At 61.6% G+C, this 57,500-nt stretch carries 50 protein-coding genes, 2 rRNA genes and 2 pseudogenes (1 of these 54 running past the window's edge); 36 read left to right on the top strand and 18 right to left on the bottom strand.

Going from position 1 to position 57,500, the window contains the following annotated elements; translation table 11 throughout:
* Together ACTU46_RS08355 and ACTU46_RS08350 are read right to left on the bottom strand one after the other, a co-directional pair.
* On the bottom strand, positions 1–271 hold the 5' portion of the coding sequence (locus tag ACTU46_RS08355) for a response regulator (RefSeq protein ID WP_443380837.1). 335 nt of this gene lie to the left of the window's left edge; only the first 271 of its 606 coding nucleotides appear in the window; it begins with the start codon at positions 269–271; its stop codon lies beyond the left edge, outside the window.
* Positions 271–1,536 carry a sensor histidine kinase gene (locus ACTU46_RS08350; protein ID WP_443380836.1) on the bottom strand — a complete coding sequence of 422 codons (1,266 nt, stop codon included), beginning with the start codon at positions 1,534–1,536 and terminating at the stop codon, positions 271–273. The genes ACTU46_RS08355 and ACTU46_RS08350 overlap by 1 nt, the downstream gene beginning before the upstream one ends.
* Before the next feature lie 165 nt (positions 1,537–1,701).
* Here ACTU46_RS08350 and ACTU46_RS08345 point away from each other — a divergent pair, with 165 nt between their 5' ends.
* From ACTU46_RS08345 to ACTU46_RS08335, 3 genes are read left to right on the top strand one after another with little or no spacing between them, the layout of a single operon-like run.
* Positions 1,702–2,769: an ABC transporter permease gene (locus ACTU46_RS08345; protein ID WP_443380835.1), complete on the top strand. Its 1,068-nt coding sequence runs from the start codon at positions 1,702–1,704 to the stop codon at positions 2,767–2,769.
* Positions 2,769–3,470: an ABC transporter ATP-binding protein gene (locus tag ACTU46_RS08340; protein WP_443380833.1), complete on the top strand. Its 702-nt coding sequence runs from the start codon at positions 2,769–2,771 to the stop codon at positions 3,468–3,470. Before ACTU46_RS08345 ends, ACTU46_RS08340 begins: the two co-directional genes overlap by 1 nt.
* A 54-nt stretch (positions 3,471–3,524) precedes the next feature.
* Entirely contained in the window at positions 3,525–4,508 is a 984-nt protein-coding gene (locus ACTU46_RS08335) for a DNA glycosylase AlkZ-like family protein (RefSeq protein WP_443380831.1), read from the top strand.
* Here the strand turns inward: ACTU46_RS08335 and ACTU46_RS08330 are convergent.
* Positions 4,489–6,237, bottom strand: coding sequence for a bifunctional ADP-dependent NAD(P)H-hydrate dehydratase/NAD(P)H-hydrate epimerase (locus ACTU46_RS08330; RefSeq protein ID WP_443380829.1), 1,749 nt, complete (start codon positions 6,235–6,237; stop codon positions 4,489–4,491). The genes ACTU46_RS08335 and ACTU46_RS08330 overlap by 20 nt on opposite strands.
* Before the next feature lie 32 nt (positions 6,238–6,269).
* Between ACTU46_RS08330 and ACTU46_RS08325 the strand changes: the two genes are divergently transcribed.
* Positions 6,270–6,818, top strand: coding sequence for a VanZ family protein (locus ACTU46_RS08325; RefSeq protein ID WP_443380828.1), 549 nt, complete (start codon positions 6,270–6,272; stop codon positions 6,816–6,818).
* A gap of 24 nt (positions 6,819–6,842) precedes the next feature.
* Here ACTU46_RS08325 and ACTU46_RS08320 read toward each other — a convergent pair whose 3' ends face one another.
* Positions 6,843–7,655: an Fpg/Nei family DNA glycosylase gene (locus tag ACTU46_RS08320; RefSeq protein WP_443380827.1), complete on the bottom strand. Its 813-nt coding sequence runs from the start codon at positions 7,653–7,655 to the stop codon at positions 6,843–6,845.
* Positions 7,656–7,858: 203 nt separating this feature from the next.
* On the opposite strand from ACTU46_RS08320, the gene ACTU46_RS08315 reads away from it, so the two are divergent.
* Positions 7,859–9,085 carry an NAD(P)/FAD-dependent oxidoreductase gene (locus ACTU46_RS08315; RefSeq protein ID WP_443380825.1) on the top strand — a complete coding sequence of 409 codons (1,227 nt, stop codon included), beginning with the start codon at positions 7,859–7,861 and terminating at the stop codon, positions 9,083–9,085.
* Between the two features lie 476 nt (positions 9,086–9,561).
* On the opposite strand, the gene ACTU46_RS08310 is transcribed toward ACTU46_RS08315, so the two are convergent.
* Entirely contained in the window at positions 9,562–11,043 is a 1,482-nt protein-coding gene (locus tag ACTU46_RS08310) for a sensor histidine kinase (RefSeq protein ID WP_443380823.1), read from the bottom strand.
* A 165-nt stretch (positions 11,044–11,208) separates the two neighbouring features.
* On the opposite strand from ACTU46_RS08310, the gene ACTU46_RS08305 reads away from it, so the two are divergent.
* Genes ACTU46_RS08305 through ACTU46_RS08280 form a run of 6 tightly spaced genes read left to right on the top strand, consistent with a single transcriptional unit; the run spans position 11,209 to position 16,383 of the window.
* Positions 11,209–12,396: an acyl-CoA dehydrogenase family protein gene (locus ACTU46_RS08305; RefSeq protein ID WP_443380821.1), complete on the top strand. Its 1,188-nt coding sequence runs from the start codon at positions 11,209–11,211 to the stop codon at positions 12,394–12,396.
* Between the two features lie 54 nt (positions 12,397–12,450).
* Complete coding sequence (locus ACTU46_RS08300) at positions 12,451–12,813, top strand: hypothetical protein (protein ID WP_443380819.1); 363 nt, start codon at positions 12,451–12,453, stop codon at positions 12,811–12,813.
* A 44-nt stretch (positions 12,814–12,857) separates the two neighbouring features.
* On the top strand, positions 12,858–14,135 hold the full coding sequence (locus tag ACTU46_RS08295) for an aromatic ring-hydroxylating oxygenase subunit alpha (RefSeq protein WP_443380817.1): 1,278 nt from the start codon (positions 12,858–12,860) through the stop codon (positions 14,133–14,135).
* Complete coding sequence (locus ACTU46_RS08290; RefSeq protein ID WP_443380815.1) at positions 14,128–14,622, top strand: aromatic-ring-hydroxylating dioxygenase subunit beta; 495 nt, start codon at positions 14,128–14,130, stop codon at positions 14,620–14,622. Before ACTU46_RS08295 ends, ACTU46_RS08290 begins: the two co-directional genes overlap by 8 nt.
* Before the next feature lie 14 nt (positions 14,623–14,636).
* Positions 14,637–15,395: an SDR family NAD(P)-dependent oxidoreductase gene (locus ACTU46_RS08285; RefSeq protein WP_443380814.1), complete on the top strand. Its 759-nt coding sequence runs from the start codon at positions 14,637–14,639 to the stop codon at positions 15,393–15,395.
* A 37-nt stretch (positions 15,396–15,432) separates the two neighbouring features.
* Complete coding sequence (locus ACTU46_RS08280; RefSeq protein ID WP_443380812.1) at positions 15,433–16,383, top strand: PDR/VanB family oxidoreductase; 951 nt, start codon at positions 15,433–15,435, stop codon at positions 16,381–16,383.
* A gap of 33 nt (positions 16,384–16,416) precedes the next feature.
* On the opposite strand, the gene ACTU46_RS08275 is transcribed toward ACTU46_RS08280, so the two are convergent.
* The 4 genes from ACTU46_RS08275 to ACTU46_RS08260 form a co-directional block, all read right to left on the bottom strand.
* Positions 16,417–18,399, bottom strand: coding sequence for a potassium transporter Kup (locus tag ACTU46_RS08275; RefSeq protein WP_443380810.1), 1,983 nt, complete (start codon positions 18,397–18,399; stop codon positions 16,417–16,419).
* An 89-nt stretch (positions 18,400–18,488) separates the two neighbouring features.
* A complete protein-coding gene (locus tag ACTU46_RS08270) occupies positions 18,489–19,139 on the bottom strand; it encodes a response regulator transcription factor (protein WP_443380809.1) in 651 nt (216 codons plus the stop codon).
* Between the two features lie 61 nt (positions 19,140–19,200).
* Positions 19,201–19,479 (bottom strand): hypothetical protein, encoded by a 279-nt coding sequence (locus ACTU46_RS08265; protein WP_443380807.1) that lies wholly within the window; start codon positions 19,477–19,479, stop codon positions 19,201–19,203.
* Entirely contained in the window at positions 19,473–20,837 is a 1,365-nt protein-coding gene (locus ACTU46_RS08260) for an amidase (protein WP_443380805.1), read from the bottom strand. The genes ACTU46_RS08265 and ACTU46_RS08260 overlap by 7 nt, the downstream gene beginning before the upstream one ends.
* 209 nt (positions 20,838–21,046) lie before the next feature.
* Here ACTU46_RS08260 and ACTU46_RS08255 point away from each other — a divergent pair, with 209 nt between their 5' ends.
* The 6 genes from ACTU46_RS08255 to trhO all read left to right on the top strand — a co-directional run bounded on the left by ACTU46_RS08255 (position 21,047) and on the right by trhO (position 27,179).
* Positions 21,047–22,462: an MFS transporter gene (locus ACTU46_RS08255; RefSeq protein ID WP_443380803.1), complete on the top strand. Its 1,416-nt coding sequence runs from the start codon at positions 21,047–21,049 to the stop codon at positions 22,460–22,462.
* A 42-nt stretch (positions 22,463–22,504) separates the two neighbouring features.
* Entirely contained in the window at positions 22,505–23,698 is a 1,194-nt protein-coding gene (locus ACTU46_RS08250; protein ID WP_443381260.1) for a flavin reductase family protein, read from the top strand.
* Between the two features lie 11 nt (positions 23,699–23,709).
* On the top strand, positions 23,710–24,261 hold the full coding sequence (locus ACTU46_RS08245; RefSeq protein WP_443380801.1) for a nuclear transport factor 2 family protein: 552 nt from the start codon (positions 23,710–23,712) through the stop codon (positions 24,259–24,261).
* A gap of 142 nt (positions 24,262–24,403) precedes the next feature.
* Entirely contained in the window at positions 24,404–25,897 is a 1,494-nt protein-coding gene (locus ACTU46_RS08240; protein WP_443380799.1) for a DUF1846 domain-containing protein, read from the top strand.
* A gap of 160 nt (positions 25,898–26,057) precedes the next feature.
* Positions 26,058–26,204 carry a hypothetical protein gene (locus tag ACTU46_RS08235; protein ID WP_443380797.1) on the top strand — a complete coding sequence of 49 codons (147 nt, stop codon included), beginning with the start codon at positions 26,058–26,060 and terminating at the stop codon, positions 26,202–26,204.
* A gap of 54 nt (positions 26,205–26,258) precedes the next feature.
* The gene (trhO, locus tag ACTU46_RS08230; RefSeq protein ID WP_443380796.1) at positions 26,259–27,179 is read left to right on the top strand and encodes an oxygen-dependent tRNA uridine(34) hydroxylase TrhO; all 921 of its coding nucleotides are present in this window, start codon (positions 26,259–26,261) and stop codon (positions 27,177–27,179) included.
* Between the two features lie 200 nt (positions 27,180–27,379).
* On the opposite strand, the gene ACTU46_RS08225 is transcribed toward trhO, so the two are convergent.
* The 5 genes from ACTU46_RS08225 to ACTU46_RS08205 form a co-directional block, all read right to left on the bottom strand.
* The gene (locus ACTU46_RS08225) at positions 27,380–27,910 is read right to left on the bottom strand and encodes a hypothetical protein (RefSeq protein ID WP_443380794.1); all 531 of its coding nucleotides are present in this window, start codon (positions 27,908–27,910) and stop codon (positions 27,380–27,382) included.
* Between the two features lie 43 nt (positions 27,911–27,953).
* Positions 27,954–28,613 carry an SDR family oxidoreductase gene (locus tag ACTU46_RS08220; protein ID WP_443380792.1) on the bottom strand — a complete coding sequence of 220 codons (660 nt, stop codon included), beginning with the start codon at positions 28,611–28,613 and terminating at the stop codon, positions 27,954–27,956.
* Between the two features lie 21 nt (positions 28,614–28,634).
* Positions 28,635–29,588 (bottom strand): universal stress protein, encoded by a 954-nt coding sequence (locus ACTU46_RS08215; RefSeq protein ID WP_443380791.1) that lies wholly within the window; start codon positions 29,586–29,588, stop codon positions 28,635–28,637.
* A gap of 52 nt (positions 29,589–29,640) precedes the next feature.
* Entirely contained in the window at positions 29,641–30,102 is a 462-nt protein-coding gene (locus tag ACTU46_RS08210) for a MarR family winged helix-turn-helix transcriptional regulator (protein WP_443380790.1), read from the bottom strand.
* Positions 30,103–30,264: 162 nt separating this feature from the next.
* Positions 30,265–31,356, bottom strand: coding sequence for an inositol-3-phosphate synthase (locus ACTU46_RS08205; protein WP_443380788.1), 1,092 nt, complete (start codon positions 31,354–31,356; stop codon positions 30,265–30,267).
* 255 nt (positions 31,357–31,611) lie between these two features.
* On the opposite strand from ACTU46_RS08205, the gene ACTU46_RS08200 reads away from it, so the two are divergent.
* The 11 genes from ACTU46_RS08200 to ACTU46_RS08150 all read left to right on the top strand — a co-directional run bounded on the left by ACTU46_RS08200 (position 31,612) and on the right by ACTU46_RS08150 (position 43,305).
* Positions 31,612–31,974, top strand: coding sequence for a DUF5318 family protein (locus tag ACTU46_RS08200; RefSeq protein ID WP_443380787.1), 363 nt, complete (start codon positions 31,612–31,614; stop codon positions 31,972–31,974).
* A 95-nt stretch (positions 31,975–32,069) separates the two neighbouring features.
* A complete protein-coding gene (locus ACTU46_RS08195; RefSeq protein WP_443381257.1) occupies positions 32,070–34,313 on the top strand; it encodes a transglycosylase domain-containing protein in 2,244 nt (747 codons plus the stop codon).
* Positions 34,314–34,565: 252 nt separating this feature from the next.
* Complete coding sequence (locus ACTU46_RS08190; RefSeq protein WP_443380786.1) at positions 34,566–36,170, top strand: glycosyltransferase family 87 protein; 1,605 nt, start codon at positions 34,566–34,568, stop codon at positions 36,168–36,170.
* Between the two features lie 12 nt (positions 36,171–36,182).
* A complete protein-coding gene (locus ACTU46_RS08185) occupies positions 36,183–36,374 on the top strand; it encodes a hypothetical protein (protein ID WP_443380784.1) in 192 nt (63 codons plus the stop codon).
* A gap of 187 nt (positions 36,375–36,561) precedes the next feature.
* Entirely contained in the window at positions 36,562–36,975 is a 414-nt protein-coding gene (locus ACTU46_RS08180; protein WP_443380782.1) for a hypothetical protein, read from the top strand.
* 191 nt (positions 36,976–37,166) lie between these two features.
* Positions 37,167–37,463 (top strand): 30S ribosomal protein S6, encoded by a 297-nt coding sequence (gene rpsF / locus ACTU46_RS08175; RefSeq protein WP_443381254.1) that lies wholly within the window; start codon positions 37,167–37,169, stop codon positions 37,461–37,463.
* A 137-nt stretch (positions 37,464–37,600) separates the two neighbouring features.
* Entirely contained in the window at positions 37,601–38,164 is a 564-nt protein-coding gene (locus ACTU46_RS08170) for a single-stranded DNA-binding protein (protein WP_443380780.1), read from the top strand.
* Positions 38,165–38,261: 97 nt separating this feature from the next.
* Positions 38,262–38,714, top strand: a complete 453-nt coding sequence (gene rplI, locus ACTU46_RS08165; RefSeq protein ID WP_443380778.1) for a 50S ribosomal protein L9 — start codon at positions 38,262–38,264, stop codon at positions 38,712–38,714.
* 538 nt (positions 38,715–39,252) lie between these two features.
* Positions 39,253–41,139 (top strand): glycoside hydrolase family 15 protein, encoded by a 1,887-nt coding sequence (locus ACTU46_RS08160; protein ID WP_443380776.1) that lies wholly within the window; start codon positions 39,253–39,255, stop codon positions 41,137–41,139.
* Between the two features lie 142 nt (positions 41,140–41,281).
* A complete protein-coding gene (gene dnaB, locus ACTU46_RS08155; protein ID WP_443380774.1) occupies positions 41,282–42,781 on the top strand; it encodes a replicative DNA helicase in 1,500 nt (499 codons plus the stop codon).
* Between the two features lie 344 nt (positions 42,782–43,125).
* Positions 43,126–43,305, top strand: a complete 180-nt coding sequence (locus tag ACTU46_RS08150) for a hypothetical protein (protein ID WP_443380772.1) — start codon at positions 43,126–43,128, stop codon at positions 43,303–43,305.
* Positions 43,306–43,324: 19 nt separating this feature from the next.
* Here the strand turns inward: ACTU46_RS08150 and ACTU46_RS08145 are convergent, their stop codons facing one another.
* Positions 43,325–44,677, bottom strand: coding sequence for an MFS transporter (locus tag ACTU46_RS08145; RefSeq protein WP_443380771.1), 1,353 nt, complete (start codon positions 44,675–44,677; stop codon positions 43,325–43,327).
* A 178-nt stretch (positions 44,678–44,855) separates the two neighbouring features.
* A complete protein-coding gene (locus ACTU46_RS08140) occupies positions 44,856–45,056 on the bottom strand; it encodes a heavy-metal-associated domain-containing protein (RefSeq protein WP_443380769.1) in 201 nt (66 codons plus the stop codon).
* 225 nt (positions 45,057–45,281) lie between these two features.
* Between ACTU46_RS08140 and ACTU46_RS08135 the strand changes: the two genes are divergently transcribed.
* Positions 45,282–45,674 (top strand): thioredoxin family protein, encoded by a 393-nt coding sequence (locus ACTU46_RS08135; RefSeq protein ID WP_443380767.1) that lies wholly within the window; start codon positions 45,282–45,284, stop codon positions 45,672–45,674.
* 214 nt (positions 45,675–45,888) lie between these two features.
* Positions 45,889–46,746 (top strand): PspA/IM30 family protein, encoded by an 858-nt coding sequence (locus ACTU46_RS08130; protein ID WP_443380765.1) that lies wholly within the window; start codon positions 45,889–45,891, stop codon positions 46,744–46,746.
* Between the two features lie 83 nt (positions 46,747–46,829).
* Here ACTU46_RS08130 and ACTU46_RS08125 read toward each other — a convergent pair.
* A pseudogene (locus tag ACTU46_RS08125) lies at positions 46,830–47,204 on the bottom strand (NYN domain-containing protein); the annotation flags it as partial.
* 413 nt (positions 47,205–47,617) lie between these two features.
* A pseudogene (locus tag ACTU46_RS08120) lies at positions 47,618–48,188 on the bottom strand (NYN domain-containing protein); the annotation flags it as partial.
* Between the two features lie 212 nt (positions 48,189–48,400).
* Here ACTU46_RS08120 and ACTU46_RS08115 point away from each other — a divergent pair.
* From ACTU46_RS08115 to ACTU46_RS08090, 6 genes are all read left to right on the top strand, one after another.
* Positions 48,401–48,775 carry a GntR family transcriptional regulator gene (locus ACTU46_RS08115; protein WP_443380763.1) on the top strand — a complete coding sequence of 125 codons (375 nt, stop codon included), beginning with the start codon at positions 48,401–48,403 and terminating at the stop codon, positions 48,773–48,775.
* On the top strand, positions 48,772–49,638 hold the full coding sequence (locus ACTU46_RS08110; RefSeq protein ID WP_443380761.1) for an ATP-binding cassette domain-containing protein: 867 nt from the start codon (positions 48,772–48,774) through the stop codon (positions 49,636–49,638). The genes ACTU46_RS08115 and ACTU46_RS08110 overlap by 4 nt, the downstream gene beginning before the upstream one ends.
* A 1-nt stretch (position 49,639) precedes the next feature.
* Positions 49,640–50,725 (top strand): hypothetical protein, encoded by a 1,086-nt coding sequence (locus tag ACTU46_RS08105; protein WP_443380759.1) that lies wholly within the window; start codon positions 49,640–49,642, stop codon positions 50,723–50,725.
* A gap of 816 nt (positions 50,726–51,541) precedes the next feature.
* Positions 51,542–51,745 carry a hypothetical protein gene (locus ACTU46_RS08100; protein ID WP_443380758.1) on the top strand — a complete coding sequence of 68 codons (204 nt, stop codon included), beginning with the start codon at positions 51,542–51,544 and terminating at the stop codon, positions 51,743–51,745.
* A 630-nt stretch (positions 51,746–52,375) separates the two neighbouring features.
* Positions 52,376–53,892 (top strand): 16S ribosomal RNA (locus tag ACTU46_RS08095).
* 378 nt (positions 53,893–54,270) lie between these two features.
* Positions 54,271–57,478, top strand: a 23S ribosomal RNA gene (locus ACTU46_RS08090).
* Together the 16S and 23S rRNA genes form the textbook arrangement of a ribosomal RNA operon.
* Positions 57,479–57,500 lie beyond the last annotated feature (22 nt).

Raw genomic sequence — 57,500 nt, 5'->3', positions numbered from 1 at the left:
CGGCCGCGACGATATCAGCCTCGGTGTCATAGGTGGTCAGGATCAGTACGGGCGGGCCGCCACTCTCCTTCAACTGACGGGTCGCGGTGATACCGTCCATCCCCGGCATCTGGATATCGAGCACCATCACATCGACCTCCACCCCGGGATCGAGGGCATCGGACCCGTTGACGCCCTCAGCCACCACGGAAATATCGGGGAAGCTATCGAGGATGGTGCGCAGCCCGGCGCGGACCACCGGGTGATCGTCGATGAGCATGACGCGAATCATCAGGCCTCCTCTTGGGTGGGCATCTCTTGAGCTGATTCCGGGATCGGGCGGGCGGAGGTCAGGGGGATCTTCACGGCAAGGACTGTTCCCTGCCCGGGTTGGGACTCCACCGTGAGGTTACCGCCGAGTGCGGTGGTCCGGGTGTCAAGCCCCCGCAGGCCGAAACTTCCCTCCTCAATTTTTGTCGGATCAAAGCCCCGGCCATCATCGAAGACATCCAGGGTCAGCTCCAGGTCCCACACCGCCAGGGTCACCACTGCCGTGGTGGCATCGGCGTGTTTGACCACATTCGCCAGGGCCTCCTGACACGCGCGTACTACAGCGGAACTCACCGGCTCAGGCAGGTTCGCGGGCACCTCGGTGGCTACCTGCAGGGAGATCTCCAGCCGGGAACCCAGGGCGCGTTGCTGGGACTGCACCCGGGTGATGATCTCCCGCAGGGAGGCGGAAAGGTCTGCACCCACCGAGGGTGAAGCCAGGTCCCGGACGAAGCGGCGGGCCTCCGCGAGGTTCTCCTGCGCTACCTCCCGGATGGTGCTCAGCTGATGTTCCACGGCTGCCAGGTCATCCTTGCCCAGGCTCGTGCCCGCCGCCCGGGAGACCAGCAGAATCGAGGACAGGCCCTGGGCCACGGTGTCATGGATTTCCCGGGCGAGCCGTTCGCGTTCCTCCAGCCGGCCGGCCTGGTGCTCCCGCAGCGCCAGCTCCTGTTGGGTGGCGCGCAGCTGTGCGGTGATCTGCTGGTGGTGTCGGACCTCGGTGTGCAGTGCGCGGTAGGTGTAGTACGCCGCGATGGCGAAGACCGCCCCGATCAACGGGCCCAGAGCCGCCCCCACCCCCCAGTTCTCCGGATGCAGCCAGGCCGGCACGAAAGCTGCCACCACCCAGAGCGCCGCCACCGCCGTCAAGCCAGTGATCCGGGGCAGCAGATGCAGGAAGAGGAAGATCAACGGAAAGAGCAGCCACACGAAATCCTGGGTGTGGATCACCAACCCGAACCAGAGCGCAGCCACGGTGGCCAACCACCACCGGGCACCACGCGAGGGATTGAGCAGGGTGCGGCCGCGGGCATAACGGTCTTCCCAGACGGTGCCCGCCAGATAGGCCACGGCTAGGGCACACACCAGCGGAAGCACCGGGGTCAGATGTGCCCGGCTGGGGTCCTCCGCCAGGTAGCGCAATAATCCGAAGCCCAACAGAAAGGCGAACATCAGGTGCAGGCCGAGGCGCAGCATCAGCAGCAGTCGCAACAGGGGGTGGCTCACAGCCACCGAGGCTAGTCGAGGAAAGGGTGGTGCCGAATCAACCAGACGGTTGACCGCAGGTTCAACTTCGCAGCCGATGTTTGTCCTGAGCTGGCAGAACACAATGGGAAACACAACAACGGCCGCCCCCTGGCCGATCATCACCACCCAACGGAAGGCAGTCCCATGTTTCTCGGGATACGCGACCTCGTCCACGCCAAGGGCCGATTCGCTCTGATCGGCGCGGTCGTGGGTCTGATCACCCTGCTGCTCGTCATGCTCACCGGACTCACCGGCGGGCTCGGCGCGCAGAACACCTCAGCGCTTGAACGGCTCGACCCAGACCGATTCGTTTTCGCCGGCTCCACCGAAGGGGAGATCTCCTTCACCGACAGTCAGATCACCACCGAGATGCTCCGTGACTGGCAGGAATCTGAAGGGATCACCGAGGTCACCCCGCTCGGCACCGTCCAGACCAAGCTCGAGGCCGGCGGGGCTTCTGCCGTGGCGGTGCTCGGCCTGCCGACGGGCACCGAGCTCCCCGGTGGTGGCACGGTGCAGCAGGGCCTGGTGCTCTCTGAGTCCATTGCCGAGGAACAGGGGATCACCACTGGTACAACTGTGTCACTCGGGGGCCGTGAGGTGGAGGTCCGCGGCATCACCGGCGATGATTACTACTCCCACAGCCCGGTGGTCTGGGCGGACACCGACACCTGGGCCGCGGTGGCCCACGTCGGTGATGAGGTGGTGGGCACCGTGCTCATGGCGGAGGGATCCCTGGACAACAATGTCTGGGGCGCCCTCGCCGCCGATCACGGGGCCGTGGACACGGACACCAAGGGGGCGTTCGCCGGGCTGCCGGCCTATAGCTCGGAACAGGGTTCACTGGTGGCCATGCAGGGCTTTCTCTACGCCATTTCCGCACTGGTCACGGTCTCCTTCCTCACGATCTGGACCATCCAGCGCACCCGCGACCTTTCCATCCTGCGGGTCCTGGGGGCCTCCGGGCGCTACCTGCTCGGAGATGCCCTCGGCCAGTCCGCCCTCATCCTCGCCCTGGGTACCACCGCCGGCGCCCTGCTCGGCTGGACACTCGGTGCGTTAGCCGGCCAGGCCGTGCCCTTTGAACTGAATCTGACCACCATCATCGGCCCGGCGCTGGGTATCTGGGTGCTCGGCATCCTCGGCGCCTTCTTCGCCACCCGCAAGGTTTCCCAGGTAGACCCCATGATCGCTCTCGGAGGTACCGCATAATGTCCACCCTGACCACCCTCAAAGCTCCACTCGAGATCACCGAGGCCACCGTCATCTACCCTGACGGCACCGGCACCGTCACCGCGCTGGACCGAGTATCCATGAGCGCCCGCCAGGGCGAGATGGCCGCCATCGTCGGCGAATCCGGCTCCGGTAAATCCACCCTCCTCTCGGTCGCCGCCGCCCTGGTCACCCCGGACTCCGGGGAGGTCCGCATCGCCGGGACGCTTCTCGACGCCGCGAACGAGCCCGCCCGGACCCAGCTCCGCCGCGAACACATCGGCTTCATCTTCCAGCAACCCAACCTGGTCGCTTCGCTGAATGCCCGGGATCAGCTGCTGCTGAGCGACCACATCCGCGGCCTGCGGGGGCGTGCCCTGAAGGAGCGCACCACCCGGGCTGAGGAGCTGCTGGAACGGGTGGGCCTGGCCGGCTTCAGCAACCGTCGGATGCACCAACTCTCCGGTGGCCAGCGTCAACGCGTCAACATCGCCCGGGCTCTCATGGGAGAACCTGAGCTGCTGCTCGCCGATGAACCCACCTCCGCCCTGGACCACCAGCTCTCCCGCGAGATCGTGGAACTACTGCGCACCCTGACCGATGAGCTGAACTGCGCCACCGTCATGGTCACCCACGACCGCGGCCTGCTCGATGTGATGGATCAGGTCATTGAGGTCCGGGACGGCCGGATCCTCAGCTGATCCCCCGCTAGGATCGGCTGGGTCGCCCACCCGCCCTCCCGAGGAGAAACCGTCATGGACCCCCATGCTGACCTAGCTGAACTCCGTGCCCGCCGCCTGATCGCCCAGGGCCTGGCACCAACTGCCGCCCGGGAACCTCTCGACGCCCCGGTGCAGGCGGCCCGGCACATGCTGGCGCTGCAGGGTCAGAACCACCCGGCGGGGATCCGGGCCATCGCACTGCGCGCCGGGGTGGATCTGGCCGAGGTGCTCGCGGCCGTCGATAAGCGCGAGATCATCCGGGCCTGGCCGCAACGCGGCACCCTGCACTTCATGGCGGCCGAGGATGCGCGCTGGATGATGAAGCTCGGCCTGGAACGGGTGGCCCGGGCCCAGGCTCTGCGGCGCCCGCAACTCGGGATCACCGATGAACAGTTTGAGACCGCCCGTGGTGCCCTGCACGCTCGGCTGCGCGAACTTGGCGGCGAGCCACTGCCCCGCCCGCAGGTCTATGAACTCTTTGCCTCCGTGGGCATCCCCAAGGACGAGGGCCGGGGCCCGCACCTGATCCGGGCCTTCGGTGGCGAAGGCGAAGTGGTGCAGGGCCCCAAGCAGGGCCGCCATGAGACCTTCCTGCACATCGAAGACCTCCCTGTCCCGCAGCGTGTACTAGAAGGCGATGCGGCGCTGGCGGAACTGGGTACCCGCTATTTCCACGCCCATGGTCCAGCCACCGTCAAGGACCTGATCTGGTGGGCCGGGCTGACTGTCAAAGATGCCGCCCGGGCTGCTGCCCTGGCGAGAGACGTGGTGGAGATCGAACTCGCCGGCGTGACCTATGTGATGGGTACCTGGCAGCTCAAGGTCAGCGAGGCAGAGCAGGCGGCGGCGCTCAAGGCATCCTATGAACTGCCGGCCTTTGATGAGTACCTGCTCGGCTACGCCTTCCCGCGCGCCGAGGTCGTGACCGCCGAGATCGCCCCCACCGTCCTCACCAAGAACGGCATCAGCTGGGGATTCAACGTAGAAGATGGCGTGATCACCGGCCGGACCGGCTAGTCAACCAGGCGTTGGCCCGGGGGATGGCCGCAGCGATCATGGAGGCGGAGGTCGGTGCCGGGCCCTCCGGGGTCTGGGCGGCCAGCGCGGCAGCGACGCTGTGGACCGCAACGGCGATTTCCGCATCCTCGTAGCTCGGCGGGATCTCTGATCGATCCCACTCCGGATACCGCTCCGCCATCCTCGGATCCATGGCCTCCTGATGCGCCAACCAGGCGCCGGCGATCCCGGCGAGCACATCCCCGGAACCGGCGGTGGCGCCCCAGGAGGAACCTGCGTCAGTGACATGGATGCGCTGCTCATAGGCCAGGACGGTGCGCCGACCCTTGAGTAGTACCGCGCAGTCTAATTCCTGGGCCAGCGCATGAGCTGCACCCAAGCGGTCGGCCTCCAGGTCCGGGAGTGGTGCCGCCAGGCTCCCGGCCAACCGAAGGAACTCCCCGGCATGTGGGGTGAGCAGGGTCCGGGCCTGGCGGTTACGGACCTTCTCCCGCAGTTCTGCATGCTGAGAGAGCAGCGTGAGGGCATCGGCGTCGATGAGCAGCGGTTCCGCCCGGTCCAGCAACTGTGACAGTTCGGCCCGGGCAGCATCATCGGTCCCCCGGCCCGGGCCGACCACCCAGGCCTGCACCCGACCGGCGCTTTCAATATCCGGGTGGGCGATGACCTCCGGAAGTGCGCGCACCACTTCTTTCCAGCCACTGCCGATATAACGGACCAGGGAGCTGGTGGCACGGACTGCACCGGTAGTGCACAGCACCGCGGCGCCGCGGTAGGCCTCGGAACCGGCGCAGATGCCAACCACTCCCCCGCTGTACTTATCGGAGTTCGCCTCCGGCCCGGAGTTGAGCCCGCCCAGGGGCAGCCGAACCGTCTTGAACTTCGCCCCCTCAGCTTCCGACCAGTTGAAACGCTGCTTCGGAGCCAGCCATGCCCGGGTCAACTGGACCTCGGGGGCGCCCTCGCTGAAATCCCTGAGGAAGCCGTCGAAGAGTTCCGGGGTCAACGATCTCGGCCCCTCTTCACTCTGGATCTCCAGGTCCGCGATGATCACCTCACCGCAGTCATGGGCCACCGCGTGGGCCCGGCGCAGCCCACCGAAGGAGACGGTGACATCGGCACCCACATGGGAAGGCACCACCTGGGCGCGAAGCTGGGAGTCCTCCGCCGCGAAGCCACGTGCCTCAACCTGCACCTTCTCCGGCAGCGCCCCGGTGTCGGCGTTGATCCCGGAGGGGACATCTATGGCCAGCAGCGGGATGCGCTGGGAGGCGCGCTCGTCGAGAAGCTCCGCGATTTCGGGGCTGAGTCCACCCTGGCCACCGATGCCGAGGATGCCGTCGATGATCAGCCGGTACTGGTGCGGGAGCGGTAATCCATCTATGATCCGGCCCCCTACCTCCAGGAACGCCTCCAATGCGGGGATGTGTACCCGCTCGTCCCGGCCGAGCAGCACCGCATCCACGCCATGACCTGCCTCCGTGAGGAAAGCGCCGGCGTAGAGCGCGTCCCCACCATTGCCACCGGAGCCGACCAGGAGCAGAATCCGGCCGGACTCAGAGGTGAAGGGCCGGGGCTCGCTGAGCATCACCTCGGCCGCTGCCGCGACTGCCTGGGCGGCTTCCTGCATCAGCTGATCGGGGTAAGTTTCGGTCTCAAGGAGCACCTGCTCGGCACGGCGGACCTGATCCACGGAGAAGACGAAATGAGTGTGCGAGATTGGGCTCATGGCCGCCAGGCTACCGGGATATCCTGAGTGGCATGAGACAAACTGGCGGGCCTTCCCGTCCCTGGGTCGCGGTCACCCTTTCCGCTTTTGCCTTGGTGGTCCTAGCCCTGACCACGCTGAAATCCTTCTTCACCATCGGGTTGCTGTGGAAGCCGGAGAACCAGAAGGTCCGCTCCCTTGAGCTGATCCCCTTGGAGGACATCTTCACCGCGACCACCTGGTTCGCCCCGGTCTTTGATTACCTGGGCAACTTCTCTTTCTTCGTCCCGCTCGGCATGCTTACCGCGATCCTGCTGGGGCCGGTGCGGGGCCGTCTGCTCAAGGTGGCGGGACTGGCTGCCCTGTTCAGCCTGACCATCGAGCTCACCCAGTTTGGGTTTGAACTGGGGCGCACTGATGTCGATGACCTGATGTTCAACACTCTCGGTGGACTCTTCGGTGCCTGGCTAGCCAGCCTCGGCGGCCGGAAGTGGCACACCCTGCTGACGATCCTCGCTGGCCTGGCTGTCCTGGCCTTCGCCGTGTTGGTGATTCTGGGTCCCGCGCTCGGGGATCCGAGCAAGGTCGTGCCGGTGGGATAGGTCGCGGCGCTGATAAGCGGCCCGTTATTTCGCCTGGCAGCCCGGGCACCAGAAGAGGTTACGCCCCTCCATCACCTGCTCCTTGATCGGCGTGCCGCAGATATAGCAGGGCTGACCGGTCCGGCGGTAGGTGTAGACCTCCCCGCCATGATCGTCCTGGCGCGGGTCACGGCCCATGGCCGCCGGGGTGTGTTCCGGGCGGACGGTATCGATCCGCGCGTCCTCCACCCCCTCGGCCATCAGACCCACCAGATCCGCCCAGATCGAATCAAACTCATTCTTCTTGAGCTGCTTGCCCTCGCGGAAAGGGGAGATCCCCAGACGGAAGAGGGTCTCTGCACGGTAGATATTGCCCACCCCGGCGAACAGCTTCTGATCCATCAGCAGCGAGCCGATGCTGCGCCCGGAACGTTGCACCTTCGTGCGGATCGGCGCGGGATCGGCGTCGGCACGGATCGGATCTGCACCCAGCTTTGCGACGGCCGCCTCACGCTCGGCCTCGGTGATCAACCGACACCACTGCGGGCCACGCAGGTCCGCCGCCAGCTCACCGTCACTGAGCCGCAGCCGTACCTGGCCACGGGGTGTCGCCTCCGGCTCGAACTGCAGCGTGCCGATCAAACCCAGATGGATATAGATGATGTGGGCTGGATCAGCGGCATCGAAATCAATGAACAGATGCTTGCCGTAGGCCTCGGCCTGGGCCATCCGGAACCCGTCGATGCGGGCTGCTTCGGTGGCGAAGCGGCCCTGCGGCGAGCTCGCGTGCAGCGGTTTTCCGGCATAGAAGGAGTTCAGCTTGCCGGCGAGATGGTGGATGACATGACCTTCAGGCATGGAGGTCAGTCTAGTCCCGGGGGTTTTCGGGCCGGTTCGGGTGGCAGGGCTGGTCATCGTGCGGCCCTGGTGGGGTTCCCTGTTTGCGCAGAAAGCGGAGGGGAATTACATATCTCTTCATTTCCTCTTCAGGTTTGTGTAAAGATAATGGTGAGGGCTCAAATTCTCTTCCCATCTTTTCGCTCGTCTTCCAAGGAGGATTGATGTTGGACAAGATTGAAGGCAAGGATGCATCGCTGTGGGTTGCAAGCACACCGAGCACTGATTATCCGAAACTCGAAGATGATTCGACCGTCTATGACCTCGCCATTGTCGGTGGCGGCATCACAGGCATCGTCGCGGCCTATGCTGCGCAGCAGCGCGGCTTGAAGACGGTGCTCATCGAAAAAGCCCGACTTGCCGAATGGACGACCGGTGGCACCACCGCGAAACTGACCTCGCAGCACTACCTGATCTACGACTACCTCATCAGTCATCACGGACAAGCTATTGCGCAGGCCTTCGCGGATGCGAACCAGCGGGGTATTGATCGGGTCGAGAGCATCAGCACCGAGCTCGACATCGACTGTGAGTTCTCTCGTCGTGATGCGTATGTATACAGCCAACGTGAAGACAGGCTCGATGAACTGAAGGCCGAGGTCGAGTCCGCGGTCTCGCTGGGTCTCCCCGCAAGCCTGGAGATGGAGATTGATCTACCACTCGAGATCACCGGGGCGGTGAAGTTCTCCCGCCAGGCGCAGTTCCATCCGCGGAAATTTCTCCTGCCGATCGCACAGCATTTCCTCGCCCACGGTGGTGTCATCTATGAACAGACCAAGGCGACCGGCATAACACCCGGTGAGCCGAACGTCATCACGACCAAAGCGGGTGACATCAAGGCGAAGCAGGTGCTTCAGGCCAGCGGTGAACCGTTCTGGAAGAACGACATCTTCGATGGGTTCATGTGGTTGAAGATGTCTTATGCGCTCGCGGTGCAACTGGCTGAGGGCTCCGCATATCCGGAGGGCATGTACGTCACGACCGACGACCCGATGCGCACGATGCGCACCGCGACATCCGAAGGGAAGCCTGTTCTCATCTTCGGCGGTGAGAGCCATGAATACGACGAGAATACCTTCGACGCTGATAAGCATCACCAGACGCTCATTACTGATGTGCGCCAGAAGTTCGACGTGAACAAGGTGCTCTACCGCTGGCTTGCCGGCGATTACATGCCCTATGACCGGATGCCCTATATCGGCGCGATGCCGGGGTATCCGTCGGTACATGTGATCACCGGATACCGGGCGTGGGGTCTCGCATGGGCGATGTCTGCGGCCGAAGCTGTCATCAATGACATCGCGGGGACGCCGGAGGAGTGGGTGAAACCGTTCAGCCTCGACCGGCTTTCAGTCCCCATTCCAGAATCTGAGAAGGTACCGAACTTCTGAGCTGACTGCTGGCCGCTTGGTGGTCCACCCCTCGTTACTCGGAGATTGTCCCAGGTCTGAGGGGCAAGACTGGGATGTGCTGCCCCGGCTGGGTCGGCTCAGCAGTGTCCTCAGGGGTAGGTTAGCCGAATGTTGGTGTTACTATCGGAAGTGCGTTCACCGCACTCTGACCTTTAGTCAAAGATGCGTGGCGTCCCGCGTGGTTGCGGGTGGTGTGGGATGTCCAATCTGGTGGTTGGGGCATCCCGACATGGTGGTTCTCCGGTGGTTCGGAGTCTCCCGGCCCTGAATGACGTGGTGGTCATTCAGGGCTTTTTCATTTCCCTACCTGTGCTTGGACTCGGGGTTGAGTGCGGGGCAAAATATGTGTAAAACGGCCCTGATCCCTCTCTGAAAGCGCTTTATTTCGTCGTTTTGCACATATTTTGCCGCGGGCTGGCGTCAACCCAGCCCCAACCCAGTCCCAGCCCAGTCCATTAATTCCCCACTGCCACCTTCACTGATTTCAAGGGCAGCGACAGCGTGGCAATCGTGCCCTGGGGTTGATTCGGGGAGAACTGGATGGTGCCGCCATGGCGCTGGGCGATGTGCTCGGAGATGATCAGGCCGATTCCTGAGCCATCTTCCTTGGAGCTGAAGGCACCGGCCGCCAACCGGTCTGCCGGAACCGTGTCCATGCCGCGGCCCTGATCCGCGATGGAGAGACTGGTGATGCCACCGAACTCCCGGAGCTGGATGTCAAGCTGTTTCATCTTCGTCTCCGGGCGGGAGATCTCATCGATGGCGTTCATGCACAGATTGATGATCACCTGCCCGATCAGCACACTCTCACCTTCCATGATCAGCGGCTTAGTCCCCAGATCAGCGTTGACTGTCACGCCGGCCTCTTCCGCCCGGAGGCGCACGAAGTAGAGGGACTCCTCCACGGCGTCTGGAAGATTGAAGGTGGAGGTGGTGCTTTCGATACGCCGGACGTATCGCTTGGCGGAGGAGACGATCTCTGATGCCCGGTTGAGTTGTTTTTCCACCATATTGATGCCGTAACTGAGGGTTTTCGGGTCTACCTGTGCTGCGGCGATCCGGGCTTTGAGACCACTGAGATAATTGAGCGAAGCTGCCAGGGGTTGGCCGAGGTCATGGGCCAGAATCATGGCCATGTCCCCCATGGCGTTATAACGGCTCAGGTACTGCAGCTGGGTGTTCTGGGCGGCGACGCGCTTCTCCGCCTCGACCCGATCGGTGATGTCCCGGACCATGAGCACCCGGTAATTGCTCTGTTCAATCTGGACATTCTCCAGGTAACCGGCCAACCAGCGGTGGGAATCCTTGGCCAGACAGATTTTCATCCGGAAGTTGATCTTGCCCTCCGGTTGAGCCAACGCCTCCTGGAATTCAGCCTCACTGATCGAGGGTTCGATCAGTCCCAATTCAGAGACGCCCTTGCCGATGATCCCGGTTGAGTTCATGCCGAAGAGGCCGGCGGCATAGGGGGAGGCGCGGGTCACCCGACTGGCTGTGTCGAGCACCAGGATGCCGGAGGCGGTGTGGGAGATGATTCTTTCCAGGGAGGTGGACACCCAGTCCGGGGACTGTTCATGTTCATCAATGCGGCGCATCTCCACCATGATCACCTGCCGATCCTGGAAGGGGATGATGGTGGCCACTGATTCGGTGAGGAACTCCGTCCCATCCGAGGCCAGGTACTTCCACTGTCTGATGCTGGAGCCGTGGAGGGCGGCCGAGTGCAACCAGGCGACGCCGTCCTCACGTCGGTAGCGCGCATCTTGGGCACTCATGTGGTGGGCCTTGAGCGAGCGCAGTTCCGGAAGGCTGTACTTGAACAGCTCAAGGGCTCGGTTATTCGCCCAGAGAATGCGCAGGGTGTCCATCTCGTGGAGCAGGACGGCGGTCCGGGCGCGCTGGGTCATCAGCTCGAACTCTTCAGAACTTGGGATCATGCCCTCAATTCTAAATCTGAGGGAACCAGCTGGTGGATCGGGACTTCTCTGCACGGCACTAAAGAATTGCTTAGCCAGCTGCCGGTTTTCTCCCATATCGGTGGTGTGCCTCACGCCATAGCATCACTAGTGAAGCAACCGAAGTCGCAGACATTGGAGAAGGTCATGGCACTAGCAACCAAGAATGATGGCGTCACCTTGAGTGACGTGGTCGCTGAACCTGCGGGTCCCGCTCGCGAGGCGGCTTTCCGGCACGCTCTTGAGGTGCTGCGCGAACGGCGTGATGAATTTAATGAGCAGGGACACGTCCCCCGCGATTACATGACCCTGTTGAAGAAGGCCGGCCTCTTCCGGGTGGCTGTTCCGGAGCAGTTCGGCGGTGAGCCGCTACCGCCGGCGGAGTTCATGAAGCAGGTCGAGCAGATTTCTGCGGTGGACCCCGCCACCGGCTGGGTCGCCAGCTTCGGGTCTGCGCTCGTCTACTTTGCTGCGGCGCCGGTGGAGACCCAGCGTCAGCTCTACTCCCAGAGCAAAGACATTGTCTTCGCCGCCGGCATGTTCCCCATGTTCGAGGCTGAGAAGGTCGAGGGTGGTTACCTCTGCTCCGGTGAATGGCAGTTCGCCAGTGGCTGCAAGGGGGCAGACCTGCTGGGCATGGGCCTGCGAGGTGGCCCGGAAACCGGGGGCAAGCCGCTGACTGCGCTGATCGAACGCACCAAGGTCGAGATCGTCGACAATTGGAATGTCGCCGGAATGAAGGCCACCGGCTCCCACAACGTCCGGGCGGATAAGGTGTTCGTCCCCGAGGAGATGACTTTCATCCGTGGTGGCGAGCCCACCATCGATGAGCCGATCACCCGTTATCCGGTGATCGCCTATGCCGCCCAGGTGCTGGCCGTGGTCGCCTTGGGTGCCGCCCGTGGTGCCCTGGATTTTGTCACCGAGGTTGGTGCGGCGAACACCTCAATCACCGGCGGCCCGGCCAAGGGCAACCGGCCGGTATACAAGCTCGGTCTGGCCAAAGCAGAGGCAGAACTGCGCTCCGCCCAGGCTTTCTTCTACAACACCACCGAAGAGGTCTGGGCCAAGGCGGTGGCGGATGAGGAGATCACCGACCAGGACAAGGCACTGCTGCGGCTGGCTGCCACCCAGGCTGCCCAGGTCGGCCGTCGGGTGGTTCTGGAGGCCTACAACCTGGCCGGCACCGGGGCGATCTTCGAGACCCACCCGCTGCAGCGTTTCCTGCAGGACGGACTGGTCCCGGCGCAGCACGCGATGCTCCAGGAATTCACCTATGAGGCTGCCGGTGCCGTGCTGCTCAACCTCGATGCCGGTATTCCCAGCTTCCCCTGATCCACCTGCGGCCACCCGGCACTCAGATACCACTCATATTTTAAGGAGCCCTACATGTCCCAAGAGCCATTGCGCACCCTCTTCTGCGTCGGTAACAACCAGAACTTCTTCGATCTCCCGAAGTCGGAGATCGGCCCGGTATGGGAAGCCACCCAGGAATTCCTGACCAGCCTCCGGGACATGGACGGTGTCGAGGTCATCGGCACCTTTGATGATGACGCCCACATGGTCGGCCCCTCCGATGGCTGGCCCTGGACCTTCTATGTTTTGGCCGATGTCAAGGACCAGGAAACCGTCAAGGCGGCCTGCAACCTGCTGCGCACCATCATGATCGGTGAGTACGCCCTGTGGCGCTACTTCAAGATCGAGGCACGTATGGGCCGGGAGCTCGTCATCCGCGATGACGTCGAGCTCTGAACCAGAACATCACCAACAAAACCCCACTGATCAGAAGGAAAACAATGACCACCACACAGGAACCCAAGGGCGGATTCGCCAGTCTGGTTGAGAGCGACCGCTTCGCCGGCAAACTGTATACCGATCCCGCCATCTTCCAGGAGGAGATGGAGAAGATCTTCTACAAGACCTGGGTCTGGGTGGCCCATGAAAGCGAGATCCCGGAGGCGGGCTCCTTCAAGACCACCCAGGTCGGTGACCAGCCGGTGATCGTCAACCGTGACCGCAAGGGCAACTTCAATACCCTGCTCAACCGCTGCCGCCACCGTGGTGCCACCGTCTGTGACCAGCGCACCGGCAAGGCCAATGGTTTCACCTGCCCGTACCACAACTGGTCTTATACCTTGGACGGTCGTCTGCGCGGCATCCCTTATCCGGACGGCTACGAGGGTGTGGTGGACAAGAAGGATTTCCCGCTGCAGAAGCTGCGCACGGAGTCCTACCTGGGCATGATCTTCGCTACCTTCAATGAGGATGCCCCGCCGCTGGAGGATCACCTGGGAGACGCCAAGATCTGGATGGAGCGCTTTCTCAAGCAGACCAACGGCTTTCCCACCAAGGTCATCGGTGCCCACAAGTTCCGCTTCAAGGGCAATTGGAAGATCCAGCTGGAAAACACCACCGACGGCTACCACTTCCCGATGGTGCACAAGTCCTGGATGGCTTCGGTTGATTCCGAGACCGCGGACATGATGTCTTTCATGGATGACCCGGCCGCCGAGACCCACGCCCTGGGCAACGGTCACAGCGTGGGCATCATGGCCACCGCGCACCTGGACCTCGACATCGATGATGGCACCGAGGAGATTCAGCCCCGCTTCCAGCACATCGTCGACCAGCTCGAGGCCGATGGTGAGTCCCCGGAGAAGATCCGCCGCTACATGCGTTCCATGCACGGCTGTGGTTTCAACCTGAATTTCTTCCCTAATATCGCGATGTCCTCGGCCTTCTTCCGGGTGCTCATCCCGATCTCCGTCGATGAGACCGAGATCTGGCACATGGCCATCGGGATGGACGGCGGTCCGGAGGTCGTGAACCAGGAGCGCCTGCGCATCCATGAGCATTTCCAGGGACCCTTCGGCTTCGGTAGTCCCGATGATGCCGAGGGCTGGGACCGCGTCCAGATCGGTGCCGGCGGTAATCCGAATATGCCGATCATGATCAACCGCGGCCTCAACCGTGAGTACCAGACCGAGGAAAACTGGCCCACCGCCCATGTCACCGATGAAACCGGTATGCGTGAGTCCTACTACATGTGGAAGAAGATGATGAGCGATGACTGAGCTGCATAATTTCAATGATCCGCGCGTGCTGCGTGCCATTGAGCTGGTGTGGAAGGAAGCGGCACTACTCGACGCCAAGGATTACCCGGCGTGGGAGGAACTGTTCACCGAAGCGGGTTTCTATGTGATCCCGATCGACCCGGACACCACTGATTTCGCCTCCTCACTGAACATGGTCTACGACGACAAGCGTATGCGGAACCTCCGGGTCGGACGCATGATGCAGGGTTATGCCCCTTCCGCGGTCGCGGCCGCCCGCACCGTCCGGGTGGTATCCCGATTCACGGTGGAAGAGGTCAGTGACACCCAGGTCGTGCTGCGTTCCGCACAGATCCTCTCCGCCTTTAAACGCAATGCCTTCCAGACCATCGGCGCGGAACTTACCCACACGATCGTGCTGGATGAGGCCGGAGACAAGATCGCCGAGAAGGTCGCCCGGCTCATCAACAGCGAAGACGCGGTCAACGCCGCTGGCTTCCTGATCTAGCTAAGGAAAAGAATATGGCTGAAAACGCGCAGACCTCCGGTATCGCGGTGGTCACCGGGGCCGCCGGTGGCATGGGGGAATTCATCGTCCGGCAGCTCCACGCCGAGGGCAACCAGGTCTACCTCGCCGATATCGACGTCGATAAGGCTGCCGTCCTGGCCGCCGAGCTCTCCCCGGACGGCAGCACCGCCCGGGCCATCCGGCTGGATGTCTCGATCCGCCAGGACTTTGTGGCTGCGCTGGCGGAGATCACCGCGGAGTGGGGCACCCCGACCATCCTGGTCAACAATGCCGCCGTCACCCGGGCCGCGGATCTGATGACCCTGGATGAGGTGGATTTCAACCGGGTGCTCACCACCAATGTCGATAGCATCTTCTTCGGCTGTCAGGTCATCGGTGGTGCCATGGCGGCGGCGGGTTATGGCCGGATCATCAACATGGCCTCCCTGGCCGGCCAGAACGGCGGCACCGCCACCGGTGGTCATTATGCCGCCTCCAAGGGGGCGATCCTGACCGTCACCAAGATCTTCGCCCGGGAGCTCGCGGGGCGCGGCGTCACGGTGAACTCCATTTCCCCTGGCCCGCATGATCTGCCCATTGTCCATCAGACCGTGCCGGCGGAGAAGCTCGATGCCGTCATCGCCGGTATTCCGGTGCAGCGTCTGGGCGAACCGGCGTTCATCGCCAAGACGGTGTCCCTGCTCGCGGATGCCGATGCATCCTTTGTCACCGGCGCCTGCTGGGACATCAACGGCGGCCTCTACGTCCGCTGACTGACACTGACATCAACGCAGAAAGGGGAGCGCAGCCATGTCTCTCATTGACGTCGTGGTCTCGGACATCGTCCAGGAGACCCCCACTATCAAGTCCTTCTACCTTTCGATGCCGGATGGCACGCCCATCGGGCATTACTCTCCCGGCGCGCATATCGACGTCGTTGGTCCGACCTCCGTGACCCGGCAGTACTCGCTCTGCGGGCGGCCGGACGGAGACAACGCCTACCTCTTCGCGGTCAAACGCGAGGAGGGCGGGCGAGGTGGATCCGAGGCTCTCCATGAGTTGAAGGTCGGCGATAGGCTGAAGATCTCCGCTCCCCGGAACCTCATGCAGATCGCGGCGGAGGGTGCGCACCATGTGCTGGTTGCCGGTGGTATCGGCATCACCCCGATGCTCAGCCTCGCGCGCTACATGGATGTCCGTGGCATCAGCTTCGAGCTGCACTATTACGCCCGCAGTGAAGAGGAGGCGGCCTTCCTACCGATCCTCACGGAGAAGATCTCGGATAAGCTCCACGCCCACCTCGGGGTGGACCGGGAGGCACAGCAGCAGAACCTGAAGAAGATGGTTGCAGCCACTCCGGCGAACACTCATCTCTATGTTTGTGGTCCCGCCGGATTCATGGACAATGTCCGGGAGATCGCGGCGAAAAAACTGCCTGAGGAGTCCATCCACTTCGAGAACTTCAAGCCCGCCGGTTCGGATGAGGATCAGGTGAACACCGAGTTCGATGTCGAACTCGATGGCGAGACCTATCACGTTCCCGCTGACCGGAGCATTGTGGAGGTGCTCAATGAGGCCGGCTGTGAGATCGACACCTCCTGTGAGGAGGGCATCTGCGGCACCTGCATCATGGAGGTGCTCGCGGGCACCCCGGAGCACCGGGACAGCGTGCTGACCAAGGCAGAGCGGGCGGCCAATGAGACCATGGCTGTCTGTGTCTCCCGGACGAAGGATCCGAAGCTGGTGCTGGAGTACTTCTGATCTCCCGCTTATCGACGCCGCGCCGGGGCCGGCTCAGAGATAGAGTTCGGCACCCAGGATGATGGTCCGGGTGGGTGGCAGGTGGAAGGTTTCAGTGCGGTTGGCCTGGTTCTTCTCCAGCGTCAGGAACAGCTTCTGCCGCCAGTCACGGAAGCGATGGATATGCGGCGGGCGCAGGGTGAGCACCGAGAGGAAATAGAGCGCGTGGTCGAGATCGATGTCGAGCTCGGGAGTGTGGTCGAGCGCGAGCAGGAGATTGAGGGGAATATCCTGTTTGTCGGTGAAGCCGAGCCGGATGGTCACGTGCACGATCCCATCCGAGGCTGATCCGATGTGGTCGACGGTGATCCGGTCGGCACGGTGTACATGGGGGACGTTCATGTGAACAATCCGCACGATGACAACGTGTTCATGGAGCATGTGGAAGTCGGTGACACATTTGACCATGGCCAGCGGGGTGGTGTCAGGGTTGGGGTGGGGGAAGACCGCCACACCCGGGATCCGCCGGATCGGCAGCTCGGGGAGTGAGGAGATGAAAGGGGTGAGCGCACCCTCCATCTCGCGGCGCTTGCTGGTGACTCTGGCGTTTCCACCTTGCCAGGTGCTCATCAGCAGCACGACGACTACGGCCATCGCCAACGGGAGCCAGCCGCCGGCGAGAAGTTTGGTGGTGTTGGCGGCGAAGAGCAGGATCTCCAGAACTCCGACGATGGCAACGTAGAGGAGGATCTTCCACCATGCCCAGCGCCAGACGGTGGCCGCGTAGAAGAGGAAGAGAACGGACACCAGCACCAGGGTTCCGGTGACCGCGAGCCCATAGGCGTTGGCCAGGCGGGCGGAGGAGGAGAAGAGGAGAACCAGAGCCATCACGGAGATGAAGAGCACCCAGTTGACCATCGGCATAAAGATCTCACCCTCTGATCGGCGGGAGGTGTGCTTGACCACCAGTCGTGGCAGCAGTCCCAGCCGGATGGCCTGGTGGGTCATCGAGTAGGCGCCGGAGATCACGGCCTGGGAAGCAATGATGGTCGCGATCGTGGCGAAGATGACCAGGGGCAGTTGCAGAGCTGGTGGAGCCAGATGGAACATGGGGTTGCTCGCGGCTTCCGGGTGGGCGATGACGAGTGCACCCTGGCCCAGGTAGACGAGCACCAGGGCAGGCATGACCACACACAGCCAGGCCAGGCGCACCGAGCGGGTGCCGAAGTGCCCCAGATCGGCATAGAGCGCTTCAGCACCGGTGACGGTCAGCACCACCGCTCCCAGCAGCACGAATGCCTGAAATGGCTGATTCACCACCAGGCCGATCGCCCAATGTGGCGACAGGCTCAGGAGGATCTGCGGGTGGGCGAGGATCTGCGGGATCCCCAGTAACGCCATGGTGGCGAACCAGGCCAGCATGATGGGGCCAAAGGCGCGGCCCACTCGGCCGGTGCCGAAGGGCTGGATGGCGAAAAGTGCCGCGAGGATGACCACTGAGATCGGCACAATCAGGTTGTCCAGATTGGGTGAGACCACGGTCAGGCCTTCGACCGCACTCAACACTGAGATGGCGGGAGTGATGACCGCGTCCCCGTAGAACAGCGCAGCCCCGAGCACTCCGAGTACGGTGACGGCACCGAGCTTCCTTGGGCCGGTGAGGCGGTTTCGCAGCAGTGCCACCAACGCCAGGATTCCACCCTGGCCATCATTATCCGCGCGGGTCACCAACAGAATATACTTGGCTGTGACAATGATGGTGATCGTCCACAGCACCATGGAGATGATGCCGTACACATTCTCCCGGGCGATGCTGACGGCATTGTGCTCCATGCTGAATGCGGTATGCAGGGCGTAGAGAGGGCTGGTGCCGATATCGCCGAAGACCACGCCGAGGGCTCCCAGTGCGACCAGCCAGGACCGCGGCTGGCCCGTGCCCGAATCGCCCGGTGAAATGGCTGGAGGATCCGTGGCAGCGGGGCTCTTTGCGGGCTTCTTCCGGGAATCATTCGACCGGTGCGGCCATGATTTTGCCATGGCAACAGTGTGCGCCAAGAAGGGGGAAATTGCCATGGTTATCGGCCGTTGAACAGGGCCAACTCCCGGTGGGACCTCGCCCGCCCCACTCAGATGGTCACACCATTTTCCCCGGGTACCGCTACGTCATAGCGGAGCAGATCACGCACCAGCGTGCCGATGCTATCGGCATCTGTCTTGGTCTTGATCCGGGTGCGGTGCACATCGACGGTTTTCACGCTCATGCCGAGGCGTCGACTGATGTTCTGGCTGGGCAGCCCCTCAATGACCAGCGCCAGTACCTCGCGTTCCCGGGGTGTCAGCAGCGCCAGTTTCGCCGCGAGCCCGCGGGAGCGGCGGTAACCCTCGAAACGCTGGGCGGCATTCTCGACGCCGAGCTGCACGGCGTCGATAAGCCGTTGCGGATCATAGGGCTTTTCCAGGAAGTCCTGGGCACCGGCCTTCATGGTGGACACCGACATGTTGATGTCGCCATGGGCGGAGACGAAGATGATCGCCACATGTGGGGCGAGCTGGTTGAGCTTCTCCTGAAGTCGGGGGCCGCTCATCCGGGGCATCCGGACATCCAGGATCAGACAGGCCGGGCGGCCCGGATCGAACTGCGCGAGGAACTCATCGGCGCTATGACAGATCGTGCAGGAGATGCCGGCGCTGTCGAGCAGCCAGGCCACGGATTCACAGAGTTCCGGGTCATCATCGATGACATAGACCTCGGCGGGCGCGCCATCAGGCAGGGTCATGTCGCTTCCATTTCGGGGGCGGTCGGCAAGCGTTGTTTTCAGCGGGATATTCATCATGATCTCAATCCCAGGCGGCGTCGGCCGTCCAATAGTTCATGCCGAAGGCACTGACCTGATGCTCCCAGTTCGTCAGCCGGCGCAGGCCGGGCTCCTCCCGGCGGACGGAGGCATCCGCGGCCTCGGGGCCATCGGCCTCAACGGTCCAGTGCACCCAGTTCACCTCCCGGCCGTGCTCATCATGGACAAAAAGGTCCACATGGTGCCAGCCGTAGTTGAAGGTGTCCTCGTAGCAGGTCAGGAACATACGGTCATGATTAACGGGGCGGGGTGTGATTACCATGTCAGATCTTTCAGCGTGGGGTGTGAGGTGGACTCAGAGAGGGAGGGAATTCTCCGCAGCCGGCTCTCGAGGCAGCGCCCCAGATGGAGCAGTTGCTTCTCCGAACCCGGGAGTCCGATCAGCTGAACTCCCAGAGGTAGCCCAGTGGTGGTTTTGGCACCGGGGACGATGACCACCGACATCCCGAGCAGTTGCCAGGGGCGGCTGAGATCCGGGGAGCCGGTGCCGGCGGAGCTCTCCGGTGCGGGACCAGCAGCGGCGGGGCCGAGAATGACCCCGGTATCGCCGAGGAGACGTTCCAGGGCGCGCCGGGAGATGGTCCGGCGGATCAGCGCCTCCTGGTAGTCCGCTTCCGCGATCTCGGCGCCACTCTGCAGGAGTTCCCGGAGCTGTGGGCTCAGTTCGGACTCATGCTTCGCCCTGATCTCCGCCAGCGTGCGGGTGGCCTCGTAGCCCATGATGAGGCGGTGATCCTCGACCAGGGTGTGCACATGATCGGACCAGTCGAGTGGCGAATAGGTCAGGCCGAGATCGACGGCCAGCCGGGGCAGCTCGGCCAGGAGAGCACTCATCTGGGGTGCCAGCGGGAGGAGATCTGAACCCTCCCAGAGGTGGAGAGTGGTATCCGCCAGGACCGGATCAGGGTGGAACTCCTGGTCGGTGAAGGCCGAGTAGACATAGTCCAGATCGGTGACGTTCCGGGTCAGTAGCCCGAGGGAATCCAGGGTTTCGCTCATCCCGGAGATGCCGGCCATCGGGGTGGAGTCGGCGGCGAGCACCATACCGGCGACACCGCAGAAAGACGCCGGGCGGGTCAATGACCCGGCGGTCTGGGTGCCCAGGGCCAGCGGGATGGAGTTGGCGCCCACTGCGGCGGCGGAGCCACTTGATGAGCCGCCGGGGGTACGACCGTGGTTCCAAGGATTGACGGTAGGCCCGGGGCTGAAATAGCCGAATTCGGTGGTCACGGTCTTCCCCTGAATGGTTGCCCCCAATTCCCGGAGCCGGGTGACGCAGGCGGCGTCCGTTTGGGCAGTGGTATCGGGTGTGACAGGGGAACCTGAACGGGTGGGCAGGCCGGCGACGTCGATGATGTCTTTGACCCCTACCGAGATGCCGCTGAGGGGGAGATCTCCGGGGTTCGGGTCGCCGGGGCGAGCCATGGTTGCCGGCGGGGTTGCGGCGGGGTCCGCCAGCTCTGTCTCGAGGTCGGTGAAAGCGACCCAGGCCTTGAGTTTTTCCTCGTAGCGAATGATGTCGGTGCGAACTTCGGCAGCCAGTTCGGATGCTGAGGCAGCGCCACTGTGTACTGCCGCTACCTGTTCACTGATGAATCGGTTGCGGTAAATCGAGGTCATCGGAGTCTCCTGCAGGGCCGGTGAATCTTCCCAGAATGAGGTGATCGATCCCGGGCTATCAATGTGATTGAGGTTACGTGATTCTCTTTGGCTATGAAACATCCTCGAAGTAAAGGTTTCCCCCCTATCTGTGTAAGTCGAATCACAGTTACCTTTCTGGCATATCAACAGTGAAGATCCGGCCTGCGGGCCGGGGGATCGGAGCAGAAATGACCGTCACAAGGAACCCCATCGAGGTGCCGATGCCTGAGGGAGCCGAGCGCATCAAGAGTAATTCTCATCGCCCCACCACACGCGCCTGGGTCATCGTGGGTCTTCTGGTGGCCTTCCAGATCGTCGCCTTCGCAGATAAGGCGGTCCTCGGCCTGGTGGCGCCGCATGCCATGTCCGAGCTCGGGCTGACCCCGACCCAGTTCGGTTTCATCGGCAGCGCTTTCTTCTTTCTGTATTCCATCGTGTCCGTGCTGACGGGAATCCTGGCCTCTAAGTTCTCGGTTCGCTGGATTCTCCTGGTGATGGGCGTGACCTGGGCGGTCATGCAGTTCCCGATGCTGCTCGGCGGTGGCGCGGCGATGCTGCTCGCCACCCGCATCATCCTCGGTGGCGCGGAAGGGCCCGCCACCGCGATGTCGCTGACCTCGGCACACACCTGGTTCCATCCCTCCCGCCGAGCATTGCCCTCCAACCTGGTGGCTATCGGTTCCACCCTCGGTCCGGTCATCGCGGCCCCCTTCATCGCCTGGGTCATCGGCATGTGGGGTTGGCGGTGGGCCTTCGGTGCCCTGGGCGTCATCGGCCTGGTTTGGGTCATCGCCTGGCTGACCCTCGGCGGCGACGGCCCCTACAAGGCCGGTGCCAAGGTGACGGCCACGCTTAACGACGCCGCCCCGGAAGCCGGGTCGGTCGACGCACAACAGCCGGTGAACATCTGGCGGGCCCTGTTCAGCCTCGCCTTCATCGCCGCTCTCTTCGGTGCCGCCTCGAACTTCTGGGTCCAAGGGTTCCTGACCACCTGGCTACCGCAGTACCTGGGCACCGTTGTCGGCCTATCCCTTCCCCAGGTCGGCCTGTACACCACCTTCCCCTGGGTGCTCGGCGCCCTGGTGCTGCTGGTTCTCGGCGGAATCGGCCACCGCATGATGACGCGAGGCAAGAGCGCTCACCTGGCCATCGCGGTTCCCTTCGGACTCTCCACCGCCGTCGCTGGCCTCGCCTTCCTGTTGACCCCGATCGTCCCCAGCTCGTTGACCGTGGTGCTGCTGTCCATCGCCGGTGGTTGCAGCCTCGTCTTCCCGATGGCGGCCTCCGCGATCGGATTTGCCGTCGGCCCGAAGCAGCGGCCGATCATGATGGCCACCCTGGGCGGTTTCGGGGCCATCGGCGCCATCATTTCCCCGGTCCTCGTCGGTGCGATGATGACGGCCGCAGGTTATGAGGCACCGGCCAAGGGGGTCGCCCCCAGCCCAGAGATGGTGCTCGCAATGACCGATGGAGTGCACTCCGCTTTCTTGATCACCGGTACCTTCCTGCTGGTTGCAGGCCTGGCCGCCGCACTGTTGCTCCGCCCGGAGCGCCTGGGCAGCTACCTCCAGGCCCGGCACCTGCGTCCGGCACCCGCCAACTAACCTCCCCTGTTTGTGAACACCCAGAAAGCTGGTATCTCCGCCATGACCGCAATCATCCCCGAGACCTTTGACCCCAAAGTCTTCCGAGAAGTGATGGGCCACTACCCCACCGGTGTTGCCGTGATCACCGGCCGCAGTGCGGAGGGCGAGATCCTGGCACTGGTGGTGGGCACCTTCTCCTCGGTCTCCCTGGACCCGCCGCTGGTGTCCTTCATGCCGATGAAGACCTCCCGGACCTTCCAGAAGCTGCGCACCTGCGACTCCCTGTGCATCAATATCCTCGGCGGCGAGCAGCAGGCGGAGATGCTGGCCATCGCGCAGCGGTGGGAGAACAAACTGGATGGCATCGACTGGTACCCCTCGCCCTCCGGAGATCCGGTGCTGCGCAACTCCATCGCCTGGATCGACACCACCATCGCCGATGTCGTGGAAGCCGGCGACCACTGGATCGTGCTCTGTGCCGTCGCTGATCTCCAGGTGACCAACTCCGTCCCGCCGCTGCTCTTCTTCCAGGGCGGATACGGTAGTTTCGCGGGATTGGAGTCAGGCTCCCGGATGAGCCACGAGATTCTCCCGGCCATCCACGCCGCGCACAACGCGAGTGAACAGCTCAAGGACCTGGCGCATTCGATCGGTTGTGAAGTCTCGGTGTTCGCCGCCGTCAGCGATGATGAGATGGCCACGGTGTTCTCCGAGCTCTCCGCGGACGCCACCCGGGAGGGCGGCCTGGCCAGCCGCTTCCCGCTCGTCCCACCCATCGGCGACAGCTACTTCTTTGACAAGCCCGCTGAGTTGCAGCAGCGGTGGATGAACAAACTGAAGAACCCCTCCGAGGAGATCCAGGAACGCCACCGCCGCCGCCTGGAGTTCATGCGGGAGCACGGTTATCTGCTGGCCTTTCTGCCGGCGGAGGGTTCCAACGCCTATGACCAGATGATCCGGGCGACCCAGGAATACAAAAAGGTGAGCCTGACCCCGGTTGAGGAGCGCAGCATCCGGGAAACCATCGGCTCCACCCCGGTGGACTATGAGCTGCGGGAGATCTCAGACACCGAAATCTATGATGTCGGCTCCCTTGTCTTCCCGGTTAAGGATCCCTCCGGCCAGCACACCATGACCCTGCGGCTGGCGCAGCTCCCCGGCAGTGCCACCGGAACCCGGGTCCGCGACTGGATCACCCGCTCCCAGGAAGTTATCCAGAACATCGAGAGCACCGTTAACACCGAGAAGAACTAAGGAAACCCACCATGACTGAAGAACTGATCACCAAGCTGGCCAACCGTATTGATGTCCTGGAGGCAGAGGCGGATATCCGTCGCATTCAGGCCCGGTACATGTACCTCTGCGATACCCCCTGCCCGGTGTACCCGCCGATCACCGACCAGGAGCGCATCGAGCTGATCCTCGAGCTCTACACCGAGGACGCGGTCTGGGAGGGAGTGGGCGAGTACTACACCGGACAGTTCGGGAAGGCAGAGGGCAAGGATGCGATCCGGGCACACTTCAACCGCTTCTGGCCGGCAGACCAGGATCCGAAGCTGCTGCTCAACGCCCACTACCTCACTTCAGAGCAGATCTTCGTCGATGGTGAGGAGGCCACCGGACTCTGGATCCACATGCAGCCCTGGCTGTTCTCCGACGGAACCTCCCTGCTGCGCTCCAGCCGCCTGAACAATGCCTTCCGCCGTGAGAACGGGGTATGGAAGATCACCCGGACCCGCACCGAGAATGTCTTCATCGCCCCGCTGCCGGACAACTTCGCCGAAAGCTACCCGAGCACCTCGGTCCTGCTGCGATAGCCTGCCCAGCACCGCTCGCCGGCCCAGGTAGTCATCGACTACCTGGGCCGGACTTCTGCCCGAGGCACCCCTTTCTCTAAACTGCCGCCTGACAGGTAAAGTCGTGGGGCGTCAGCCACCCCAGACAGAAGGGCACTTTCTGATGCCGTACCGCACCGGATTTGATCGTGAACGTTATATCGAGATGCAGTCGCGGCATATCCAGGAGCGCCGCGAAGCCATCGGTGGCAAGCTCTATCTAGAAATGGGCGGCAAACTCTTCGACGATATGCACGCCTCCCGCGTCCTTCCCGGCTTCACCCCGGACAATAAGATCGCGATGCTGGAGAAGCTGAAGGACGAGATGGAGATCCTCGTCTGCATCAACGCCAAGGACTTGGAGCGCCAGAAAGTCCGCGCTGACCTCGGCATCCCCTATGAGGAGGACGTGCTCCGTCTCATTGACGTCTTCCGCGAGCGGGGCTTCCTCGTGGAACACGTGGTGCTCACCCAGGTCGAGGAGGACAACCACATGGCGCTGGCCTTCCAGACCCGCCTCGAGCGCCTCGGACTCAAGGTCGCCCGGCACCACATCATCCCCGGTTACCCCACCGACACCCGCCGCATCGTCTCCGATGAGGGCTTCGGCCGTAATGAATATGCGGAGACCAGCCGAGATCTGATTGTGGTCACCGCGCCGGGACCGGGTTCCGGCAAGCTCGCCACCTGTCTGTCACAGGTGTACCACGAGTACAAGCGTGGGGTGCCCGCAGGTTACGCCAAGTTTGAGACCTTCCCGATCTGGAATCTCCCCCTGGAGCACCCGGTGAATCTGGCCTATGAGGCCGCCACCGTGGATCTCGATGACATCAATGTCATCGATCCTTTCCACCTGGCCGCCTATGGCGAGCAGGTCACCAGCTATAACCGCGATGTCGAGGTCTTTCCGCTGCTCAAGACCCTGCTGGAGAAGCTCAACGGCAGCTCTCCCTATAAATCCCCGACCGACATGGGGGTGAACATGGCAGGCTACGCCATCTCTGATGATCAGGTGTGCCGGGAGGCCGCCAATCAGGAGATCATCCGCCGCTACTACAAGGCACTGGTTGAAGAACGCCGTGATGAGCTCGACGACACGCTCTCCCAGCGGGTGGCCATGGTCATGAGCAAGGCCGGCACCTCCATTGAGGAGCGTCGGGTGGTTGAGGTGGCCCTCAACGTGGAGGCGGCGACCGGTGCCCCGGCTTCCGCCCTGGAGCTTGACGATGGCACGATCATCACCGGCAAGACCTCGGAACTGCTGGGTTGCTCCGCCGCGATGCTGCTCAATGCCTTGAAACATCTGGCCGGCATCGACCGTGACATTGATCTGCTTTCCCCCAGCTCGATCGAACCGATTCACACCCTCAAGACGGAACACCTGGGATCGCGGAACCCACGACTGCACACTGATGAGGTGCTCATCGCGCTCTCGGTCTCGGGTGCCGCCAGCCAGGACGCTCGTAATGCCCTGCGCGCTCTGAAGGAGTTGCAGTCCTGCAATGCCCACACCACTACCATTCTCGGCCCGGTGGATGAGAGCATCTTCCGTAACCTCGGCATCTTGGTGACCTCGGAGCCGAAGTTCCAGCGTAAGTCCCTGTACCGGAAGCGCTGAACTTCCGGGATCTCGGTCAGTGAGCCGGTGTGAATCTTGTCATTCATGCCGGTTTTTGCTCGTCTTGATAAGTTTCGGATGGGCCGTGAAAGACAAAACCCCAGGTGGAGTGAAAAGATTAGGGCCATAATATTTTCATGAGCAGGCTAAAGGGGATGATGTGACAAGTTTCTACCGTGATGAGCTCGATAATGAGATCGACGCTGTCCTACAGCGGGTAAACCGTGGCATTGAAGATGCGGACCAGGCTGAAACGATGCATGTTGACCTCAAGGAAGAGGCCGGACGGCGTGGTCCGCAGCGTTGATAAGCATTGACTGACGGTTTCGCCCCCTGCGCCCGGCTGGCTAGACTTTCCCTCGTGTCGATCAGCAAAATTCTCCTATATTACAAGTTCACCCCGATCGCGGATCCGAAGGCCGTGATGCTCTGGCAGCGTGACCTCTGTGAATCGCTCAACCTCAAGGGTCGGATCCTCATCTCGGAGCACGGTATCAACGGCACCGTCGGTGGCAACATCGATGACTGCAAGCGTTATATCCGCAAGACCCGCGACTACCCGGGTTTCACCGACATGGAATTCAAATGGTCCGAGGGTGGCGCGGAGGATTTCCCGAAGCTCAGCGTGAAGGTCCGTGATGAGATCGTCGCCTTCGGCGTCCCCGGGGAGATCAAGGTCGATGAGAACGGCGTGGTCGGCGGTGGGGTGCACCTTAAGCCCGAGGAGGTCAACGAGCTTGTCGACGCCCGCGGCGAGGAGGTCGTCTTCTTCGACGGCCGCAACGCCATGGAGGCCCAGATCGGCAAGTTCCGCGATGCGGTGGTCCCCGAGGTGGACACCACCCATGATTTCATCGCCGAGATTGAATCCGGCAAGTATGACGACCTCAAGGATAAACCGGTGGTCACCTACTGCACCGGCGGTATCCGCTGCGAGGTGCTGAGCTCGCTGATGATCAACCGGGGCTTCAAGGAGGTCTACCAACTTGACGGTGGCATTGTCCGCTACGGCGAGAAGTTCGGTAACCGGGGCCTGTGGGAGGGCTCCCTCTATGTCTTCGACAAGCGGATGCACCTGGAGTTCGGTGAGGATCATAAACAGCTCGGTCACTGTGTCCGCTGTGACGCGGGGACAAACAAGTTTGAGCATTGCGTCAACGAGGATACCTGCCGCGAATTGGTGCTGATGTGCCCGGACTGCCATGAGAATGTGGCTACCCGGCACTGCGGCCGGCCGGACTGTGAACAGGTGGCTGCGCAGCTGGCCGCAGCGGTGGATTAACGGCGGAAGCTGTGTGGCGGGGTCCGCGGGGGCGTGGACGAATAGCTGCAAGAAGGCTTTTTCAGGGCCGTTCGACCGCGTTTTCCGGCTCCTTGCAGCTATGCGTCCCTATCCGCCCCGGTTTTCGAGACCGACCGAATAACCAGAAGGAGCCGGTACCCCGAGTGGGTACCGGCTCCTTTGGCGAAGAATGGCGGAAGCTAGAAGAGCAGACTTCCGTCCATGATGGCGATCGGCAGGGCCGAGGTCATCCAGAGCATATTCAGCGGCAGCAGGAACCAGAAGGCCGCCATCCAGGGCCACCAACGCAGCCGCTGGTTCAGTTTCCGGATCATGATGAGGGCGCAGCCCAGGATAGAGGCGGCGGCGAAGAGACTGGTGAGAATCGGCCACCAGATCCGGGCGAACTCGGTACAGATCCAGACCGCCTCCCCGGCCTCACAGTGTGGCCCGCCGTACAAGCGGCTGATCAGCGCGAGGAGGAAGGCGAAGATGAACAGGCACACCAAGGAACCGAGGGCGTAGATGACGGCCTGGCGGCCGGATCGCTGATTTTTCGCCAGGGTCTCCGCCGGGTCCGGTTGACCGGCGAGATCCTCAATGGTGCTGGCCCCTGGCATGGGGCGGTTGGTGTAGTCGGAATCGGTCACCAGGTCATTTTCGGGGTGGCCGTAGGGTTTCCGGCGTTTTTTGTTGCTGGCTGAGTTTTCGGAGGAGTCCTGCTTATGCATCGGGACCACCGCCTTTCTTCTGTCTTACTCTAGCTTCCGCACCTTAACGCGGGCGTAGAGTGATTTCGGTCGGGTGGGCATCCGACGGGGTCTCTAGGGCGTTGATGATCGCTGAGGCGACGGTGCCGGCACTGAGAAACGCCGAGGGGTCCCAGTTCCGGCCGAATTCACCGACGATCTTGCGTTGCATCTCGGTGGCGATACCGCCAGGGTAGATCGAGGTGACCCGGATGTCGGGGTTCTCGCCGCGCAGCCCGTCACACCAGGCGCGGGCAGCAAATTTACTGGCTGAGTAGACGGTCCACTGGGGTCGGGTCTGCTGGCCGGCGCCGGAGTTGACGTAGACCAGGTGCCCGCCGGCGGCCTTCAGCGCGGGCAACAGTCGATTGCTCAGGTCGACCGGGGCATGCAGGTTGACCGCCATGGTCTCCTCCCACACCTCGCGGCTGAACTCCTGGGTCGGACCTACAGGGGCGACTCCGGCGCAGTGGATCAGGGCGTCGAGCTGCGTCGGCATTTCCACCGGCGGCAGGGGTCGGGTGAAATCCGCCTGCCACCAGGTTGCGGCCGCAGGGCCGGGACTGGTGCGGTATTGGGCGGTGACGCGCCAGCCGCGGGAGAGCAACCGGGAGACAACCTCCCGGCCGACACCGCCGCTGGCTCCGGTGACAAAGGCGTGCGGGGTGCGGGAGCTGGACAACATGGCGGTTCCTCGGGTCGGAATCTAAAGACTGCGTACCGGGTGAACGATCACCGGTACCTGCACATGGGCGAGGATATCGGTGGCGGTGGACCCGATGAAGACCCGCTCAAGCGGGCCGGGCGGGGTGGAGCCGAGGCAGAGAAGATCGCCCTTCTTCCACTTCAGGGCGTCGACCGCCCCGGCCCAACCAGAGCCGGATCCGATGTCGGTGTCCACGCTCAGCTCCGGGTAACGGTCCAGGACCGCATCGCGGGAGCGGTCCAGCATGGCCAGGGAATGCTCGCGCCATTCCATCGTGAGATCGGCGGCGAGGTCGAGCTGGTCGTTGACCGTGCTGGAGGTGAGGCCACTGGGGGAGAAGGCCAGGACCCGCAGCGGAACCTGCCAGCGGTCGGCCATATCAGCAGCGAAGAAGAGGCTCCGGGTGTCATCGGAGTCCTCTCCCAGATGGGCGTAGTTGAGCCGGGTGACGCCTCGCTTGGAGAGTTTGACGGCACGCGGTGCCAGACCGAGCGGCTGCGGTGAGGAGTGCAGCAGCGCATCGGCGGTGGATCCGGCCCGGAACCGGCCCTTCGGGGCGGCGGCTTTGGATCCGAGGATCACCAGGTCGGCCTCGAACTCCGCGGCAGCCTGTGTCAGCAGCACCGACTCGGTGGGGCCATCCAGGAATGTGGAGACCTGCTCGTCCCAGTATTCTTCGGGAACTCCGACGGTGGCGAGGGCCTTCCTGACCTTGGTATCCCAGGCGGCGGCTTCCTTCCTCACCCACTTGCGGTACTTGCCGCCGAGTTTGCTCAGCGAGGTAGACGGCCAGGGGCGTAGGAAGGTGCTCACGACCCGGATCTGGATAGGTATGGTGCGCCCCAGCCAGGCGGCGAACTCCAGACTTTCGGTGCCTCGCCCATCAAGGCGCCAAGCGACGAGGACCCGCAGCGGTTCGGCGGCATCCTGAGGATTCGTTTCGATGTTTGGCATTCCCAGCGACGTTCAGTGGAAGGTTTAAGGGTTTAGGCCTCATTATGGCCGTTTAGCGGCTATTCTCCGAATCTGCCACTGCGCCATAAGTTTTGGCGAGGGTGTTGATGAGATCGGAGAGGCCATCAGCCTTCTCCAGGTAGCTCTCATCGAGGGTGCTGAGCATTTCGGCGAGGTACTTGGTGCGTTCTTCGCCGACGCGCACCAGCTCGGTGGAACCGAGCTCCGTCAGATTGACGAGGACGCCACGGCGGTCCGTGGTGTCACGGATGCGCTCGACCATGCCGCGCTGCTCCAGCTGATGCAGCGCGTTGGAGGCGGTGGGCATGCGGATACCCTCCTGTCGTGCCAGGTGGCTGATCCTTGAGGCGCCATTTTCCTGGAGTCGAGTCATGAGAGACAATTGCGGACCAGTCAGGGAAGATTGCTCTGAAAGTCGGAAGTACATGACGTACAACTTGGTGAGCGCCGGTCGGATCTGACGTGCAATATCCTCGGGGGTGGGAGAAGTCATGGGGACCAGCCTAGCCTTATCTGGGGGGAAAACTGTTACACCCGGCTAAGTAAGTGGTAGGGATCCCACTCAGTTACCGGGGCCTGGCTGGCCACATTCACTCCGGTGAAAATATGCAACGCAATCGTTTCCACCGGAAGAAAACTTCTTGGACTGGAGAAACTACCCGCCGATGATGAAGGCCTCAAGCTGGGCCCGGGCGAGATCATCGCCGAGCTGCTCCGGCGGGGATTTCATCAGGTAGGCGCTGGCCGGCAGGATCGGACCACCCAAGCCGCGGTCGAGCGCGATCTTGGCGGCACGGACGGCATCGATGATGATGCCGGCGGAGTTCGGCGAATCCCAGACCTCGAGCTTGTACTCCAGGTTCAGCGGCACCTCGCCAAAGGCGGTGCCCTCCAGACGGACATAGGCCCACTTACGGTCATCGAGCCAGGCGACGTAGTCGGAGGGGCCGATGTGGACGTTGCGGTCTTCGACCTTGCCGGCCAGCGGGCCCTCGGTGAGGTTGGAGGTGACGGCCTGGGTCTTGGAGATCTTCTTGGATTCCAGGCGGTCGCGGTCGAGCATGTTCTTGAAGTCCATGTTGCCGCCGACGTTGAGCTGCATGGTGCGGTCCAGGCGGACACCGCGGTCCTCGAAGAGTTTGGCCATCACCCGGTGGGTGATGGTGGCGCCGACCTGGCTCTTGATGTCGTCACCGACGATGGGGACTCCGGCGGCGCGGAACTTTTCAGCCCACTCGGGGTCGGAGGCGATGAAGACGGGCAGGGCGTTAACGAAGGCGACACCAGCGTCGATGGCCGCCTGGGCGTAGAACTTGTCGGCTTGTTCGGAACCTACCGGCAGGTAGGACACCAGGACGTCGACCTTCGCGTCTTTTAGTGCCTGCACCACATCAACCGGGGTGGCCTCAGATTCGGTGATGGTCTGGCGGTAGTGGGTTCCCAGGCCGTCGAGGGTTGGGCCGCGCTGGACGGTGATCCCGGTGGAGGGGACTTCGGCGATCTTGATGGTGCAGTTCTCAGAGGCATCGATTGCCTCGGCCAGGTCGGTGCCCACCTTCGCGGCATCAACCTCGAAGGCGGCGACGAATTCGACATCGCTGACGTGGTAGTCGCCGAACTTGACGTGCATCAGACCCGGGACCTTCTCATCTGCGGGGGCGTTCCGGTAGAACTCGACACCCTGCACCAGTGAGGCGGCGCAGTTGCCCACCCCGGCGATGGCTACCCGGATCTTTGATTCACTCACGTTGTCTCTAACTCCTTAGTCGGTTGTGCTTGGGCACCCACGGCATACGGGGCGACGTCGTCGGTAAGCGTGCCTGGAGGGTGCCTCAATGCCCACCATAGGGAAGGATTCGCCCGGTTCCAGCCAGTCCGCCGGACGGGATCGATCAAGTAGCCCGGTTGATCGATCAAGCACGACGGCAGGATGTTTGATCGCGCCGCGTACCCCCATCGCAGAGTGGGTTCCAGGGAGGTCAGGGTGCGTTAGACTGTGCGGGTGGTCGTTTATCGCAATGAGATCAGTCACCAGTGGGAGAAACATAACCTACTGGCACACTGGCGTGCGGGAGCGATCACCCGGGACACTGTCTGCGATGCGGATTTCCTGCTCATCGCCGCGGCCCGTTATCACGGCACCCCGGTGGCGGGACTCTGCCCGATCTGTGACTCCGACCAGCTACGTGAGGTTCTGTGGATCTACGGTGACTCCCTTGGTCGGATGTCCGGGACCGCCCGCAGTGCAGCAGAGATCGCGGAGATCGCGGGCTCCGGTCGGGAAATAACGGTGCACATGGTTGAGGTCTGCCCGGTGTGTCGGTGGAATCACCTGTTGCGTGAGGTGACTGCCTCGGCTTTCTGAGAGGCATCATCGCAGCGTTTTAGCAATTTTCAGGTTTCCACGAAGTAGTCGCACGCAGTAGTGTGCTCCTCAGTTAGCAACATCGATGATTGGGACTGAAGTTGGCAGATAAGAACAATGATGCGACCTCGGGGCGGAAACCGTCCGACCCGAAAGACTCCGGTCGCCGGCGTGCGCGGAAGAAGCGTAGCCCCTGGGTGGGGCGGACGCTGATCGGCGTCGTCGTCTTGGCGATCCTGATCCCGCTCGGGACCTTCCTCGCCGCCTACATCATGGTGGACGTGCCGGAGCCGGAGGAACTACCAGCTCCCCAGGTCTCCCAGATTATGGCCTCGGACGCCACCACCGAACTGGCCCGGATCGTGCCCCCGGAGGGAAACCGCCGGCAGGTACCGATCGAGGAGGTCCCGGACTATGTCAAGAACGCCGTGCTGGCGGCTGAGGACCGGGAGTTCTACACCAACCCGGGGTTCTCTGCGACGGGTTACGCCCGTGCCGTCGTCGGTCAGCTGACCGGCGATGACTCCGCCGGCGGTGGCTCCACGATCACCCAGCAGTACGTCAAGAACGCACTGGTGGGCAATGAGCACTCCTATGTCCGCAAGGCCCGGGAGCTGGTTTACTCGGTCAAAATGACCAATGAGTGGTCCAAGGACGAGATTCTCTCGGCCTACCTCAACACGGTCTATTTCGGCCGTAACGCCTATGGTGTCGAGGCTGCTGCCCAGGCCTACTTCGGCCAGCCGGTCAACGAGCTCGGTCCAGATCAGGCAGCCGTGCTGGCGGCCTCCATTCAGTTGCCCAGCCAGCTGGAACCGTGGACCAACCCGGAGGGCGCGCAAGCCCGCTGGAATTACGTGCTCGACGGCATGGTCGAGGTCGGCACCCTGGGTGCCGATGAGCGTGCCGCGTTGATCTACCCCGAGACCATCGATCCTTCGACGATCTCGGCCTACACCGAAGCCACCGGTGCCAACGGCATGATCAAGAACCAGGTGCTGGCGGAGCTGGCCACCGTCGGCATCACCGAGCAGGACGTGAACACCCGCGGTCTGCAGATCACCACCACCATCGACCCGTTGGCACAGGAGGCCACGGTGGATGCGGTCAACGAGAACATGGTGGGCCAGAACGATAACCTCCGTTCGGCAGCCGTCTCCATCGAACCCGCCACCGGTGCCATCCGTGCCTATTACGGCGGCGAGGAAGCCACCGGCTGGGACTACGCAAACGCTGCACTCCAGACCGGTTCGACCTTCAAGATCTTCGGACTGGCAGCTGCCCTGCAGCAGGGCATCCCACTGTCGACAATCTATGACTCCGGCCCGGTTACCATTCCGGGCGGCATCACGATCAACAACGTCGGTGGTGCCTCCTGCGGCTACTGCTCGATCGGTGAGGCCCTGAAGTTCTCCCACAACACCAGCTTCATCCGCCTGCAACAGGACCTGGAGAATGAAACCCAGGACACCGCCGATATGGCGCACGCCCTGGGTATGGCCCGCGAGCTGCCGGGTATTCCGGAGACCCTGACCGAGAACGGTAACACCCCCTACGAGGGCATCATTCTCGGCCAGTACCAGTCCCGCCCGTTGGACATGTCCATCGCGCTGGCCACGCTCGCCAACGAGGGTGTCTGGCATAAGCCGCACTTCGTCGAGCGAGTGGAGACCGGCAGCGGCGAGGTTCTCTATGAGCACCAGCCGGATGAGGGGGAGCGTCGCGTCTCCGCGGTGGTGGCCAACAACTTGATGTACGCCATGCAGCCCATTGCCTCCTACTCCGGCGGGGCGCTGGCCAACGGCCGCATCTCGGCCGCCAAGACCGGCACCACCCAGCTCGGCGACACCGGCAGCAACAAGGATGCCTGGATGATTGGTGCGACCCCGCAGCTAGCCACCTCGGTGTGGGTCGGTTCCCATGATAATTCCCCCATCACGACTCCTTGGGGCGGGAATATGTACGGTGCGGGGCTGCCCACCGATATCTGGAAGGACACTCTCGATGTCGCGCTGGCGAACCAGGATGTCGAGTACTTCCCGGATCCGGAGTCCATCAACTTCGGCAATGGTGCCGGAGTCGTCAATGGCAACGCCTATGTCCCGCCGCCGGTGACCTATGCCCCGGCCCCGGCCCCGGTGAACCCGGCGCCCATCGAAGCTGAGACCTCGGTGGTGGACCCGGCACCGGAAATCCAAACTTCCGCGCCGGCGGAAGTCGGGGAGATCCCGGCCCCTGCCCCGGCCCCGGTACCGCCCCCTGCCCCGGCCCCGGCGGATGAGGGCATCGAGATCATCCCGGGAATCGTGATCCCGGAGATTGAACTGCCGGTTCCATAAACACGAAACAGCCGGACCCCAGCGGCCCGGGGGCGACGTTCACCGTCTCCCCCGGGCCGCTGGCTTGTCCCCGGGGCGATAATGAACGCTCGCCGGCGTTGAGGTTAACCGGCCCTTTAGCGCGCGGGGTGTTCGCCCGCTCGCCTACGGTAGAGAGGGACAAATTTGGTCGGTGAAGGCTCTCCGGGGGCCGGAGAAGCCCAGCGCCGACCGCAACTGCAAGGAGACTCACAACGTGCGAAGAGGTCAGCGATGACAACCACCCCACCGCGTCCCCGGGATATCGGACACCCAGCACAGCGGGTCTCGCCGGCCCAGACTGAAACGTTGAGCCGGGGGTTCATTGATTTCCTCGGTGGCCCCCTCGGACAGCACGCCAGGATCGGCCGCCAACGCTGGTGGACCCCGCTGCGCACCCTGATCCTGACCTCCCTGGTCTTCCTCTCCTTCGGATTCCTCAGCAAGGCGAACTGCGCCATGGGTGTCCGGGGTGAGGACGGGGTGGTCAGCCTAGATTGGTCCGGCAGCCGGCAGTACACCTCCGCCTGTTATAACGACATCGTCCCGCTCTACGGCGGCCGTGGTCTGGACAAGGGCGGGTTTCCCTACGCCTACTCCTGGCAGGACGGTGATCTGACCCGGTACATGGAGTACCCGGTGCTTGGTGGTTTGTTCCAGGGCCTGATGGGCTGGTTCACGCGGCTGCTCTACCCGGTGATCGATCTGATTCCGGGGCATTCCATCCCGGCTGCCGGTTTCTACTTCGCACTCACCGCCGCCGCTATGTCCCTGCTCTGGGTGCTCACCATCGGCATGGTGGCGGAGCTGGCGGGCAACCGCATCTGGGATGTCGTCCTGGTCGCAGCTTCTCCCCTGGTGATCGTGCACGCTTTCACCAATTGGGACATTCCCGCCATCACCGCGGTGGTCGGTGCGATGCTGGCGGTCAAACGGGGCCATCCGTTGTGGGCCGGAGTGCTCATCGGTCTGGGTACCGCCTTCAAGCTCTGGCCGCTCTATATCCTCGGGGCCTACCTGGTGCTGGCGGTGCGGAGCAAGACCTACCGGCCCTTCTTCAGCATGCTCGCCACTGCGGTGCTCAGCTGGCTGGTGGTCAACCTCCCGGTGATGTTCGCTTACCCGAAGGCCTGGAATGAATTTCTCCGCCTCAACCAGGAACGCAGCTGGGAATGGACCACCATCTACGCGGTGATTTCGCGTGCCACCGGCTGGGCCGGTTTCGACTCCGGCGCGGGTGCCCCGGGCATTCTCAACACGCTGACTCTGCTGCTCTTCGTGGCTGGCTGTCTGGCCATCGCGGTGTTCGGCGTGACGGTGAGCCGGCGCCCCCGGGTGGCGGAGCTGTTTTTCCTCATCGTGGCGGTCTTCCTCCTGGTGAACAAGGTGTGGAGTCCGCAGTACTCGCTGTGGTTGGTGATCCCGGCGGTGCTGGCGCTACCGCGGTGGCGGCTGCTGCTGACTTGGATGATCACCGATGCCCTGGTCTGGCCGATCTTGATGCTCCACATGATGGGTACGGACAACAAGGGCCTGCCCGGTGAGCTGCTCAACCTGATCATCCTCACCCGTGATGGCCTGATCATCGCGATGATGGTGCTGGTGATCCGGCAGATGCTCGGCCGCATTCCAGACAAGGTGTACCAGTCCCATGGCGGAGTGGACCTGCTCGCGGGTCCCTTCGGGCAGGTCGATCGTTTCCGTTTCGGCGGCGTGGGCGAGAATGAGGAGCATGCCGGTGCCCGTCCGCGCCCTGCGCTTATCGACGCCACGGAAACCCCCGTCGGCACCGCGGCCCCGGCAGCTGGTGCACCGCATCCGGCAGAAACCTCGGAATAGGGACGTGAGTAGTTGTCTGATCTAACGATGATCATCACCATGGCCAGTGTCTTCATTGGCTTCCTCTGCACCGGCGGAGCCTTCGCGGCCTTCATGTACAAGAAGTCGAAGATCCTGGTTGCCGTGCTCCTGCTCATCGCTCTGGTGTTGGTCACCATCATCCCGGTGACCATCGCGGTCTTCTTCGCCACCTCTCCGGCCTGAGTCACCGGACCCAGTCAGGAGAGCGCCCGTCGGAATCCCCGGCGGGCTTCGTGCTTTCCGGTGGCGGGAGCATTATGAGGGTTTGTTCAGATTGGCGCGAAATCCCCCAGCTTTATCGGGAGCTTTCTTAGAGTGGGGTTAAGCAACAGCAAAACAGCTGGTTGACAACCCTAAGAGAGGAAACGTCATGAACCGACGAGGAATCCGACAGGCTGCCATCGCCCTGGCCGGTGCTGCCGCGCTGCTACTTGGTGGCTGCGCTGATTCTGCGGGCCCGAACCCCGCCACCACCAGTGTCCAGATCAGCACCCCCGCCGAGGCCGCGACACCGCAGAGCCGGAGTGATGATGGCCGGAGTGATGATGACCAGCGTGACCGAGGATCCGAGATGGGTAGCTCGGCTCCCTGCGAGGTCGCCGGCTATAGCGCCGAGGGCGAGCAGGAGCGCAATGAAGAGGGATTCAGTGATCAGCAGGTCCGTGATGCGGTGGCCCAGGGGTGCGCGACCGCTGACCTCGATGATGGCGCCTGGGAGATCGATCTTGATTGGATCGAGGTGGACATCCGTCAGGATGGCACCGTGGTCAACGTGGATGACTAATCTGTGGGGCGCTGCTGAGCTGCACCGCTGAACCCCATTTCATCCCGAACTTCATCACTAGCCCCTACCACAGATGATTAACGCTTTTCACCTCCAGTGAGGTACTGTGGAGGGGTTGCTTGACGCAACGACCCTCCTGCTATGCCCAACCGGGGTATGGCCGAGCCCAAAATACTAGACCATAGGAGGTGATGAGGTCCGTGCGTCAATACGAAATCATGATCATCCTGGATCCTACCCAGGATGAACGCACCGTATCCCCGTCCCTAGATAAGTACCTTGAGGTTGTCCGTAAGGATAACGGCAAGGTTGTGAAGGTTGATGTGTGGGGCAAGCGTCGTCTTGCATACCCGATCAACAAGAACGAAGAAGGTATCTACACTGTCGTCGATCTCGAGTGCGAGTCGGCAACCGTGCTGGAGCTTGATCGTCTGCTGAACCTGAACGACAGCATTCTGCGTACCAAGGTTCTGCGCGCCGACAAGTAAGAGCGGATAATGGTGGGTGATTTCTCAGCACCCACCGTCGTGGGCACCCCTGATGGGGAGCTGCAGCGCCCGCCATGGGCGCACAGTCCCGTCTAGGATCATTGTCACCGAGAACGCACAGCAGGAAGGCATCAAGCATGGCTCAGGGAGATACAAACATTACTGTGGTTGGCAACATCGTTGCTGACCCGGAACTCCGCTTCACCCCGGCAGGCGCCGCGGTGGCGAACTTCCGTATCGCTTCCACCCCCCGTCAGTTCAACAAGCAGACGAATCAGTGGGAGGATCAGGAAGCTCTTTTCTTGACCTGCAATGTCTGGCGTCAGGCCGCGGAGAATGTCGCAGAGTCCCTGTCCAAGGGTATGCGCGTCATCGTGACCGGTCGTCTCCGGCAGCGTTCCTATCAGACCCGTGAGGGCGAGAACCGCACCGTCATGGAGGTCGAGGTCGACGAAGTCGGCCCGTCTCTGACTTTCGCTACCGCTCAGGTCACGCGTACCCCGCGTGGCGGCGGCAACCAGGGTGGCTTTGGTGGAAACCAGGCCAACCAGGGTGGCTTCAGCGGCGGTAACCAGGGTAATCAGGGCGGTTTCGCTGGAAACCAGCCGAGCCCGTCTACCGGTACCCCTGACAATGATCCGTGGAACTCCGCACCGCCTGCCGGTGGTTTCGGTGGCGCCGACGATGAACCTCCGTTCTGATTGTTAAAAACACACATCAACTGAATTCACACTTCCCCGACTTGCCTCGGCATAACGCCTTCAGTGGGCGGGGAATGAACAATGAAAGGCAGGGATCATGAAGCTGATCCTCACCGCCGCCGTTGACAACCTCGGTGCACCTGGTGACATCGTGGAGGTCAAGGACGGCTACGGACGCAACTACCTGCTTCCCCGCGGCCTGGCCATCGTTGCCACCCGTGGTGCTCAGAAGCAGATCGAGGGCATCAAACGTGCCCAGGAGGCTCGCGCTGTGCGCGACCTCGACCACGCCCGCGAGATTCGCGAGCAGCTGGAAGCACTGCTGGACATCGCTGTCCCGGTGCGCTCCTCTGACAAGGGCAAGCTCTTTGGTTCCGTGAAGTCCGGTGACATCGCCGACGCAGTCAAGGCTGCTGGCGGTCCGACCCTGGACAAGCGCAACATCGAGATCCCGAAGAACCTGATCAAGTCCATTGGTTCTTACCAGGTCAAGGTCCAGCTGCATGATGACATCGCAGCCAAGGTGAACTTTAAGGTCGTCGCCGCGTAATAACGCGTCAGACGGCGGCTAGTTTCTAGCCCAACGACAACAGCACCCGAAGGCCTCGACACCCGGAAGCATCTGCTTCCCATGGTGTTGGGGCCTTCGGACATTTCGGGGTCGCCTGATTTTCCCTGACTGAGCTGCGGTCTGGCTTCCGGAAGTTTTCAGGGCTATTTCAGGCTTGTGGATAACTGTGGATAATTGTGCGTTGTTTCCCTCAAGTTAATCTGACGTTGTACCTTTCTCAGCTGCAGAAACACGACTAGCGGGGAGTTTCGCTCCTGTCAAACCTGCTGGTGAGCTGTTCCATTCACGGATCAAACATAGTTATCCACAGTTGGAAAAGGGTACTGAGCTGTGCAAATGCTCTGAAGTATCCACTTTAGACAGGTAGTTGTCCACAGATTATCCCCAACTACCCACCGAAATCGGGATTCTTTCCACCGGTTTCCCTCAAGTTATCCACAGGGCCTGTGGACTACAACTCCATACCATAATTCTGAAAGTCTGACCCTGGGCAGAAATTTCAGCTAGAACGGGGGGTATGACTGAGTCGAATCAAGTATCGAATCCAGTGAAGAAGATCTCCCAGAGCACTCCCTTGGAGGATTATGCACTCTTATCAGATCTACATACCGGGCCACTGATATCCCGCGAGGGTTCCATCGACTGGCTCTGCCTCCCCAGATTCGACTCCGATGCCATCTTCACCGCAATTCTGGGCACCCCGGACGACGGCCGCTGGAAGATGTCCATCGTTGATGGCAGAGTAACCTCCCGTAATTACCGGGGTAATACCTTCATTTTGGAGACCTACTGGGAAGGACCCAATGGAACCGCCCGGGTCACTGACTTCATGCCGCCCGGTAACCGGCAGGCGGACCTGATCCGCTATGTCGAATGTCTCAGTGGCGAGGTGGAGATCGAGCATGACATGCGGGTGCGTTTCAGTTATGCCCGGGTAGAACCCTGGTTCCGGCCGACCGAGGTACCCGGCTCCGAGGAACTCGGATTGCTGTGTACGGCTGGCCCTGATGGCGTGCTGATCAGTGGTCCTCTGCTGCACCAGAGTAAGGAGTTCCGGGCTGAGGACGGCGATGTGCTGGAGGCTTCCGGCGCCCCCGCTAAACGGCTGACCGGTACGTTCCGGATCTCGGAGGGTGAGACCGAGTCCTGGACACTGACCTGGTTTCGGCCCTGGCGGAAGCTGCCCATCCCGGAGGAGCCGCTGGCGGCGCTGTGGAAGGCGGAGAGTTTCTGGGAGGACTGGCTGCGTCGTCTGGACACTGAGTCGGTGAACAAGAAGCATGTGGTGCGTTCCCTGCTAGTTCTCAGGGCGCTGACCCACCGTGAGACCGGCGGTATCGCCGCTGCCGCCACCGCCTCTCTGCCGGAGGATTTCGGTGGTGTCCGTAACTGGGACTACCGCTTCACCTGGCTGCGTGATGCCTCGCTGACGGTGGAGGTGATGGTCTCTCACGGCCTGATCAACGGTGCCGCGGCGTGGCGGGACTGGCTGCTGCGTGCGGTTGCGGGTGACCCGGAGCGGCTGCAGATCATGTACGGCATCGGTGGTGAACGCCAGCTTCCGGAGCAGGAGCTTGATCACCTGGCGGGCTATGAGAATTCGCGGCCGGTGCGGATCGGAAATGGTGCCGCTGACCAGTACCAGGCTGATGTGGTGGGCGAGGTGATGCTGGCGCTGGCGAAGATCCGCGATGCCGGATATCCGGAGACCCCCTATTCCTGGAACCTGCAGGTCTCGCTGCTGGATTACAACATCGCCAACTTTGACCGCAAGGACCACGGCATCTGGGAGATGCGCGGCGAGCTGCACTACTTCACCCATGGTCGGGTGATGATGTGGGCCGCTTTCAACGAGGGGATCCGCGCGGTCCGGGAACACGGTTTTGAAGGCGATGTGGAGACTTGGACCCGTTATCGCGACCGGCTGCATGATGAGATCTTCGAGCGGGGATTCAACCAGGAGCTGAACTCCTTCACCCAGGTCTATGACGGCATTGAGGTCGACGCCTCCCTGCTGCAGTTGCCGCACACCCGTTTCATCGCCCCAGAGGATCCCAAAATGTTGGGCACGGTGGCCAAGATTGAGCAGGACCTGGTTGATGAATATGGCCTGGTCTTCCGCTACCGCACCGAGGCCGGACTCGATGGCCTCGAAGGAGATGAGTACCCCTTCCTGATCTGTGCTTTCTGGCTGGTGGAGCAGTATGCCGTTTCCGGTCGTCTGGAAGAGGCGAAGAAGGATATGACGCGCCTATGCAGCTATGCCAATGATCTGGGACTGTTGGCGGAGGAGTATGACCCGAAGACGAAACGGCTGGCCGGTAACTTCCCACAGGCTTTCTCTCATCTGGCGCTCATTCGAGCCGCCGATGCTATTACCCGCATGGAGGAGTCAAGCGATTAATCCTGGCCTGGGGATAACTATGCTTATCGACGCCACGTTCGGGCTCGGTTGTGAGTAAAACCGCAGGCCGTTGGTGTTAGGCGGACGCGCAGCCTAAGGTGAAAACCGAGTTTTAAGTGCCGGGATGAAAGGGTGGGCTGCGATGACCTCGGGAATCTCCGATGCCAGCTTTGATGATGATTATGTGCCCCCCTCCGACCAGGATGCCCCGGTCGAGTTCGAGGACTACGGGCCAGCGCTGCCGACCCCGGCTTTCGGCGGTGGGAGCGATAAGCCTGCCCGCCGCCGGGAGCGTCGTCCAGCTTCCCCCACCACTGAGTTCCGTCAGCCGCCGCATGACAATGAGGCCGAGCAGGGCGTCTTGGGCGCGATGCTGTTGGCGCCGACCATGGTCATCGACATCCTGGAGGAACTATTCCCGGATGACTTCTATAAGCCAGCCCATCAGCTGATCTACAAGGCGATCATCGATCTCTTCTCCGATAACAAGGAGATCGATCCGGTGATCGTCGCCGGTCGCCTGGACCGTCACAATGACCTGGAGCGGGTGGGGGGTGCCCCTTATCTACATACCCTGATCTCTTCGGTACCGACCGCGGCGAACGCCCGCTACTACGCCGAGATCGTCTCCGAGAAGGCGATTCTGCGCCGTCTGGTCGCTGCCGGTACCCGCGTGGTGCAGCTCGGTTATGAAGGCACCGAGGGCGCTGAGGTCGAGACCGTTATTGACATGGCACAGCAGGAGGTCTTCGGCATTGCCCAGCGCAATGTCACCGAGGACTATGCGGTGTTGGCCGATATCCTCCAGCCCACCATGGATGAGCTGGATCAGCTCGCCGCCCATGGTGGTGTGGCCACCGGTGTGCCCACCGGCTTCGAGGACTTGGATAACCTCACCAATGGGCTGCACGGCGGGCAGATGATCATCATCGCCGCCCGACCCGGTGTGGGTAAGTCCACCCTGGGCCTGGACTTCATGCGTTCCTGCTCGATCATCAACGGCAAGGCCTCGGTGATCTTTTCACTCGAAATGAGCAAGTCCGAGATCGCCATGCGCCTGCTTTCCGCGGAGACGGAGATCAAGCTCTCGGATATGCGTTCCGGCCGGATGACCGATGAGTCTTGGGCGAAGTTGGCCAACCGGGTCGGGCAGATCTCGGAGGCGCCGCTGTTCATCGATGACTCACCCAACCTGACCATGATGGAGATCCGCTCCAAGGCCCGCCGCCTGAAGCAGAAGCATGATCTCCAGCTCGTCGTGATTGACTACCTGCAGCTGATGAGCTCGGGCAAGAAGGTTGAGTCACGTCAGCAGGAGGTCTCGGAGTTCTCCCGTCAGCTGAAGCTGCTAGCCAAGGAGATCGATGTCCCGGTGATTGCGATCTCCCAGCTGAACCGTGGTCCTGAAGCCCGTAATGATAAGCGGCCGCAGCTCGCCGACCTGCGTGAGTCGGGCTCGCTGGAGCAGGATGCCGACATGGTCATGCTGCTCTACCGTCCGGACTCCCAAGACCGTGACAGTGAACGTGCCGGCGAAGCTGACATTATCCTGGCTAAACACCGTGGTGGCCCCATTGACACCGTAATGGTCGCCCACCAGCTGCACTACTCCCGATTCGTCAGTATGCCGCGAGCCGGCTAACGGTTGCCGTCCTTTAAAGTTCGCGACCCCCGTTCCCTGTCGCAGGGAGCGGGGGTCGCGGCGTCATTAAGCAACTTCCGAAACAAGTGAATCTGGTCACACGTGTGGCCATGGGGTGTTGGACATCCCCCATGCGGGGGCCTTTTGTATTGCCAGGTCTTTCCGATAAGCCCTGATCGCGCCCTTTTCTCGGCACATGAAGGTGACGCATGCCTTGCTTAGGAATGGCTTTCTTTGGGTGTTTGACCTGCGAAAATATCCTAGTATTGAGGCATTGACAGGGCACGTGTCATGGCTGGGATCCTGCCGGCTATCAACCCGCTCAAGCCTGAGGAGGAAAAGCAATGTTCGTCCGAGATTTCAATCCCGATACCATCGAGCTGAACGAAGACATCAAGGTGGAGCGTGCCGAGGGTGCCATCCTCCTGAGCAACCTGCCGCGCAATATCGCGGAGTTCGGGCACCGGGAGCCCCGAACCCTCCTGGAACGCCTGCAGCAGATGGCCCGCCAGTACCTCAACTGAGCAGATCCCGCCGGACGTATTACTCGAGAATCTTGCCGCGCTGTTCCGGCAGGGCGAGCGCCGCAACTGTGGCGATGAGGAATGACAGCGCGAAAATACCGAAGAGGAACATCGGGCCGCCGAAGATGAGTACCGGGGGAACGATCAATGGCGCGATGATCGAGGCGATCCGCCCGAATCCCGCCGCGGCACCGGTGCCGGCACCACGTACCGAGGTCGGATACAGCTCCGGCCCGATGGCATAGAGCGCGCCCCAGGCGCCGAGGTTGAAGAAGGACAGCAGGCAGCCGGCCAGCAGAATCATGGATTCAGTGGTTGCGGTGCCGTAGAAGGCGGCGGCAGCAGCAGAACCCAGCAGAAGGGTGGCCAGCGTGCTGCGTCGGCCCCACTTTTCAATCAGCCAGGCGGCCACCGCATAGCCCGGCAGCTGAGCCAGTGTGATGATCAGGGTGAAGGTGAAGGATTTTACCAGTGTGAAACCCTGTTCCACCAGGAGCGAGGGGATCCAGATGAAGGCACCGTAGTAGGAGAGGTTCACACAGAACCATACGATCCACAGTGCGGCGGTCCGGCGTCGCAGGTACGAAGACCAGATTGAATGCTGGACCGTCACAGCATCGCTTTTCGCCGCCGCGCTCTGAGCCATGGGCTCGCGCGCATCGATCTCCCGCAGCACCGCGGGATCAACCTCCGCCTCGAAAGCGGTGACGATCTCCTCGGCCTCCTCGTGTCGACCCTTCTTCTCCAGGAAACGGACCGACTCGGGTAATTTCATCCGGACATAGAGGGCGTAGGCCGCGGGCACGCAACCCAGGGCCAGTGCCCAGCGCCAACCATTCTCGGAAGCCGAAACCACGAAGGCACCGATGACTGCGGCGGCCAACCAACCCAGAGCCCAAAAAGCCTCGAGCAGAACCACCATGCGGCCACGGATCTTGCGTGGGGCGAATTCAGAGACCAGTGTTGACGCGACGGGTAGTTCCGCGCCGAGACCCAGGCCGACGAGGAAACGCAGGGCGATCAGCACCGCCAGGGAACCTGCCAGCGCCGAGGCGCCGGTCGCCAGGCCATAGACCAGCAGGGTCAGGGCGAAGACCTGACGGCGTCCGATCCGGTCGGCGAGCAGGCCGCCGAAGGTGGCACCCAGCGCCATACCGACGAAGCCGATGGAACCCAGCCAGGAAGTCTGGGTGGCGCTCAGATTCCAGTGGACGGCGAGGGCGGCCATGATGAAGGAGATCAGTCCGACATCCATGGCGTCCAGGGCCCAGCCGAGGCCGGAGCCGAAGAGCAGTTTCTTGTGTTTGCCGGTGACCGGGAGCCGGTCGAGCCGGGCGTTCCGGCTCAGTTCCGGGGTTTTCGGTGTCGTCATACGGAGTGTTCCCATCTCAAGACTCAATGAAGTTAGACACAAACGGATGGTTTGAAGATACGCCCTGGGTAGGTTCTTGGGGCGAATCCATTCGGGGGTGAAACGATCAAGGCCCGAGCGGGTGGGGGTATTGACCGCAGTGTGCGCTCGGGCCTTGGGAAGTGAGGTGGGTGGGGGCCTACAGGCGGACCAGATAGCCGGCTTCGGCCACTGCCGCGGCGATGGACTCATCGCTGAATCCCTCGCCGGTGACGGCGACGTTGCCGGTGGCCAGATCGATGTCGACACCCTGCGTGCCTTCCACCTGGCTGATCTCCTGGGTCACGGCTGAGGTGCAGTGATCGCAGGTCATACCTTCAACTACATAGTTTTTGGTCATTGTGGTTTCCTTTTGTTGTGCCGAGCGATTATGCCGCGGCCCACCTGCTGCGGTGGTCTGATGGTGTGCGCCGGTACGGGGTTTCCGTACCCTGGGGGCAGTGCGGAACTCACCGGCGGTTGCCGGTGCAGCGGGAATGAAGTAGCGCCCGTTGGCGTTGTTCCGACTGAGACCGTGAATGGTGGTCCTTTAGAGACCATACAAACAGAACCAAGGAGCTTTCCCATGGCAACGATTGATGTAACTGAAGACACATTTGAGCAGACCGTTACGGGCGAGGGCATTGTGCTGGTTGATGCCTGGGCTTCCTGGTGCGGCCCCTGCAAGGCTTTCGCCCCGACTTATGAGAAGTCTTCGGAGAACCACGGGGACGCTGTCTTCGCGAAGCTGGACACCGAGGCCAACCAGAATCTGGCTGCGGCCCTGGAGATCCAGGCGATTCCGACGCTGATGGTCTTCCGCGACGGCATCATGGTTTACCGCGAGGCCGGTGCTCTCCCGCCGCGCGCGCTGGAAGACCTGATCGTCCAGATCAAGGACCTGGATATGACTGAGGTTCGCCGCCAGGTTGCGGAGTCCAACGCCGCCGCCGATGCCGCGGATCAGGACAACGCCTAAGCCCGGAAGCTGAACTGCCACCAGGCCCGATACCCAGATCACCGGGTGTCGGGCCATTGTGCTTTCCGGAGGTGCCGGGTGCGGCCGGGGAGGAAGAATGGCACAGGGTACGGCGTCGGGGTGAGCGCGAAACCACGGCGGAGCGGGACATATCGCAGTACCCTAGGAATCAATGCCGTTCCCGGTTTCCGAGAAAGTGAGTCAAGACAACATCATGGCAAATCCATTCAGTAAGGGTTGGAAGTACCTCACGGCTTCGCTGGACTCGAAGATCGACGAGAACGCGGACCCGAAGGTCCAGATCCAGCAGGCCACCGAGGCCGCTAAGAAGCAGCACCGACAGATCACTGAGCATGCCGCCAGCATCATCGGTAATAAGAAGCAGTTGGAGATGAAGCTGGATCGTCTGCTCAAGTCGCAGGGTGATCTGCAGGACAAGACCCGTCAGGCGCTCAACGCCGCGGATCAGGCGGCAGCCGGCGGAGACACGGAGAAGGCCACTCAGTTCAACAATACCGCTGAGGTCTTCGCTACCCAGTTGGTTGCCGTCGAGCAGCAGGTCGAGGAATCCAAGCAGCTCCACGCTCAGGCCGGCGCTGCCGCGGAGCAGGCGCAGCAGCAGCAGAAGGAATCCGAGATGCGCCTCAAGGAGCAGCTCGGCCAGATCGATCAGCTCCGCGCACAGGCCGATCAGGCGCAGATGCAGGAGACCTCCGCGAAGGCGATGGATTCGATGAACGCCCTGCAGCCGGATGACTCCGTGCCTACCCTGGACGGGGTGCGGGAGAAGATCGAGCGTCGTTACGCGGATGCTCTCGGGGCCCAGGAGCTGACCCAGCACTCGGTCAGCGATCGTATGGCCGAGATCCAGTCCGCCGGCACTGACATGAAGGCCTCCGCCCGTCTCGCGGAGATCCGGGCGCAGATGGCTGGCGGGAACGAGCTGACCGCGGGGGCCGCGAAGGATTCCGCCAGCACCGAACCGGTGGATGCCGAGATCGAGCATGCGGAGACCGCTACGGCTGAAGCCCCGAAGACTGAAGCACCTCAGAACGGGGAAGCGGAGAAGTAGAACCCTTCTCCCCCGCATGGCTCAGCCCCGACCGGGAATGCCAGGTCGGGGCTGAGCTGTCTGCGTTTACAGCTTTGGCGGTGCTATGGCCGGTGGAGTAGTACGCCACGGATGCCCGCATGAAAACCATCCCGGAGGTTCACCCGCTGAGCCTCACTCAGCGTGTACTCGTGGAGGGTCTCGCAGGCGAACTGCAGCAAGGGACGATCAATCTCCGGGGGCAGGCCGCCGCCGGAGAGGAGATGCGCCTGATCTCGCTGCTCCAGGGTGGCGGCATTGTCATACCACCAGGAGGCGTACTGCTGGCCCACATCAAAAGGTGTCTGTGAGCCATCGGAGGCCCACACCTCATTGGGCAAGGGCACATAACGCGAACGGAGCTTGCGGCGCGGCGCCATCATCGAGGGTTTCGGCGGACCACCCGGCTTGGCGATCTTCCGGGCCTCGGCCTCCACCGCGGAGTCCTCCTGCTTATCGACGCCCTCTTCGGCGGGCTCCGGCCAGGAATCCACCGGGTACTGCGGCTCAGCCTCGCCGCGGGCGGTCGGAGTCGTCGGTGGGAACTGCGCGGTGGAGTTCGCCGCTTCTTCATCGACGCTGCCGGCATCAGCGGCGACGCAGGGCGAGCTGTCCGGAGATGCTACCTCTGTGTGATCGGGGGAAGCCAGGATGTTGGGGGTGGGCCTGTTTCCGGGCACCGGTACCGGAGTCACTGGCTCGGCGACTTCTTCAGCCGGCTCCGCCACGGTGTTCCCGGTGGTCTCAGCGGGGGTGCTGGTTGCCGCAGGCGGTGCCGTGGGGCGTAGCGCGCTGCTCGGCACGGTGGTCGGGCTGGGATCATCCAGCGGTTCGGCATCTCCGATGGGCTTGGTACGCACCGTGGGCGGAACAGGGCCCTCCAGTACCTGCAATTGCATGCACTCGGCGAAGTCCTCCCGGGGATCCAGGATGGTGGTGGTATCACAGGCATGCCGCAATGCCGAAGACATGGAGTCCCAGCCGAAGCCATAAAGGTGGACCCGGATGCCGGCATTCGTGGCTTCCTGGACGCCGGGAATCATATCGGCATCGCCGGAGACCAGGACAATATCGGAGCACTGCTGACGCACGGCCGCCAGGACCATGTCCACCACGAGCCGGGTATCCACTGCCTTCTGGGTGCGGCGATCACCCCACTCGATAAGTTGCCCCGCCCGCAGCAACACGCCATCGCAGGTGCGCAGGGCACGTTGATAACGATGCGGGCCGGAATCAGGGATGCCGTCGTACCAGAACTGACGGTGAATCGGTTGGTCGAGCTGGTTGGTAATCATGCTCCCGAGGACCGCAACGACCTCGGGAAGGTCAATTTCTAATTGGGCCCGGGCGCCGGTCTCCCAGGAATTATAAAAGCTAGCCAATAGGTAGGAGGTGTCAACAAAAACCTGTGTTCGTTCAAGCATGGCTCCTAATTTCCGTTCATTTACGTTGTCTCAAAAAGTTGTCACTCACAAGCATGCCTTACCTTGCAGCAATACGTCGATGTTGGGCGGTGTTTCGGCTGTTCAGCGCGGGGTGCTGAAGAAGCGGGGATTTCACTGCGCTAAGCATCATGTCAACAATGGCCATATAGTTAGTCACACAAGTAACTAACCAACTAGCTGGGGAGGGGCGGATGGATGAGACGGCCGCACCGTTGTACCGGCAGATCGCCATGCTCATCGAGGACTCGATCGTTGATGAATCACTGCGTTCCGGGGCACAGGCGCCCTCGACGAATGAGCTGGCGGCCTTCCATAACATCAACCCCGCGACCGCGAGGAAGGGGCTCGCCCTGCTCACCGAGATTGGAGTCCTGGAGAAACGTCGCGGACTGGGGATGTTCGTCACCGGAGAAGCGCGTGCGCTGATCATGTCGCGCCGCCGTGATGAGTTTGCCGCCAGTTACCTGGCGCCACTCATCGATGAAGCCATCAAGCTGGGTCTCGGCCGGGCCGAGATCCATGACCTCATCGACGCCGTCGGAGAAAGTCGAGGACTATATCAATGAGGGACGAGCATGAATCTGATTCCCCGGTGGTGGCAGCCCGTGGTCTGCATAAGAATTACAAGAACAAGAAGGTCCTGAACGGACTCGACTTTGAGCTGGCCGAGGGGCAGCTGCACGGTCTGCTGGGCCGCAACGGAACCGGCAAGTCAACGTTACTGAGCATTCTGACCGGGCAGATCCCACACTCAGCTGGAGAAGCCCGGGTCTTCGGTCAGCCTCCCTTCGACAACGCCGCAGTGATGGACCGGGTGGTTTACGCGGGTATCGACGTCCCGTTCCCAGCCGGTTGGCGTCCGGACACCATCTTTGCGGCTGCCGCAGGTCGCTACCCGGGCTGGCACCAACCCACCGCCGATGAGTTGATCGTAGAATGCGAGCTCGATGTGCGCACCAAGTACGCGAAACTCTCCCGCGGTCAGCGCAGCATGGTCGGCATCATCGTCGGGCTCGCCGCCCGCGCCCCGTTGACCCTCTTGGATGAGCCCTACCTGGGCCTGGACGTCCACAATCGCGGGGTCTTCTATGCCGCGCTGCTGCGGGAGATGGACCAGCAACCGCGCACCGTAATGCTGGCCACCCACCACATCGAGGAATCAACGAAGCTGCTGGATACCTTCCTCATCCTCGGCCGTGATGGCCGGGTCCACCATCACCTGGGAGCCGAGGAACTCGATGATGCCTATGTGACCGTCTCCGGCGCCCACCTACCGGATATCGGCGTCACGCTGGCTCGCACCGAGGTCGCCGGCCGAGCCCGGGCACTGGTGCCGCGGGCGGGTCTGACGGGCGTCGATAAGCGTAGCTTGGCTGTGGAACCTGCCGACCTGGACGAGGTCATCACCGCACTGCTGGAAGGAGCCTGAAATGACAAGCGTGAAACCTTCATGGCAACTGGCCTGGTTCCAGGTGCGGAGTGTGGAACGACTCTGGGCGATCCTGCTGCTGCTTTTTGTGATGGTGCCCTGGTTCGCGCTCATTGCGGGCACGAACGGTGACTTCATGAAGCTGGCCAGCTTCTTCGTACTCTTCATATTATTGGTGTCGCAGCTGGCCCGGGATCGACGCATCTACCGCACGCTCGGGTTCACCCGCGGGGTTGCCATCCGGCAGCAGCTGGTCATTAGCGTTCCGGTGCTCGTGGTCGCTGGTGCGGTCACGCTGCCCGGCTTGAGCGGCGGCGGTTGGATCTGGGCGCTGGTGGTGGCCCTTGCGGCGCTGGGCACCGATATTGCGATCACGCTGAGTTCGATCAAGGTTGAGCGGCGGAGCGCCGGTGCCGCCGGCGTGGTCGGGCCCGCGAAGACCGGCGGGATGATCCGACGCCTGCTGCTGGTGCCGATGCTGCGCTGGACCGTTCCCCTCGGGCTGGTGCTGGGACTCGTGTTGGGTTTCGCCGAGCCTTATCGCGGGACACTGCTGTGGACGCTGTTGCTGGCTGTTGGCCTGTTCGGGCTGTTTTATGTCCCGGTGATGGAAATACAGGCTGGCACCGCGTCTCTGGCGACCTGGCAGTCCCTCGGGCTACCGCGCCGGTCCTGGTCCCGGGCGGTCACTCCGATCGCCGTGCTGGCCCCGATTCTGGGCTTGCTGATCGCGCTGGCCGTTCTGGCGGTGCTGGCCCTATGGAATGCGGTGGACTGGGACGTCCTGCACCGGGCGGTAGCGGCTGCCCCGGGACTGGCCGCGTTATTGGCGGGCTTGAGTCTCTGGGTTGTCTCCGCCGGTGGCACTGGTAATGCCCTCGGCGCGGGACTGATCGGGGGATCCGGCCCGATGATCATCCTTCCCAGCGCGAACCTGCTGGAAAACCCGACGCAATCGGGCCTGATTCTCACCGCCGTGGTCGGTGCCATCTTCTGCCTCATCGGCCTCTATATTCAACACCGCCTGGTCCACGCCGCAAGCGGTGCCCGCATCACCCCAGATACCCGCGCATTCGCCGATAGATAGGAGCCCCGTGCTCCGCATCGGTTACCCGAAATCCCGGGAGGTGCGCCGGGACCTGAGCTTCTCGTTGGAAACCGTGACTCATCCAGGGACTGAGCGGCGCCAACGGCGCCAGCAAAACCACTGCTGTTGCGGGTCAATTGCAAGACAACGGTGACCTGTGGTCTTCGATTCGGGCCCTTTCGACAATCCGAGGTTGTTGGACCGCACCATGCTCGCGGGTATTGATGCTCCGCCACCCGAGTTGGGATGAGATGCGGGCTGCTCCTACTGGATGAGTGCTATCTCGGATTGGGTGTGCGGAAATGCGAGTAGTTCTATCGCGTGAGCATCAACGGGCCCACCGAGGAGGCGGACCGGAACTGCGTCGGGAGGGGATCCCGATTGGCCGACGCAGCATCATCAATCTGCGTGAGTAGCCCGTGCTTGCCGAGGAGCGGGGAGGAAAGCCAACGAGCTGAACCTCTTCAGGCACCTGGTGCTGCCCCCTACATCCTGATCGGGTTCGTCTTCGGGATGGGACGATGATGGGGAACGAGGGCTGGCAGCGCTGGGTCTTCCCTCTCATATTGTTGAGCTGCCTGATCAATCTCGGTTCGACCTTCCGGGACTACCCGGCGTTGAATCGTGGTCGCGCACACTGGGCACGGAATAAACAGGGCCAGTTACCTCTTAGTCTGAGTGGGCCAGTGATGGTGGCTGTAGGTGGCGGCCTCTATATCTGGATCGCCAAAAATGAATCAGCCACCACGATGGTGGGCTTACTGCTTATAACTGCACCGCTGCCGCCGCCGGTGCTGAACCGTACTACTTGCGTTGGTGGATCGAAACGGAACCTGGTGGGTGCCGAGGGCCTTCATCGCCGCCAGGATCATTCTCCTGGCGCTGTACTTCCGGGATGAAGTCAGCGGTCCCGGAGTGCTCGGGCTGATTGCACTCCAGTACCTGGTGTTCACCTTGATCTTGCCGAGCGTGGTCAAACACCAGTCATGGGTGGCGAACAGCTGCGCTTTTTGGTGGTGATCACGGTCTGGTTGCACTGACCGTTCATCGATCATTCATCTACGTGGTGCAAGAACAGCTATCTACCAGGCGTTTTGTTGTTTGGGGTGGGTGTGAGTATATTTATGTGAGTCAGCGAGACCGACAACGCCCCGGAGCACGATGTGTTTCTTGTGTGGCGGTAGGAGAACAGGCGCTGGCGGGATAATTAACGAGCTGCTGGTGTTGCTGGTGTCGCATGTTGTGTGTGGTGTTGGTGGTGCGGGTGGTTGTGTTGTGTGAGAACTCAATAGTGTGCCATATATATTTTTTGTTTGTCGTGCTTGCGACCGGCCTGGCCTTTCGGGGTGTGGGTGTGGTGGTGGGTGGGTCATGCCGGGTGGATGCTGATCGTGTGTCCACTGTAAATAATGCGGTGCTGCCTGCTTTGGTGGGTGGTGTTGGACGGTATGGTCAACGATGAAAAGCTGGGTCCTGGTTTTTTCCCCGTCGGGATTGAGGGGGCCTGGTGTTGATGAGATGTTTTTTGATGGATTTTGCCAGCGATCATCGTGCTCTTTGGGGTGTGGTGGTTGTGGGTTTGTTTGTCAGGTTGTCGGGCTTTTCAGTCTGATTGATCGGCGCTCTGCTTTGGTGGGGTGTTGGTTGTCTTTTATGGAGAGTTTGATCCTGGCTCAGGACGAACGCTGGCGGCGTGCTTAACACATGCAAGTCGAACGCTGATGCCCAGCTTGCTGGGTGGATGAGTGGCGAACGGGTGAGTAACACGTGGGTGATCTGCCCTGCACTTCGGGATAAGCTTGGGAAACTGGGTCTAATACCGGATAGGACTGCACTGTTGGGGTGTGGTGGAAAGATTTATCGGTGCAGGATGAGCTCGCGGCCTATCAGCTTGTTGGTGGGGTAATGGCCTACCAAGGCGTCGACGGGTAGCCGGCCTGAGAGGGTGGACGGCCACATTGGGACTGAGATACGGCCCAGACTCCTACGGGAGGCAGCAGTGGGGAATATTGCACAATGGGCGCAAGCCTGATGCAGCGACGCCGCGTGGGGGATGACGGCCTTCGGGTTGTAAACTCCTTTCGCTAGGGACGAAGAGAAATTGACGGTACCTGGATAAGAAGCACCGGCTAACTACGTGCCAGCAGCCGCGGTAATACGTAGGGTGCGAGCGTTGTCCGGAATTACTGGGCGTAAAGAGCTCGTAGGTGGTTTGTCGCGTCGTCTGTGAAATTCCGGGGCTTAACTCCGGGCGTGCAGGCGATACGGGCATAACTTGAGTGCTGTAGGGGAGACTGGAATTCCTGGTGTAGCGGTGATATGCGCAGATATCAGGAGGAACACCAATGGCGAAGGCAGGTCTCTGGGCAGTTACTGACGCTGAGGAGCGAAAGCATGGGTAGCGAACAGGATTAGATACCCTGGTAGTCCATGCCGTAAACGGTGGGCGCTAGGTGTAGGGGGCTTCCACGTCTTCTGTGCCGTAGCTAACGCATTAAGCGCCCCGCCTGGGGAGTACGGCCGCAAGGCTAAAACTCAAAGGAATTGACGGGGGCCCGCACAAGCGGCGGAGCATGTGGATTAATTCGATGCAACGCGAAGAACCTTACCTGGGCTTGACATGTACCGGATCGGCGTAGAGATACGTTTTCCCTTGTGGTCGGTATACAGGTGGTGCATGGTTGTCGTCAGCTCGTGTCGTGAGATGTTGGGTTAAGTCCCGCAACGAGCGCAACCCTTGTCTTATGTTGCCAGCACGTTATGGTGGGAACTCATGAGAAACTGCCGGGGTCAACTCGGAGGAAGGTGGGGATGACGTCAAATCATCATGCCCCTTATGTCCAGGGCTTCACACATGCTACAATGGTCGGTACAGCAGGTTGCCAACTCGTGAGAGTGCGCTAATCCTTCAAAGCCGGCCTCAGTTCGGATTGGGGTCTGCAACTCGACCCCATGAAGTCGGAGTCGCTAGTAATCGCAGATCAGCAACGCTGCGGTGAATACGTTCCCGGGCCTTGTACACACCGCCCGTCACGTCATGAAAGTTGGTAACACCCGAAGCCAGTGGCCCAACCGTAAGGGGGGAGCTGTCGAAGGTGGGATCGGCGATTGGGACGAAGTCGTAACAAGGTAGCCGTACCGGAAGGTGCGGCTGGATCACCTCCTTTCTAAGGAGCTTTAAATAAATCCCAGGGCGTGACTGTGTTGCGTTTCCTGGTGTGTTGGTTTGTGGCTCCCGAGTGTGGGGCACGCCGACGAAACTAATCGGGTGGAGATGACTCCCACACCCCCAAGGGGTGTGGGTCGATGAATGAGAAATATTCCATGTGAACAGGTCCGACGGGTCTGGTGGGTGGCATGCTATTGGGTGTCTGGGACAGCATTGTTGTTCCTTGACTGATCATGATCATTGATGCGTCTGCTGTTGTGGTGGGTGTGTGGGTGGTGGTGGTGTGTTGTGTGAGAACTGTATAGTGGACGCGAGCATCTTTATTTTTGTTGTTTGTAAGCAATTTCATCGCGTTTGTAGCGTGATGTAAGTTTTGTGTGTGTTTTTTAAGGGCACACGGTGGATGCCTTGGCATACTGAGCCGATGAAGGACGTGTGAGGCTGCGTTATGCCTCGGGGAGCTGCCAACTGAGCGTTGATCCGAGGATGTCCGAATGGGGAAACCCGGCTGTCGTTATGGGCGGTCACCCGCAGGTGAATTCATAGCCTGTGTGGGGGTTACGCGGGGAAGTGAAACATCTCAGTACCCGTAGGAGAAGAAAACAATAGTGATTCCGTGAGTAGCGGCGAGCGAAAGTGGATTATTGGCTAAACCTGTGATGTGTGATACCTGGTAGGGGTTGCATTGTGGGGGTTGTGGGAGCATGATTGTCGGGTCTACCAGCCTGGCGCATGGGTGTGTGGTGTCAGTGGAAGTGGTTTGGGATGGCCTACCGGAGTAGGTGAGAGTCCTGTACGCGAAGACATCATGCGGCGTGTTTTGTGTTTCCCGAGTAGCAGCGGGCTCGTGGAATCTGCTGTGAATCTGCCGGGACCACCCGGTAAGCCTGAATACTCAGTGTGACCGATAGCGGATTAGTACCGTGAGGGAATGGTGAAAAGTACCCCGGGAGGGGAGTGAAATAGTACCTGAAACCGTGTGCTTACAATCCGTCAGAGCATCCTTGTGGTGTGATGGCGTGCCTTTTGAAGAATGAGCCTGCGAGTCAGCGGCATGTCGCGAGGTTAACCCGTGTTGTGGGGTAGTCGTAGCGAAAGCGAATCCTAACGAGGGTGTGTTAGTGGCATGTCCTGGACCCGAAGCGGGGTGATCTACCCATGGCCAGTGTGAAGCAGAGGTAAGACTTTGTGGAGGCGCGAACCCACTTAGGTTGAAAACTGAGGGGATGAGTTGTGGGTAGGGGTGAAAGGCCAATCAAACTCCGTGATAGCTGGTTCTCCCCGAAATGCATTTAGGTGCAGCGTTGTGTGGTGCTTGCCGGAGGTAGAGCTACTGGTTGGTTGAGCGGGACTACAATCTTAGCGACGTCAGCCAAACTCCGAATGCCGGTATAGTTAGCGCAGCAGTGAGACTGTGGGGGATAAGCTTCATAGTCGAGAGGGAAACAGCCCAGATCGCCGGTTAAGGTCCCTAAGGGTGTACTAAGTGGAAAAGGATGTGGGATCGCGAAGACAGCCAGGAGGTTGGCTTAGAAGCAGCCATCCTTGAAAGAGTGCGTAATAGCTCACTGGTCGAGTGGTTCTGCGCCGACAATGTAGTGGGGCTCAAGTACACCACCGAAGCCGCGGCAATAAGCATTTTGATGTTTGTTGGGTAGGGGAGCGTCGTGCATGGGGTGAAGCGTCTGGGTGACCGGGTGTGGACTGTGCGCGAGTGAGAATGCAGGCATGAGTAACGAATTGATGAGTGAGAATCTCATCCGCCGGATGACTAAGGGTTCCTGGGTCAAGTTCGTCTTCCCAGGGTGAGTCGGGGCCTAAGGCGAGGCCGNGTACGTGCGCGAGTGAGAATGCAGGCATGAGTAACGAATTGATGAGTGAGAATCTCATCCGCCGGATGACTAAGGGTTCCTGGGTCAAGTTCGTCTTCCCAGGGTGAGTCGGGGCCTAAGGCGAGGCCGTCAGGCGTAGTCGATGGATAACGGGTTGATATTCCCGTACCCGTGTGTGTGCGTCCATGGTGAATCAGTGATACTAACCATCTACGAGCATGGCATAAGCATCTTTGATGTGGTTGTTGTGGGAGTGCGTGGGGCCTGATCTGGTAGTAGCTAAGTGATGGGGTGACGCAGTGAGGTAGCCTTGCCACTTATTGGATTGTGGTGTAAGCGTGTAGGACGATGGGTAGGCAAATCCGCCCGTCATGATGTCTGAGGCGTGATGCGTAGCCCTTCGGGGTGATGTGGGTGATCCTGTACTGTCGAGAAAAGCCTCTAGCGAGTGCACATTCGGCCCGTACCCTAAACCGACACAGGTAGTCAGGTAGAGAATACTAAGGCGTTCGGGTGAACTGTGGTTAAGGAACTCGGCAAAATGCCCCCGTAACTTCGGGAGAAGGGGGGCCATTGCTGGTGAACATCTTTACGGTGGGAGCTGGTGGTGGTCGCAGAGAATAGAGGGAAGCGACTGTTTATTAAAAACACAGGTCCGTGCGAAGACGTGGAAGTTGATGTATACGGACTGACGCCTGCCCGGTGCTGGAAGGTTAAGAGGACCGGTTAGCTGTTAAAGGCGAAGCTGAGAATTTAAGCCCCAGTAAACGGCGGTGGTAACTATAACCATCCTAAGGTAGCGAAATTCCTTGTCGGGTAAGTTCCGACCTGCACGAATGGCGTAACGACTTCCCTGCTGTCTCAACCACAGGCCCGGTGAAATTGCAGTACGAGTAAAGATGCTCGTTACGCGCGGCAGGACGAAAAGACCCCGGGACCTTCACTATAGCTTGGTATTGGTGTTCGATTCGGTTTGTGTAGGATAGGTGGGAGACGTTGATCACATGGCGCTAGTTGTGTGGGAGTCGTTGTTGAAATACCACTCTGATCGGATTGGATGTCTAACTTTGGCCCATGATCTGGGTTGGGGACAGTGCCTGGTGGGTAGTTTAACTGGGGCGGTTGCCTCCTAAATGGTAACGGAGGCGCCCAAAGGTTTCCTCAGCCTGGTTGGTAATCAGGTGGTGAGTGTAAGTGCACAAGGGAGCTTGACTGTGAGAGTGACAACTCGAGCAGGGACGAAAGTCGGGACTAGTGATCCGGCACCTACTTGTGGATGTGGTGTCGCTCAACGGATAAAAGGTACCCCGGGGATAACAGGCTGATCTTCCCCAAGAGTCCATATCGACGGGATGGTTTGGCACCTCGATGTCGGCTCGTCGCATCCTGGGGCTGGAGTAGGTCCCAAGGGTTGGGCTGTTCGCCCATTAAAGCGGCACGCGAGCTGGGTTTAGAACGTCGTGAGACAGTTCGGTCTCTATCCGCCGTGCGCGTTGAAACTTGAAGAAGGCTGTCCCTAGTACGAGAGGACCGGGACGGACGTACCTCTAGTGTGCCAGTTGTTCCGCCAGGGGCAGGGCTGGTTGGCTACGTACGGGAGGGATAACCGCTGAAAGCATCTAAGCGGGAAGCCTGTTTTGAGATGAGGTTTCGTTTGAGGCTCCCTAGAGATTATGGGGTTGATAGGCCGGATCTGGAAGCACTGTGAGGTGTGGAGGTGACCGGTACTAATTGGCCGATAACACACATAAACATGGTTTGTTTATAGCGTGGC

The sequence above is a fragment of the Corynebacterium sp. A21 genome (genome assembly GCF_052266655.1).
Lineage (GTDB): Bacteria > Actinomycetota > Actinomycetes > Mycobacteriales > Mycobacteriaceae > Corynebacterium.
Note: the sequence above shows the minus strand (reverse complement) of the source record. Positions and strands in the feature narration are given on the sequence as shown.

Excerpts from the sequence above, each read along its gene's own strand:
- ACTU46_RS08345 (WP_443380835.1), top strand. The coding sequence starts at position 1,702 with ATGTTTCTCGGGATACGCGACCTCGTCCACGCCAAGGGCCGATTCGCT.
- ACTU46_RS08340 (WP_443380833.1), top strand. The coding sequence starts at position 2,769 with ATGTCCACCCTGACCACCCTCAAAGCTCCACTCGAGATCACCGAGGCC.
- ACTU46_RS08335 (WP_443380831.1), top strand. The coding sequence starts at position 3,525 with ATGGACCCCCATGCTGACCTAGCTGAACTCCGTGCCCGCCGCCTGATC.
- ACTU46_RS08330 (WP_443380829.1), bottom strand. The coding sequence starts at position 6,237 with ATGAGCCCAATCTCGCACACTCATTTCGTCTTCTCCGTGGATCAGGTC.
- ACTU46_RS08325 (WP_443380828.1), top strand. The coding sequence starts at position 6,270 with ATGAGACAAACTGGCGGGCCTTCCCGTCCCTGGGTCGCGGTCACCCTT.
- ACTU46_RS08320 (WP_443380827.1), bottom strand. The coding sequence starts at position 7,655 with ATGCCTGAAGGTCATGTCATCCACCATCTCGCCGGCAAGCTGAACTCC.
- ACTU46_RS08315 (WP_443380825.1), top strand. The coding sequence starts at position 7,859 with ATGTTGGACAAGATTGAAGGCAAGGATGCATCGCTGTGGGTTGCAAGC.
- ACTU46_RS08310 (WP_443380823.1), bottom strand. The coding sequence starts at position 11,043 with ATGATCCCAAGTTCTGAAGAGTTCGAGCTGATGACCCAGCGCGCCCGG.
- ACTU46_RS08305 (WP_443380821.1), top strand. The coding sequence starts at position 11,209 with ATGGCACTAGCAACCAAGAATGATGGCGTCACCTTGAGTGACGTGGTC.
- ACTU46_RS08300 (WP_443380819.1), top strand. The coding sequence starts at position 12,451 with ATGTCCCAAGAGCCATTGCGCACCCTCTTCTGCGTCGGTAACAACCAG.
- ACTU46_RS08295 (WP_443380817.1), top strand. The coding sequence starts at position 12,858 with ATGACCACCACACAGGAACCCAAGGGCGGATTCGCCAGTCTGGTTGAG.
- ACTU46_RS08290 (WP_443380815.1), top strand. The coding sequence starts at position 14,128 with ATGACTGAGCTGCATAATTTCAATGATCCGCGCGTGCTGCGTGCCATT.
- ACTU46_RS08285 (WP_443380814.1), top strand. The coding sequence starts at position 14,637 with ATGGCTGAAAACGCGCAGACCTCCGGTATCGCGGTGGTCACCGGGGCC.
- ACTU46_RS08280 (WP_443380812.1), top strand. The coding sequence starts at position 15,433 with ATGTCTCTCATTGACGTCGTGGTCTCGGACATCGTCCAGGAGACCCCC.
- ACTU46_RS08275 (WP_443380810.1), bottom strand. The coding sequence starts at position 18,399 with ATGGCAAAATCATGGCCGCACCGGTCGAATGATTCCCGGAAGAAGCCC.
- ACTU46_RS08270 (WP_443380809.1), bottom strand. The coding sequence starts at position 19,139 with ATGACCCTGCCTGATGGCGCGCCCGCCGAGGTCTATGTCATCGATGAT.
- ACTU46_RS08265 (WP_443380807.1), bottom strand. The coding sequence starts at position 19,479 with ATGGTAATCACACCCCGCCCCGTTAATCATGACCGTATGTTCCTGACC.
- ACTU46_RS08260 (WP_443380805.1), bottom strand. The coding sequence starts at position 20,837 with ATGACCTCGATTTACCGCAACCGATTCATCAGTGAACAGGTAGCGGCA.
- ACTU46_RS08255 (WP_443380803.1), top strand. The coding sequence starts at position 21,047 with ATGACCGTCACAAGGAACCCCATCGAGGTGCCGATGCCTGAGGGAGCC.
- ACTU46_RS08250 (WP_443381260.1), top strand. The coding sequence starts at position 22,505 with ATGACCGCAATCATCCCCGAGACCTTTGACCCCAAAGTCTTCCGAGAA.
- ACTU46_RS08245 (WP_443380801.1), top strand. The coding sequence starts at position 23,710 with ATGACTGAAGAACTGATCACCAAGCTGGCCAACCGTATTGATGTCCTG.
- ACTU46_RS08240 (WP_443380799.1), top strand. The coding sequence starts at position 24,404 with ATGCCGTACCGCACCGGATTTGATCGTGAACGTTATATCGAGATGCAG.
- ACTU46_RS08225 (WP_443380794.1), bottom strand. The coding sequence starts at position 27,910 with ATGCATAAGCAGGACTCCTCCGAAAACTCAGCCAGCAACAAAAAACGC.
- ACTU46_RS08220 (WP_443380792.1), bottom strand. The coding sequence starts at position 28,613 with ATGTTGTCCAGCTCCCGCACCCCGCACGCCTTTGTCACCGGAGCCAGC.
- ACTU46_RS08215 (WP_443380791.1), bottom strand. The coding sequence starts at position 29,588 with ATGCCAAACATCGAAACGAATCCTCAGGATGCCGCCGAACCGCTGCGG.
- ACTU46_RS08210 (WP_443380790.1), bottom strand. The coding sequence starts at position 30,102 with ATGACTTCTCCCACCCCCGAGGATATTGCACGTCAGATCCGACCGGCG.
- ACTU46_RS08190 (WP_443380786.1), top strand. The coding sequence starts at position 34,566 with ATGACAACCACCCCACCGCGTCCCCGGGATATCGGACACCCAGCACAG.
- ACTU46_RS08180 (WP_443380782.1), top strand. The coding sequence starts at position 36,562 with ATGAACCGACGAGGAATCCGACAGGCTGCCATCGCCCTGGCCGGTGCT.
- rpsF (WP_443381254.1), top strand. The coding sequence starts at position 37,167 with ATGAGGTCCGTGCGTCAATACGAAATCATGATCATCCTGGATCCTACC.
- ACTU46_RS08170 (WP_443380780.1), top strand. The coding sequence starts at position 37,601 with ATGGCTCAGGGAGATACAAACATTACTGTGGTTGGCAACATCGTTGCT.
- rplI (WP_443380778.1), top strand. The coding sequence starts at position 38,262 with ATGAAGCTGATCCTCACCGCCGCCGTTGACAACCTCGGTGCACCTGGT.
- ACTU46_RS08160 (WP_443380776.1), top strand. The coding sequence starts at position 39,253 with ATGACTGAGTCGAATCAAGTATCGAATCCAGTGAAGAAGATCTCCCAG.
- dnaB (WP_443380774.1), top strand. The coding sequence starts at position 41,282 with ATGACCTCGGGAATCTCCGATGCCAGCTTTGATGATGATTATGTGCCC.
- ACTU46_RS08150 (WP_443380772.1), top strand. The coding sequence starts at position 43,126 with ATGTTCGTCCGAGATTTCAATCCCGATACCATCGAGCTGAACGAAGAC.
- ACTU46_RS08145 (WP_443380771.1), bottom strand. The coding sequence starts at position 44,677 with ATGACGACACCGAAAACCCCGGAACTGAGCCGGAACGCCCGGCTCGAC.
- ACTU46_RS08140 (WP_443380769.1), bottom strand. The coding sequence starts at position 45,056 with ATGACCAAAAACTATGTAGTTGAAGGTATGACCTGCGATCACTGCACC.
- ACTU46_RS08135 (WP_443380767.1), top strand. The coding sequence starts at position 45,282 with ATGGCAACGATTGATGTAACTGAAGACACATTTGAGCAGACCGTTACG.
- ACTU46_RS08130 (WP_443380765.1), top strand. The coding sequence starts at position 45,889 with ATGGCAAATCCATTCAGTAAGGGTTGGAAGTACCTCACGGCTTCGCTG.
- ACTU46_RS08115 (WP_443380763.1), top strand. The coding sequence starts at position 48,401 with ATGGATGAGACGGCCGCACCGTTGTACCGGCAGATCGCCATGCTCATC.
- ACTU46_RS08110 (WP_443380761.1), top strand. The coding sequence starts at position 48,772 with ATGAGGGACGAGCATGAATCTGATTCCCCGGTGGTGGCAGCCCGTGGT.
- ACTU46_RS08105 (WP_443380759.1), top strand. The coding sequence starts at position 49,640 with ATGACAAGCGTGAAACCTTCATGGCAACTGGCCTGGTTCCAGGTGCGG.